This is a genomic window from Novosphingobium album (ex Hu et al. 2023), from assembly GCF_022832385.1.
Classification (GTDB): domain Bacteria; phylum Pseudomonadota; class Alphaproteobacteria; order Sphingomonadales; family Sphingomonadaceae; genus Novosphingobium; species Novosphingobium album.
In genome coordinates, this window is record NZ_JALHLE010000007.1 from 1 (window position 1) to 54984 (window position 54984).

Genomic DNA, 54984 nt, shown 5'->3' on the forward strand with positions numbered 1-54984 from the left:
TTGTAGTCGATCACCCGCTTCACGGGCACGAGGATTTTCATTGCGCGATACTCCCTAAGAAAGATGCAGGCCCGAGGTGGTGCGCAGGCACCTCAGGCAAAAGGCAAGGTGCCGATATCGACGATGCTGCCGCCGCCATCGGCCACCAGCGAGGTGCCGGTGATGAACGAGGAATCGTCCGAGGCCAGGAAGGCAATGGCCCGCGCGATCTCTTCCGGCTCGGCCATCCGGCGCAGCGGATAATTGGCGACGACGTCAGCCACCAGCTGCTCGGCCGTCGTGCCCTCGGCCGCGGCGATGTCGTGCTTGGCGCGATCGGTCATCTCAGTGGCGACCCAGCCCGGGCAGATCACGTTACTGCGAATGCGCTCGCGGCCGTAGTCGTAGGCAAGCGAGCGGTTGAGGCCGTGCATGCCCGCCTTGGAAGCGAGGTAGGACACGTAGGACGGCGCTCCCAGGTTAGCGGCCACCGATGCGACGAGCACAATGGCCCCGCCGCCGCGCCTGCGCATTGCGGGGATTGAAGCCCGCGCCGCCAGCATGGAGCCTTCCAGATTGGTCTCGATAACCTTGCGCCAGTCGTCCAGCCCGACCGTCTCGACCGAGCCGAAGTGCTCGATACCGGCGTTGGCGACCAGGATGTCCAGGCCGCCATAGGTATCCTCGGCCAGCTTCGCGGCCCGCTCCAGATCCTCCGGCGATGTCGTGTCCCCGGCAACTGCCAGAGCGCCGCAGGCCGCGGAAACCGCCTCGAGCGGCTCCAGCCGCCGGCCGATGAGGACGACATTGCCGCCCTCGCTCACGATCGCCTCAGCCGTTGCGCGGCCGATGCCGGTCCCGCCGCCGGTGATGAGCGCTGTCTTTCCTGCAAAACGTGCCATGTCAGCCGATGACCTCGTGTGCTTGGGTGAACAGGATCACAGAGTTGGGAATATCGATGAATTCGGCTTCGTCCTGCGCCAGAATGCCTTGCGCTTCAGCAGCTTCGGGATCGGTGTTGCCGCGCGCCAGATCCTCGGGCGTGGCAAAGCTGATCGCGGCAACGCCATCGAACGGCTCGCTGGTACCGCGCATGCCCTTCATGGCCGCAGCGATCTCGGGAAGAATGGCGTGGTTCTGGACGTAACGCACAATGCCCAGCTTGTCCGCGATAGAACGAACCAGTTCGGCATGCGGGCCGCGCCAGTAGGCGGAGAAATCCTCGAAGGACATTCCGGGCTTGCGGCGCAGGCAATAGTGGATCGTGACCATCGCAATTCCTCTCTCTTGAACACCATTGAAGCGCCCACCCAAGGGCGCCCGATGTGCCGGGCATCACGGGGCGATGCACGACACCCAATCATCGAGACACGTGCGTTCCACGCTGCGCGTCTGGAAACCGTTTGCCATCGCCTTCTGGACCCGGGTTTTCGCCTCGGGCTGACCGAAGGCTGTGAGAAACCCGAAAAATTCCGCCGCCGAGCCGGCATCCGCCGGTGCCAGCGATGCATCGATGGCCCGCTTGGCCTGAACGATCGCCACTTTCGGAAACGAAGCGACGCGCCCGGCCAGATCCTCGACGAAGGCATCGAGATCGGCATCGGGCATCGACCGGGTCAGCCAGCCGATGCGCTCGGCCTCGTCGGCGTTGTAGTCACGCCCGCTCATGATGGCCTCAATCGCGTGCGAGCGGCCAACAAGGCGCGGCAGGCGCTGCGTCGCCCCGCAACCCGGCGGGAAGCCGAGCGGTAGTTCCGGTTGCCCCAGCACCGCCGTCTCGCGGGCGCCGTAGCGTAAATCCAGCGCGAGCAGGAACTCGCTCCCGCCTCCGCGCGCGATGCCGCGCAGCTTGCCGATCGTGAGCTGGGGCAGACGCTGGAATCGCGCAAAGACCTGCTGATGCGGCGAAGGGCCCGTGACATCCTGCGGCGCAGGCATCGGCATGCGAGACAGCATGCCAAGGTCGGCGTGGGCGATGAAGAAGTGGTCGTCCGCGCTTTCGAAGACGGCGACTTTCACCTCTTCTGCCGCCTCGAGCCATTCGACCAGCCTTTCCAGATCGGCGAACATCGCCTCGTCCAGAAGGTTCATGGGGGGATGCGCGAAGCTGACCCCGGCTATCGCGCCATCCACGCCTAGGGTCAAAGAGCTGAAGCCGGTCATTGCGCTCAGCTTGCAATCAGGCCGCCGTCGACAAGGTGCGCCGATCCAGTGACGGAGCGCGCGCCATCGCCCAGCAGGAAGATCGTCATCGCCGCGACATCTTCGACGCTGGCACAATGGCCGATCGGATGGCGCGCATCGAGCGCTGCCCAGGTCTCTTCATCCTGGATTTCGGCAAGGGTCAGCGGCGTGCGCACGTAAGTGGGGCACACTGCGTTGCAGCGCACGCCAGCCGCACCGTATTCGAGCGCGATGTTCTTGGTCAAGCCGATCACGGCATGCTTGGTGGCCACATAGCCAGCGGTCCCGGCCTGCCCGACGAAGCCACAGATTGAGGCCATGTTGACGATGGCTCCGCCGCCGTTGGCGACAAGATGCGGGATCTCCGCGCGAAGGCTGTAGAACGTTCCGTTGAGATTGACCGAGATGATCCGGTCCCACCAGTCCAGCGGGTAGTCCACGGTCGGGACGAACGGGCCGCCCAATCCGGCGTTGTTGACCGCCCCGTCCAGCCTGCCGCCCCAGTCGACGATCTGCTGCATGATCTCGACCATGGCAGCGGGATCGGTAACGTCGGCGTGAAATGCCCGCGCAGACTTCAGACCCTCGGCCAGCGCCGCGGCATCACTCTGGGGCCTGTCGACGATGGCGACAAGTGCACCCATCTCATCCAGTTGCCGCGCAATGCCCAGCCCGATGCCCGATGCACCACCGGTAACGGCTATCACCTTTCCCGCTAAACTCATGGTTCTGGTATCCTCAGTTGCTCAAGGTCATTCCACCATCGACGATTAGCTGTGTTCCGGTCACGTAGCGGCTCTCGTCACTCAACAGATAAAGCGCCCCGTTGGCGATATCCTCGGCCTCCTGCGGGCATCCCAGGGGAATCTGGCCGTCGAACACTTCACCGGCCTTTTCCGTGCCCATGTTCGTATCCCGGCCCACGCGCTCGATGATGCCATTCATCATGTCGGTGCGGACTTGCCCCGGATGGAGGGAGTTGCAGCGGATGCCATAGCCACGCATCGCGCAGTGGTGCGCAACCGACCGCGACAGGTGGGCCACGGTGGCCTTGCTGGCCCCGTACGATACAACAAAGGCGGCAGGAATGAGTGCGGCGATTGACGAGAGGTTTACAATAGATCCCGGTCCGCTGCGCGCCATCAAGGGAATGGCGTGCTTGCAACCCAGCACAGTGCCCACGACGTTGATCGAGAAGATACGGTTGAAGTCCTCGATCTCGATCGTCTCGATGTCCTCGCCGCCCTTGCTGGTGGCGATGCCGGCGTTGTTCACCAGCCCGTCGAGCCCGCCAAAACCCGTTTCGATTTCGGCGATGACCGAGATCCAGTTCGCTTCGCTGGAAACATCGAGATCGAAATAGTAGCCGCCGATTTCGCTCGCCAGAGCTTCGCCTTCTTCGCGCGCGATGTCGGCGATGAAGACCACCGCATCATCCGCCGCTAGTCGCCTGGCTATGGCAGCGCCAAGACCGCGGGCGCCGCCTGTAACGAGAATGCGCTTTGCCGCAACCCGCTCGCTCATGCGATGAGCTCGCTCATCTGACCGTAGACGCCGCCGTCCTCGAGTGCGGCGCGCATCGGCTTGACGCCGGTGACCTCGAGAGGAGACACGAAACCGACCGCACGCTGGCGATCCTTGATAAGGCAATCGATCACGGTGGCGCCCATAAGGCCTGTCATGACATAGCCGGTTACGCCCCAAGTTGCGGTCGAACGTGCGACAAGCGTACCACGGCCATGGCAGGTGAATAGGACGCGGTGCTGCGAATAGTCCTCGCGCGGCTGGTCGCCCTGCGGTGCAATCTGGTTGGCCCACTCGTTGGTGGCTGCTTCCTGCGCCTCTTCGCCGAGACCAGCGTACTTCTCGGCGAACTCCTGCATCTTGGGAACCAGCATCTCCATAAGGGCCTGGTTCTGGAAGGTGACCATGGTGGAGCAGTTGATGACACGCTCATCGCGTTCATAATACAGCGATTCACCACCGCCGCTCCACGGCAGAGCAGTCAGGATGCGGTGGTGACCCGGCACGGCGACCTGGAAATGCGTGGCTGCGGGCCAGGCTTCCAGCTTGTTGTTCACCAGGCGATACTGCGGCTGGCAGCACATGCGCATGAAGCTGAGGGTGGAAGCGGCCGAAGGCACGCCATGAAGAGTGTAGAGGATGTCCACACTGTCGATGCCGGGCTTTTCGAGCACGCTTTCGGCAGCCAGGAGGCCGGATATCCACATCGAGGAAACCGCAGGCGAAAGCGCGAGGCCCTTGTCGGCGAAGGCCTTGCCGTACTTTTCGCGAATGAGCAGCTTCCAGTCCTGCTCACCGGTGGCATCGAGATAATGACAATCGGCATTGAGCGCGGCGCGCACGACCGGTTCACCGTACTGCATGTAGGGACCGACGAGGTTATGGACGACCTTCTTGCCCTTGAACAACTCGGTCAGAGCTTCCTCGGTGTGTTCTACCTGCGCGATCTCATAGCGCGCACCCTTGAGCTCCGACTGCGCGGCCAGGCGCGCAGTCAAGCGTTCCTTGTTGCGCCCGGCGGCAATGAAGGGGATGCCGAGTTCGGCCAGCTTCCACATGACATGTTCGCCGGTATAGCCGCTTGCGCCGTACAGGACGACTTCGATCTCGCTCATGCAAACTCTCCTTCAATCGTATAAATTCGGCTGTTCCGGGCCTTGAATTGATCGAGCAGGAAGCGTTCCTGCGGTTTTTCCGATGCCGTCTTGGGAATCTGGTCCACAAACTGGATGTAGGTGGGCACCATGTTGGCCTCGAGGCGGTCCTTGGCCCACGCGAACAGGTCGGGCGCACAGTCCTCGTCCAGCGGCACGATGGCGGCAACAACGTCCTTCTCGCCCGGCGCACCATTGCTTGCCGGCACGCCGTAAACGAAGATGTCATCGACGCCGGGATGTTCCGCGAGGGCGCGTTCCACGAACGCGCGGCTCACGAAATCGCCGTTGCGCCGCAGGCCACCGCCCTTGCGGTATTCATAGAAGATCCAGCCCTCTTCATCCATGTGCACGATGTCGCCGGAGAGCAGCCAGCCGTTCTGTACCTTCTTGGTCGAAGCCTCGGGGTTGTTGACGTACGTGACAGGAGGGAAGTCCCCGCTTTCGAGACGAAAGCGCAGTTCACCCGAAGTGCCGCGAGGCACTTCGTTGCCATCCTCGTCGGTGACGACCGCAACCAACCCCGGCGCGGCCCGACCGCAGCTGCCGATCGGCCCTTCGCCCGGGCGCTTGAAGGACATGCCACCTTCCATCGCGCCATAGAATTCGAAGACTTCAAGACCGTAGCGCCGCTCGAACTCGGTCCACAGATTGGCAGGCATCCCCGCCGATACCACGAGGCGCACGGGATTGTCGGCGTCGTCATCGCGCACCGGTTCGGCGAAGATCGCAGTGACCATGCCGCCCAGGAGCGAGAAAGTGGTGCAGCCCTGCTGGCGAATGATGTCCCACAGTCGCGACTTGGTGAACTTGCGGCTGATGACGGCGCGAAGGCCCATTTTCAGCGAAGGTGCCAGCGTGACGAACTGGCCGTTGCCATGTGTCAACGAAAGACCGGTATAGGGTCTGTCTCCGGCACGATAGCCGAACACGGCTTCGCCATGGCCCGATACCATGCCGAACCGGCCATGGGGGATAACGATACCCTTGGGATCGCCGGTGGTGCCCGAGGTGTACATGAGCTGCATCGGCATAGTCTCGTCGGTCACGGCAACCTCGAACTCGGGCTGCGGGCACGCGGCGGCCAGCCAGTTGTTCAGCCCGAAACTGGCGATAGCGGCAGGCAGGCCCTGCGCCGCTGCGCCCAGCGAGGCGATCCATGCGATGCCGGGGCTGTCAACTAGCGCCTCAAGCACGCCCGCCCGCGAGTAGGGCGCACAAACCACGCCCTTGCTGCCACTGTCACGCAGCATGTAGGCCAGCTTCGCGCCGCGCGTCCTGGGATCGATAGGGACGAAAACCGTGCCGAGAATGGCCGATGCGATCATCATCTCCACGAACTCGGGATGGTTCTCCAGCAGGATCGCAAAGCGGTCGCCCTGCTTCATGCCCGCCGCCTGCAGGCCGGCCGCGATCTTCTGACTGTTTTCCCAGAGCTGGCGATAGGTGCGGCTTTCGAACTGGCCCTGGAATTCGAAGGTCAGCACATCGCGATCGGGCCATTCGGCCATGCGATCCGCGATCAGGTTCGCGATGATTAGTAGGTTGCTTCCCGCCATGATGGCTACCTCTTCAATATGGTGACGCAGAGTGCGGCGACATCGCCGCGGATGTAGCCCCCGCCATTTTCCGCCAGGCCGACTTTCGACCCTTCGACCTGCCGCGATCCCGAGCGCCCCGTGAGCTGCTCGTAGATCTCCACTATCTGGGCAATCCCGGTTGCCCCGATCGGGTGTCCCTTGCGCAGAAGCCCACCCGAAGGATTGACTACGGTGCGGCCCGCCCCGCCCAGTTCGGTCAGGCCGGATTCGATCACCCGACCGCCTTCGCCCTTGGCGCAAAGGCCCAGATATTCGGTATGCAGGATTTCCGATGATGCAGAGGCATCATGCAGTTCGACGACATCGAGATCGTCCGGTCCGAGCCCGGCTTCCTCATAGGCCTGCGCGATGGCCTTTTCGAAGACCAGCGATTCCTGCCCTTCGGGATAGTCCCAGCTCGCCATAAGCACGCTGGAGGTAATCGTCACCGGCTGGACTATCCCCAGTTCGCGCGCTTTTTTCCCGCTGATCAAGATAACAGCGGCCGCTCCGTCCCCGATCGGTGAACACATCGGCAATGTCAGCGGCCACACGATCTCGCGCGCAGCGAGCACTTCTTCCACCGTCGTGACGGCCCGGAACTGTGCGCGCGGATTGAGCGCGCCATGGCGCGAGTTCTTGGCGGGCACGGCGGCGAGTTGTTCGCGCGTCGTGCCGTACTTCTGCATGTGCGCGATCGCTTCGGTGGCATAAATGTCCATGAACAGCGATCGCGCAGCAGCTGTCGATGGATCGGGCTTCATACCCACTTGCGCCATCTTGCGGTCGATCAGGCTGGTGAGGCCAGGCATGTCCAGCACGTCCACTGCGCCCGAGAACACAGAGAAAGTTCGTGCCTTGTCCTCATGGACCAGCTTTTCATAGCCGACCGCCAGGACCACGTCGTGCAGCCCCGCCGAGACCATGGCCGCAGCCTGGTTCAGCGCAGTGGACGCGGTGGCGCAGGCGTTCTCGACATTGATGACGGGGATGCCGCCGAGGCCCAGTTCACGCAAGACTACCTCGCCGGGAACACACACCTGGCCGGTAATGGTGCCCGCTGCGGCATTACCCATGTAGGCTGCCTCAATGTCCTCCAGATTGAGAGGACTGTCGGCAAGGGCAGCACGGATCGCCTCTCCGGCAAGGTCCTTCAAGGTCCGGTCTGGGAACTTGCCGAAGGCAGTCATGCCTGCCCCGGCGACAATAGCTTGCGTGCGCATTTACTGGCTCCTTAGAGGAGATCGGGATCCATCATCTGATAGCCGCCCTTGATCGACAGGATCTCGTTGCAGCCGTCCTCGATCATCGAGGCGCGCGCGTCGCGCAGGATTTTTTCGATCGGGTATTCGCGCGTGTTGCCGTTGCCGCCCAGCATCTGCAGCGCATCCGATGCGACTTCGAAGGACGTCTGCGTTGCCGTGATCTTGGTGGCCATGGCAGCCTGCAGCGCCGGGAGGGGCGAGGTGAAGTTGAAGGCGGCGACGCGTCGGACCAGTGCGCGCGAGGCCTCGACCTTGCGGTACATGTGGAAGAGGCGCTGCGCCACGGACTGGTGCCGGTAGATCGGCACACCGCCCTGCTTGCGCTCGTGTGCATACTGCCATGCGATCTCGAAGGCAGCGCGGGCGGCACCGGTCCAGATTGCGCCCATCTGACCATTCGCTTCGCAATGGATCGCGTAGACGGCGCGCTGGAATTCCTCGGGTCCTGCCAAGATGTTCTCGAGCGGCAACGTGACATTGTCGAAGAAGATTTCCCCCTGGGGAAGGGGACGCTGGCCAAGCTTGTCGATGGACTTGCCCCGCGAGATGCCCGGGGCATTCATCGGCACGAGCATGACCACGCCCTTTTCAGGATCGGCCCCCACGCCGGTATCCGCCGCAGCATAAAGCACGCAGACCTCGGCGATCGGCCCATTGGAGACCCAGGCCGACTTCTGGCCGTTGATCACCACCTTATCGCCCTCGATCTTGGCAACGCAGTTCGGGCGGCCATACTTGCCCTGCGCGTGGAAAATCTGTTTCGAGGGGTCGAGCGCATCCGATCCATGGTCCGGCTCGGTGATCGCCCAGCAGCCGATCATGTCGACCGGATAACGTTCGAGCAGGTGCGCCTTGCCGAACATCAGGGCAATCAGTGGCGGTAACTGGCATGCGCCGATGGTCACTGACAGGCCGCCATCACCCCAGCCGAACTCTTCCATGATGATCGGCAGGACCTTGCCCAATTCCTCGGGGGAAAGCTCGGACAGGGTCACCGGGTTGATGTCGAGGGCCAAGTACTTGGGGCGAAACTCGGTGAAGTAGATGGAATTGGGATCGATGATTTCTTCGGGAGTCAGCCTGTCCAGTTTCTGGCCGACCGGGCGCATGACATCACGCGCGAAGGCGTGTGCCATGTCTTGGAAGGCCTGCTCGGTTTCAGTCAGCGCGGGTTCGGCGCCGCTCAACCCAAGTTTGACCTTGGGCTGAGCGGGCCAGGAGAGCGGCCCGACGGCGTCGTGGGCGGCAATTTCGACTTGCGAATTCATGGCTGTCGATCCTTGCTATTAGAAGTTGACGCGACCCGTGAGGTACCATTCGCGCGGACGGCTCCAGGTGCCGTAGGCGGCACCGCCTGCAACCGAGACCTGGCCCGAGGTGATGTAGCGTTCCTTGAGCAGGTTGGTGCCGCCCAGCGAGAGCGACCAGCGGCCGTCAGGTTCGTGGTAGGTTATCGAACCGTTGAGGATGTCCGTTGCCGGACGTGCCACTAGCGCCGAGTTCTCGGTGTTGTTGAACAGCGAGGAGGTGTGGGTGTAGTCCACGCCGATCACGAAATCGCCGCCGGATGCGAGGTCGATCGTATACTGCGGGCTAAAACTGAACTTCCAGGACGGTGTCTTGGACAACTTGGAGTCTGTGGTGACACCGGTCACGCCGAAGAGCACGTCGGTATAGCGGGCATGGGTGTAGCCAACCGCTGCTTGCAGGGTAAGTGCGGGCACCGGGCGAGCCTGCAGTTCGGCCTCGAATCCGTAGATCTCGGCGTCACCCGCATTGGCCAACGTCGGCGATGTTCCAACCTGGAAGTTGAGCTGGATGCCCTTGTAGTCGGTGTAGAAACCCGCGACGTTCAGGATGACCTTGCGATCTGCCAGCTCGGACTTGATGCCAAGTTCCCAGCTCGTCGCCTTTTCGGGCCCGAAACTGGGAGCCGTCGCACCAGCGACTGCAGGTGTCGTGAGACGCGTGGTCCAGCCACCGGACTTGTAGCCCTTGGAGTACGATGCGTAGACCATCAGATCAGACGTGGGACGGTATTCCAGGCCGATCTTGGGCGAGAAGTTGGTGAACTTCTGGTGGTTGTTGCCCAGCGGGTAGATACGCAGAATGTCGGAAGCGTCCGGATAGCAGAAATTCGCAACGGCACACAGCAACTGCCTGTTTGCCTCGGACGGCTGATCGTTCAGGACGAGCTTGTAGAACGTGCCGTTTACGTCACGCTGGAAGCCCTCGAAGTGCTTCTGCTCGATGGTGTAACGTGCGCCGAAAGTGACCGAGAGCTGGTCGGTCAGTTCGTAGTTGAGATTAGCGTAAGCGGCGTAGGACTTTGTCTTCAGCAGGTTCTGCCCGTCGATCTGCAGCAGCCCGCCGGGGAAGGTCACAAAGTCGTGGAGGTTGCCCTTCTCAACGAAGTAGTAAAGTCCGCCGACATATTTCAGGCGCCCGCCCGCTGCTTCGCCGGTCAGCTGAAGCTCTTGGCTGAACTGCTCTTGCTTCATCTGGAACGATGTTTCGAGCAGGGCCAATGGCGATCCGTCCTCGTCCTGCGCGCTACTCCAGTCGAGCTTTCGATAAGCCGTGATCGACTTGAGTTCGGCAGCCCCGAGATCGAGGCTGGCGGTTAGCGCAAGGCCCCAGTTCTTCAGGCGCGAGAAGTTGTTGCCCGTGGCGTAAGTCTTGTCCTTGTCGCCGGTGAGGAACTGATCACCCCAAGTGAGGTGATCATTACCCGAAACTTCGTCCACGTTGACGCCGGCCAACGGCGTGCCAACCGAGGCGCGGGTTCCGCAAAGGGCATCAAGCCCGATTGCGGCCATGGTCGTTGCCGGCGTACCGATACAAAGGTTATACAGCCCTCCGAAAACCTGAGCCGAATCAGATGGATCTCCGTACGTCGCAAGCAGCGAACTGGCGACGCCATTGTTGCTCTGGTGCAGATAGTCGCCAGCCAGAACGACCTTGAGCGTATCCGTCGGGGTCCATTTCAGCTTTGCGCGGACCGTCCACTCGTCATCGCCGCCAAGGGTGCTAGGATGACCCGAACCGAAGCTAGGGAAGGAATCCTCCTCGTCGACGTATGCGCCGTCGGCCGGAAACGGAATGACCTTCTGATAGCCGTCGCGGTTCTTCACCGAGAAGCTGACGCTCGACAGCAGGTTATCGGAAATCGGCACGTTGAGCGCGCCTTTCACGTCGATCCGGTTGAAGCTGCCGGTCGTGGCCTGGAGCTTGCCCCCGAAGACAGGCTCGGGATCGCGCGTGACGATCGAGATGGCGCCACCGATGGTGTTGCGGCCGAACAGTGTGCCCTGAGGGCCCTTCAGGATCTCGATGCGCTCGATATCCAGAAGGTCCTGGTTCGCACCGACCGAGCGGGCGAGATAGACACCGTCGAGATAGATACCGACGCCTGGATCGAGGTTGAAGGCGAAGTCGTTCTGCCCGATGCCTCGGATATAGGCCGCCAGGACAGAAGAAGAGCCGGAGAACGGCGTGCCGGCATCGAGAGTGACGTTGGGAGCCAGGTTGCCGACCGAAACGACTTCGGTAATGCCCTTTTGCGCCAGTGCGTCAGCAGAAAAGGCCGTGATCGCGATCGGCACGTCCTGCACGTTTTCGGCGCGCTTGGTGGCCGTTACGACGATCTCGGTCAGGCCGTTGTTATCGGCCTGAGGGGCCTGAGCAGCGCCGGCTTGAGACTGCGCAAACGCCGGCGCGGAAACAAGCGCAAGGCCGCTTACACCGGCCAGAAACGCAATACGAGCCACATCGAAAAAATAGCTTCCCATTCACCCCTCCCATAAATCGCAGATAATTCCCCCGCGCCTGCCACTTTTGCAGGTCGCCGAAGCTCCGCTATTCAATGCAGCGTTGATGCACGACGGCAGGGATGACTGTCTGCGCTGGCGCAGTCCAAACTATTTGCAAAAACGGAACAAAGGCCCGCTCCTGCCTGTGAGCTTGCTGGAAACGGAACTACCCGAGCGCGATCAATTTTTTTATAAATCATATATATATCAATGCTTTATCTTACACCTGCAAAGGCAATCTCCCATCACTGCAATCAAAACGGAACACAAATTTTGCATTTTCACCAGATTGCTATAAAATAGAACAATAATTCGGAGAGGATAAAACAATGTCGGATTCGCAGAACGCGGCAGCTATGCGAGCGTCGCAGAAAGTCGTCGGAACTCCTTCGGAATGGTCACGCAAACTCTCGGAAATCTTCGTGGAACTGGAGTTCGAGCAGCTTGAACAAGACAAGCCGGTAAGCAGCGTCATGCGCAGCTATCCGTTCGGTGACACCACATTTATTCGCGCCACGACCAAAGGCGGCCGGCACGTGGTCAAGCGCACATGGGACCTGATAGAAAAGTCTCAGTCCAACAACTTCTTCATAGGCTACATGCTGTCTGGGTCAGCCATCCTGACCCAGAACATGCACAAGGCAACGCTTAGCCGCGCCGACCTTGCCATTCTGGATTGCACGCAGGAATACCGCATCGAAGTGCCCTGCAGCTTCGATGCATTGTGGATCAGTGTTCCGCGATATCGGATCGAGGGGCGTTTGGCTTCGCTGAGCGATATTACGGCTCATCGCGTGATCGGGTCTTCAGGCTTGGGCCGGCTTGCTTCGGAACTGGTCAATGCCGCCTTTCGCGAATGCAGCAAGATCAGCGCTGCAGAAGCCAATAGGGTCACCAATTCCCTGCTCGATATTCTGGGAATCAGCCTTGCTCAGCAACTTGCGGCCAACCAGAAATCGACAAGCTACTGCTCCAGCCTGCTGCGCCGCATTCAAGACTATGTGGAGAACAACTTGGATGACGATAGTCTGACCCCAGCGAAAATCGCGGCTGCCCATGGAGTGAGCGCCCGATACGTGAACAAGCTCTTCGAAAAGGAAGGCATTTCGACCGCCAAATGGCTCAAGATGCGACGCCTGGAGCGCTGCAGGGCCGACCTTGAATGCACCAGAAAGAGTGATCTTTCCATAAGTCAGATCGCGTTCGATCACGGCTTCGGCAACATCAGCAGCTTCAATCGTGCCTTCAAGGATCGTTACAACGTCTCGCCCCGGGCCTTCCGCAGTCCACCTGCCAATCCCATACAGATGAGCACGTAGGCACGGAAACGCGCAAAACTGTCCGTCGTCAGAACATTTGGCGCAGATCGCGGCGTAAATTAGCGGAGAACGGACCTCGTCTGGGGTTTGATGTTAGGCGGCGAGCTTGCGGTGCTGCAAGCGCCGATGTTCGATGGTCTGTCGCTTGATGGTTTCGCGGCGCTTGATGATGGCTGGAGCCCTGCCGAAGTACGCGTCGGCGGGCGTCACGTTGGCCAAGCTCTCGTGGTATCGCTGGTGATTGTAATGTTCGACGAAGGCCTCGATCTGGGCTTCGAGATCGCCGGGCAGGAAGTAGTTCTCCAGCAGGATGCGGTTCTTCAGGGTCTGGTGCCAGCGCTCGATCTTGCCCTGGGTCTGCGGATGGCATGGGGCGCCGCGCACGTGGCTCATCTTGTTGGCCTCGATGTATTCGGCCAGTTCACCTGCGATGTAGCTCGGCCCGTTGTCGCTGAGCAGCCGCGGCTTGTGCAGCACCGTGGCGCTGTCGCAGCCGGAAGCCGCCAGGGCGAGGTCCAGCGTGTCGGTCACGTCCTCGGCACGCATGTTGGTGCACAGCTTCCAGGCGATGATGTAGCGCGAGAAGTCGTCGAGCACGGTCGACAGGTACATCCAGCCCCAGCCGATGATCTTGAAGTAGGTGAAGTCGGTTTGCCACATCTCGTTCGGGCGGGTGGTCTTGGTATGGAAGGCGTCGGCGGCCTTGATCACGACGAAGGCCGGGCTGGTGATCAGGTCGTGGGCCTTGAGCAGACGGTAAACCGTTGATTCCGACACGAAGTAGCGCTTCTCATCGGTGAACCGCACCGCCAGTTCGCGGGGGGATAGCTCGGTCGTTTCCAGCGCCATCTCGACGATCTGGTCCTGGACGTCGTCACTGATGCGGTTCCACACGCGGCTCGGTGCCGATGGCCGATCCTCCAAGGCCTCCGGCCCGCCTTCAAGGTAGCGATCATACCAGCGGTAGAACGTCCGGCGGGCAATGCCGAGCTGGTCCAGCGTGCGCTTGGCGGGCAGGTGCGACTGCTCGACGATCCTGATGATCTCGAGCTTCTCGGATGCGGGATACCTCATTCGTCGTCGCCCCCATCCGCGATCATGCTTTTTTTCAGCAGACGGTTTTCCAGCGTCAGGTCGGCCACGCATTCCTTGAGGGCGCGGGCTTCGCGGCGCAGATCCTGCACCTCGCCGGTGGTCGCGGCACGGGCGGTATCGCCGGCCAGGCGCCGCTTGCCTGCTTCCATGAACTCCTTCGACCAGGTGTAGTACAGGCTCTGGGCGATGCCTTTCTTCCGGCACAGCTCGGCGATGCTGTCTTCGCCGCGCAGGCCTTCGAGAACGATGCGGATCTTGTCCTCGGCCGAGAAGTGCCGCCGGGTCTGTCGCCGGATGTCCTTCACCACCTGCTCCGCAGGCGCCTTCGGCGATTTTGCATAGGAGGATTTGGGCTTCATCTTCGTTCCTTCGTCACTACGACGAAGCCCAAATCCTCCTTAAATCACAACCTCAAATCTGTGCCATTGGTGCTGACGGGGAACACCCAATCGCGAAAGCTCGACCGAAAACCATGGACCGTCGCTGGAACATCCATACCGCGCACAAGCTCCAGCAGCGCCATGTCGGAAAGGGTTGAGCCGCTGATGGCCCCCGGAAAGACCAGATCGCAGTCAGCAATGCGTAGCGCCCGTGCCCTGCGGAACACATCGGTCGCTTGATGAGAAAGCGGAACGGCGTGCTCGACTTCCATCTTCATCCGATCCTCTGGAATTGTCCAAAGTGTCAGATCGTCATCGAATTCATCCCAACGGGCGCCCCGGATCTCCCCTGAACGGACCGCCGTCAGAATGAGTGCTTCCAGCGCCAGGGTACTTGCGCATGCCGGCTTGGACTGGAGCTGCTTCACGAAGCCATTGACCTGCGCATGCGGCAGCGCCGCAAAATGTCCTTTCTTCTTTGGCTGGCGCGGGAGGCCTTTCGAGATCGAGCGCATGGGCGCCTCGCTTTGCCGAAAGCCGTTGGAATAGGACCAATCGAGCACGGTCCCGATGCGCTGCCTGACGCGGCGCGCCGTCTCGGGGATTTCCAGCCAAATTTCGGCAAGAACATCGCGGATCATGGGGCCGTCGATCTTGTCTACCTTCAGCTTGCCAAGCTTCGGATAGGCATAGAGCTCGAGGGTCTTGATCCACTGTTTGGTGTGCTTGCCGTTCTTCCAGCCTTTCACCATCTCGGCATGAGCCTTTTTGGCGGCCTGTTCGAACGTCGGGATCACCCTTGTGACCCTGCGGCGCTCTTCGAGCGGGTCGATCCCCGCCGCGGCGAGCTTCTTGGCCGCAGCTGCTTCCAGGCGAGCAGCGCGGACGGGCACATGGCGAACCTCACCAAGTCCGATGTCCCTGCGCGTGCCGTTCACCTGGATGCGAAGCACCCAGCTTTTGCCACCGGAAGGCGAAATCCTGAGATAAAGGCCATCACCGTCGACGTAGCGTCCGGGCTCTGTGAGTTCCGCAATGATGGCGGCGTTCAGTTTTCCCATGCCGCGATGGTACCATCAGACGAGGCATTTTTGAAGGCCACCCGAGACCCACAGTACCACACTCAGGCCCACATTCGTTTTCGGACACAGGCGAACGGCCACGAATGACCGCGAACAAAAAGCACGAATTATCCGATAGTTATTGTGATTTTCCGGATGATCGCGAACCGTAGCGAACGGGCAAATGGCGGAGAGGGTGGGATTCGAACCCACGGTACGGTTGCCCGTACACCGCATTTCGAGTGCGGCGCATTCGACCTCTCTGCCACCTCTCCGACTGAGATCGCTATGCGGAGGAAGCCTCCGCCGGGTCGAGCGAAGCGCGCCGGTAGCCCAGTTGATCGCGCTTGCCAAGCCCCTCTTTTCGGAAAAAGCGGGGATCGATCAGCAGCCTTGCTTGTTTCATCCAGCCGCCAAACCTATATTGCCCCACATGAACAGGGCGACCTTTTTCTCCCAGCAGGCCGGACGGGTCATCGATGCCCCCCGGTTGACGCGTGCACGGTTCGCAATCGGTGACGTGGTCCGCCACAAGCATCACGACTTCCGCGGTGTCATTTTCGACATCGACCCGGTTTTCGCCAACAGCGAGGAATGGTATCAGTCGATCCCGGTCGATGTGCGTCCGCTGCGCGAGCAGCCCTATTACCATCTTCTCGCCGAAAACGAGGAATCGAGCTACGTCGCCTACGTCAGCCAGCAAAACCTGATGGCCGACAGCGAAGGCGGCCCGGTCGATCACCCTTCGCTGTCACAAATTTTCGACGAGTACCAAAACGGCCGCTATCAGTTGCGGCGCGGCCTCGCCCACTGACTTTTCCCGTTTAGCGGCCCCTAAGTCGCCGTCGCAGATTCCCGGGGCACTGAAGGATCATTCTGCGTCAAAGCACAGCTGCCACTCGATCATGGTTGCGGTATCCGCGGTCATGGCTGCCAGTGCGTTCAGCTCTTGAGTTTCCAGCCCGAACGCAGGATCAGATAGATGATCGAGGCGAAGACGATGTTCACCACGCCCAGCCCCAGCGCACCGTGCAGCACCGCCATGTTGGTATCGCCGATGTCGCTGGCGCCGAGGAAGCCGAAGCGGAAGCCCGAGATCACGTAGAAGAACGGATTGCCCCGGCTGATCGCCTGGAATGCGGGCGCCAGATTGTCGATCACATAGAACGTGCCCGAAAGCAGCGAGAGCGGCGCGATCACGAAATTGGTGATCGCGGCATTGTGATCGAACTTCTCTGCCCAGATCGAGGACAGAAAGCCGAGCAGCGCGAGGAAGATCGAACCCATCAGGCCGAACCACACAGCAGCCCAGGGATGCGCGATTGACAGGTCCACACCCGGCCACAGCAGCATGGCGCCGGACAGCACCAGCCCCACAAGCACTGCCCTTGTCACAGCAGCAGCGACCATCGCCAGCATCAGTTCGCCTTCGCTGAGCGGCGGCATCAGGAAATCGATGATGGTTCCCTGGATCTTGCCGGACAGGAAGGAGAAGCTGGCATTGGCAAACGCATTCTGCATCATGCCCATGACGATCAGGCCCGGCGCCACGAACGTGGCGAAGTTGACACCGAGCACTTCCTTCCCCCCGCGCCCCAGCGCGACGGTGAAGATCACAAGAAACAGCATGGTGGTGATCGCAGGGGCCCATATCGTCTGGGTCTGCACCTTGAAGAAGCGCCTCACCTCCTTCATATAGAGCGTCTTGAGCCCCACCCAGTTGACCTGGTGGATCAGGGGTTCGCCCTTTGCCGGAAACCGGCGAGGCTGCGCAAGCGCGGTGGGTGTCAGCAGTTCGGTCGAATTCGTTTGATCGGCCATGAACCGGCGACTATCGGCTGCGGCCTTGCGAAGCAAGCGGGCATCACGCATTTCGGGGTGATTCTTTGACCCCGGCAGGAAATTGGAACGGGAATGAGCTGGACTGACGAGCGGATCGAGAAGCTGACCAAGATGTGGGAAGGCGGCGCCACCGCCAGCCAGATCGCGGAAGAGCTGGGCGGCGTAAGCCGCAACGCGGTTATCGGCAAGGCGCATCGCCTTGGCCTTAAGGCACGCCCGTCCCCCGTGAAAGCGAACGAAAAGCCCGCACGGCCGGCTGCCCCCAAGAAAGCCAAGCCAGCCTCCGAAGCGCCCGCGCCCCGCGCCGCCGAACCGGCAGGTCAGGCTCCCGAACGCAAGCCCGCGCCGGTTCCGGCAGCGCCCGCGGCACGTGCCGCCGAGCCCGCCGCTCCCACGCCCGCTACCGCCGAACCTGCTGCAGAAGCCCCAGCGAAGCCGCAGCCCCGGATCATTTCGGTAGGCCCCGGCGGCTTCCTGCGCCAGGGCCCCGGCGACCAGCAGGCACCGATCCCGCCGGCCCCGCCGCGCCGTCTGGTTCCGGCCAAGCCGAGCCCGGAAATCGCTGACAAGACCAGCCTGCTCGATCTCAACGACCGCATCTGCCGCTGGCCAATGGGCCACCCCGGCGAGCCGGACTTCCACTTCTGCGGCGAAAAGGTGAACCCGGGCTTCCCGTATTGCGTCGACCACTGCGGCCGGGCCTATCAGGCCCAGCTGCCGCGCGGCGCGCGCCGGCCTCCTCCGCCCCTGCCTTTCGGCGGCCCGCGCGTCCGCTAGAACGGGGCTGGAGCGGTCATGGTGCCCGGCGTAAAATGGTACGGCTGGCTGGCCTTCGGGTTCGCGACCGCATTCGCTTGTCACGCCGGCCCGCTGGCCGCGCAGGACTCGGTCATTGCCGAAGCCCCCGTTCCCGCACCGGCTCCCGAGCCGGTCGAGCATGTCTATGTGGCACTGACCACCAGCGCCGGCGTGATCACACTTGATCTCGACAAGACGCACGCCCCGCTCACCACCGCGAACTTCCTCAAATATGTGGACAGCAAGCGGATGGACGGGGCGGTGTTCTACCGCGCCATGCATCTGGATTACAGCGACGAGCCTGCCGGACTGCTGCAGGGCGGCGTGCGCGACGGGGCTAAGCTTTTACCGCCGGTCGCGCACGAGACGACCAACCAGACCGGCATCCTGCACAGGGCCGGAACGGTCTCGATGGCACGCTTCGCTCCCGGCAGCGCGACGGCCGATTTCATGATCCTGATGTCCGACATGCCCGCGCTCGACGCCGAGAAGGGCAACACCGGCCAGGATCCGGGGGCAGGCTTTGCCGCCTTCGGGCACGTCGCCAGCGGCATGGACGTGGTGCGCGCGATCTGGAACATGCCGCGCTCTGCCACCAAGGGCGAAGGCGTCATGAAGGGCGATATCCTGGAAAACGAAGTCAGGATCATAAACGCCCGCCGCGTGGCCGCACCGGAATCAACGGCGCAAGGGCAGTAACGCCACCAAGAGGTCACGCAGGTTGCGAATCATCACTGACCAGTGCCAGGCCGCGTCTCCCAGTAAATCGTGAACCGGTCGGGCAGGATATTTACGATGTTCTTGAACCCTCTACGCATGTCTTTGAAAGATCGCGGCAATCAACTGGCCGAATTGAGCCTGTAAAATCCAATTTATGTGGCTCCCAATCTTAAATCCGGAAGCCTGCCGCCGTTAACCGTAACATGACGGCACATGATCCCAGCATGACCCGGGGGGGCATAATGCGTTGGCTCGGCTTTGGCGGAGTCAAACCGGCAGAACTTGGCGTGGACGCATCGCCTGTGCTCCAGCCTGACGAAGTGCCCGTCACGCGGATCGGCAATGGAACAGGCCCGGGAAACAGCGATCGCCAACGGCTGGAAACCCTTGCCGACATCTCCGAATTCCTGATGATGCACGATCTTCCCGTCTGTCCCTTCACCCTTGAAGTCGCGCATGACATCGTCACCGGCACGAAGCCGAGGCTCGCCGCGATCGCGGCCGCTCGCGAGACGGATGGCCTGCCTTTGACACTGGGCTGGCTGGAAGAGATCATGCACGAGGAAGCCACGGATGGTGGTGCCGCGCAAATCCACTCGCTGATCGTGCGTCTCGAAAAGACGATCGAGGAATTCGCGAACACGGCTTGCGTCGCGCGCACGGCCACCACCGACTACAACTCTGCACTCGAGGCGCATGTGGGTGATCTGGAAACGATCGATACCAGCGGCAATGTAATCGAGCAGATCACGACGCTTGCGCATCACATGCTCGACCGCACGCGCGAAGTGGCTCGCGAACTCAGCCGTTCGGAACGCGAGACCCGCACCCTACAGCAGCAGCTCGCCGATGCCCGCGCCGAAGCCGAGATCGACCATCTGACCGGCCTCCCCAACCGTCGGGCCTTCGAGACACGATACAGTCAGGAGTACGCCGCAACACGCGACAGTGGCGAACCGCTGTGCGTCGCTTTCTGCGACATCGACGAGTTCAAACGCATCAACGACAAGCATGGACACGAAGCGGGCGATCGCGTGTTGCGCACGGTGGCACAATCGCTGGCAACGATGTCGAACGACAAGTGCCATGTCGCCCGTCACGGCGGAGAGGAATTCGTCGTCGTGCTGCGCGACAAGATGATCGAGGATGCCTGGGCCCTGATCGACGAAGCCCGCGAGGCGATCGCTGCCCGCAGGCTCATCAACCGGTCGACCGATGTACCGTTTGGTCAGATCACGCTGTCCGCAGGCGTCGCCGACGTCCATGCCTTCCCGGACGCCCGCGAAGCCCTGCGCGCCGCGGACAATGCCCTGCTCCAGGCAAAGGAAGCAGGCCGCAACATCGTGCTCAAGGCCAATTCGCCGGGCAAATCCGGGCAGGATTGATCCATCGCGATGTGGTCCCTACTCTCCCCGCGACGACCGGGAGAGAGTCATGACCGTTTCACTGGACAGTGCTTTCGTTGCCACCTGCCTGCAAGCGCTGGAAAGCCTTTCAGGCCTTGTCACGTGCGCCGAAGCGCATTGCACAGAGAACAACCTGCCTGCAGAATCGCTTACCGAAGCGCGGCTGGCGCCCGACATGTGGCCGTTTGCCAAGCAGATCTTCGAAGCGGGACATCATTCGGCCCGCGCAGTGTCGGGGGTGCGCGCCGGTGTGTTCGGCCCCGAACTGGCCCCGGCACCCACCGATTTTGCCGCCCTGCATGCAGAACTCGCTGAATCGATCACAGCACTACGTTCCATCACGCCAGGAGAACTCGACGCAATCGCCCGGAACGATACGCGTTTCGAGTTTGGTTCGATGCGGATGGATTTCACCGTCGAAGATTTCCTGCTGAGTTTTTCCCTTCCCAACTTTTTCTTCCACACAACCACAGCTTACGCGATCTTGCGCAATCTAGGCCTCGAGATCGGCAAGCGGGACTTTCTGGGCAAGGTTCGCTTGAAGGGGTGAAACATCACTCCGAAGCGCAGGTTCAGTATCGATATCTTGTGAGAGAATTGACGAATTCGATCTTGCCAAGGGCGATACGGTGCCGTGCGAAGTCGCCGGGCATCTGGCGGCACATCCCGCGCGAGGAGAACGCGCCCCCTGCGCCGCGCCTCGCCACCAATAGCTAGCTATTAACGGTCGATACCGAACGCACCACAGGTGCGGCCTGCGCTGAGAGCATGGCATCCACGTTGTTGAGCACCTGCGCCAGCGAACCGTTGAGCACACCACCCTGCTGCGCGCGCCATTCGGCAATGTCCGCATCAATCGCGATACCGGCGAAGGCCGGAGCGCCGGGAACCTGCCGCGTCACGCTGGTATCGAGCGTTTCCTCCGAAACCGGCAGGTGCTCGAGCACGCCCGCTTCACTCACACCGGCAAAGTGCGCGCCGATCACGCTGACGTGATAGACCGGGCGGCCGTCCTTCATCTCGATGCGCTGGATCTTGACCAGCGAGCCCGCATCCTGCGCGCGAGTAGCATACTGCCAGACCTGTCCTTCGGCATAGTCCTGCGGCCGCGCTTCGGCAGCAGCCGGAAAAGCGGCGAGGAACAGCGGCGAGAGCATGAGGAGTCGCTTAATCATTCGGCAACCATGATCGGCGGCAGTCCCGCGGTCAATCAGGCGCGCAAACCGATCCCGCATCCGTTCTCGAAACGAGACAGGCGTGCGGCCAATCGTGAACAACCTGCAGCAGGCGAACGGCAGCTAGATGAGAAACACCACGTAGCCTTTGAACCGGCTGTCCTGCTCCAGCCCCGCGGGAGCGGACCATTCGCCGCCTTCGACCAGGGCGATGCGGTAGGGCATGCCCAGCCGCTGCAGCGAGCGCAGATAGCTTTCATAGCCGGGGACGGTGCGGCGTCCCTGATAGGTCTGGACCACGATCTCATCCACCACCCCGGCGAGCGCGGCGAGGCCCTGTGCGTCGCCGCCCGCGCTCCAGTCCATCAGCCCGGTGATCGATAGCTGCCATTTGGCGGGCAGCCGCGCGCGCAGGCCGCGCAGGAAGCGGGCATAGCCCGCCAGCCCATGGGTAGCGGCGTCGAAATCGATCTGCAGCCCGGCCAGCCGGTTGCCCGCGGCCTCCCATTGAGCCAGCTGACGCAGGATCGCGGCATGGACGCCCTCTTCCCAGTCGAGCCGCTCGACGCGCGCCACGAACCAGATTTCCGGGCCGGCGACATGCGGCAGGGCGCGCAGCGGCACGAAGCGCCCGGCATCGGCGCGGCGCACTTCGCCCGCCAGCAGATAGACCGTCCGCGCCTTATCCAGCCAGGGCGGTGCCCGCACGCCCGCCCAGAGGAAGAATGCGTCATGGTCGCGCGCATTCACGACAGCCGGGCCCCTCCGGCATCCGCCCAGCGCCAGCGCGCCGCCCGCCGCTCCGGCGAGCAAGGCGCGGCGGCTTACCAGTAGTATTTGAGCGTGACGGCCCACGGGCTCTTCGGGTAATCGCGCTTGAGGCGCTGGTACCATGCCTTGCGCTGCGAAAGCGGCACGTCCTCGCGGCTGCAGGAATTGACGCCGCTCGGCGCGTAGCACATCACCGCGCGGTAGAGCGCATAGGCCGTATCCTCCGCCGAAGCGCCCGGCGCCGCCAGCACGCCCGAATAGAGGTCGGCCCGGTTGACAGGCTTGCCGGGGAACAGGTCGGGCGTACCGCCCAGTTGGTCTGCAGCGGGCTTGCCGCTGTCCGCAAGGTAATCGTCGAAGCCGTTGAGACGGTAGAATTCGGCCAGGCACAGCCGCGCCTTCACGTCCGCAGGCCTTGCCGCCAGCGTCGCCGCCGTATGCGCCAGCGCCTGACAGGGATAGCCTGCCTGCCACCGTCCCTTGGTGAACAGGGCCAGCGGGACGTTGTGATCGACGTCGTCGTTCCACCCGGCGATCCAGCCGTCCGTCCGGGCATTGGCCGGAACCAGCGCCATATCCTTGCCGAAGGCCTGATAGCGGCCGCGCGACAGCTCCTTGTAGAGCAGCATGAACAGCGCCGCCTCGCGCTCCAGCGCGGACGCACCGCCGCGCACCTGCTGGCGCAGCAGATCGGGCCCGGCTACCTGTTCGAGCAGCCGCGTGCGGATGTCCGGATCGGTCACCGGGCTGCCCGCCGCAAAGACCTCTGCCAGCTCGCCGTGGCGCTCGCGGTTCATCGCCAGCGCCAGTTCGACGGCGGGGTGCTGGTAGAGATCGTGGGCACCGCCCGAAAGCTCGCGCCAGAAGCCCGCAGCGTTGCGGTCGCCCAGCGCCTCCAGCGCAAGGCCGCGCAGCATCTGGCGGCTGAAGGCCAGCGACGTGTAGCTGGTGCGGCGAGCATCGTCCGGGATCAGGGTAAGGACCCGGCGGTAATCCTTGGCGGCGTAGAAGGCGTGGCTGGCCTGCAGGAAGGTGTAGAGGCCTGGGTCTTTCGCAAAGACCGGTGCCTGCGCCGCCAGTTCCTCCGTCGTCAGCGGCTTGGGCCGGTATTCTGCCAGTTCCGGATCGCCCTGCCGCATCCGCAGCAAGTCCCAGGTGGCCAGCAGCAGCGGCGCGTCGGCGTTCTCCGCAAGCCCGGCACCGAAGAAGAGCTTGTTGTCCACTTCCTCCATGAGGCCTGGCGTCGCAGCGTCGAGCTGCGGCTGCCTGGCCAGCAGCCCCGAATAGGCCTGCGTGAGCGGCAGCGCCTCGCCCATCAGCCATGCGGCGCGTCGCTTCAGTCCTTGTGCCGAGGCCGCGTAGCGTCCCTGGGGATAGGCCGAGAGGTAGTCCGCCAGCGCCGTCTGCCCGCGCTGCGCTGCGGCCTTGTCCGCCATCTTGTTGTCGTAAAAGCCCCACTTGTCGAAGGCCCCGGCCTGCGCGGCCGCCAGTTCGGTGCGCGCGGTCATGTAGCGGGCGGTTTCGGCCAGCCAGGGGTCCTTCGCCTTGGCCAGAGCGGCGAAGCGGTCACCCGCCGTGGCAAAGTCCTCTGCATAGAAGGCGCGCGCGCCTTGCAGGTAGGCGAGGAAGGCGAGACCAGTCCGGCTCGTCACCTGCGCGGGCCATTCGGCCGCATTCCTGTCGCCATCGCAGGCGGCCTTGACCAGATCGCGCGCATCGGAAAGCGCTTCGCGTTCACCGGACTTCAGGCCCTTGCCCGCAGCCAGCGCGGTGCGGAACGCCGCATCGCCGCTGCCCAGCGTCTGGCAGCGGGAGCCGGAATAGGTCTCGTCCGAAGAGGCTTCATCCTGAGTCTCGGGGCGCGGCCAGAAGGTGGACTGCATCGTGTCCCAGCTCATGAAGACATGCCCGAAGCCCCGGCTGGCCCAGTCGTCCGTCGGGTAGGAGAGCTTGCCCGGAGCAGACAGCCCCGCCCGCTCGCGCAGCAGCCATGCAAGATTGATCCGGGTGTCGTTGCGCGGGCCGATGATCGCGCTGCCCGCGCATTCGTAATCGGACAGGCCCAGCCGCCAGCTCGGATAGCAGCCGAAATCGCCGCTGGCGCCCGCCAGTTGCGGCCATGCCGCCAGCGCCAGGAGCGCGCCGGCTGCCAGTATCCTTCGCTTCATTGCCCACCTCGTTGCTGCCCGGCCGTTGTCCCGTTGCGCAGGGCAAATTGCAAGGGCATGACGGCGGAAAACAGGCGGCTAGGCGATGACGATCACCTTGCCGTCCTCAGCCGTCTCATAGCTGGCGCGGTCCGGATGCCCGAGCATGTCGTCACTCATATGCGTCAGCACCAGCAGCCGGGGACGCAATTCATCCAGATGCGCCTCAACCGTGTTCAGGCTGAGGTGAGTGGCGACCGGCCTGTCGCGGAAATAGGCTTCCGCGATGAACAGGTCCGCATCGCGCGCGGCGGGGATCAGGTCCGGCGTCCATTCGGTGTCGCCGGTGTAGGCGACCGAGCGCCCCTCGGCCTCGATCCGCACGGCCAGATAAGGGCCGCCGGGCGGGCCATGCAGCGCCTGGAATGCGTGCACCGTCACCTCGGCCACCTCCGCGGATGCCCCGGCCGCGACTTCGACGAGATGCAGATCGAATTTCCGCGCGGCATGGGCAGAGCCGGGAAAGGCGGTTTCCATCACCCGCTCGTACCAGTCCTCGAGCCCCACCGGCCCGACGATCGTCAGCGGCTCGCGGCGCTTGCTGAAGAACTGCGCGTCCAGCATGAAGAAGGGAATGCCGCCGAAATGATCGGCGTGGAAATGCGTGACCACGATCAGGCCGATCGCGTTGCGGTCGATCCCCAGCTTCTTCATCGCCACCAGCGACGAGGCGCCGCAATCGATCAGCAAGTTGGTCCGCTCGCCGGTAAGATGGAAGCAGGTGTTGAAGCGCCCGCCCGACCCGAAGGCATCGCCGCATCCCACGAACTGCAAACTGAGCGCCACGCGCATTCCTCCCCCCGGTTATGGCGGGAAGGGATACTGCATTGCGCGGCGCCTGCACAGGCAGCGCCGCTGTACAAACGAAAAGGGGCCGCGCCTTGGCGCAGCCCCTCTCCTGTTTCGCGTTATGCGAAGGCTCAGTCGTCCTTGAGGAACGCCGGCATGTGGTCCGGATTGCCACCTTCGCTGCGCTCGCCGCGATCTCGACGCGGACCACGGTCACGGCCGCCACCACGCGGGCCACGGCGATCACCGCCGCGGTCGCCGCCACGGCCGCCTTCACGGTCGCCGCGCGGTTCGCGCGGAGCCTTGGGCGGACGGGTGTCTTCCAGCTCTTCTCCGGTTTCCTGGTCGACCACGCGCATCGACAGGCGGACCTTGCCGCGGTTGTCGATCTCGAGGACCTTGACCTTCACTTCCTGGCCTTCCGACACGACGTCGGTCGGCTTCTCGACGCGCTCGTTCTTCATTTCGGAGACGTGGACGAGACCGTCCTTGCCGCCCATGAAGTTCACGAAGGCACCGAAGTCGACGATGTTGACGACCTTGCCGTTGTAGATCTTGCCGACTTCCGGTTCCTCGACGATGCCGAGGATCCAGGCCTTGGCGGCCTCGATCTGCGACAGGTCGGAAGACGAGATCTTGATCACGCCTTCATCGTCGATGTCGACCTTGGCGCCGGTCTCGGCGACGATCTCGCGGATCACCTTGCCGCCGGTGCCGATGACGTCGCGGATCTTCGACTTGTCGATCTGGATCGTCTCGATGCGCGGTGCGTGGGCCGAAAGCTCGGTGCGGGCCGAGCCAAGGGCCTTCTGCATTTCACCCAGGATGTGCGCGCGGCCGGCCTTCGCCTGCTCCAGCGCCTTGCCCATGATTTCCTTGGTGATGCCGGCGATCTTGATGTCCATCTGCATCGTGGTGATGCCGTTCTCGGTGCCGGCCACCTTGAAGTCCATGTCGCCGAGGTGATCCTCGTCGCCCAGGATGTCCGAAAGGACGGCGAACTCGTCGCCTTCGAGGATCAGGCCCATGGCGATGCCCGAAACCGGACGCTCGAGCGGAACGCCCGCGTCCATCATCGAGAGGCAGCCGCCGCAGATCGTCGCCATCGACGACGAACCGTTCGACTCGGTCACGTCCGAAAGAATGCGGATCGTGTAGGGGAAGTCTTCCTTCTTCGGCAGCACCGGGTGCAGCGCGCGCCATGCCAGCTTGCCGTGGCCGACTTCGCGGCGGCCCGGGGCGCCGAAGCGGCCCACTTCGCCGACCGAGTAGGGCGGGAAGTTGTAGTGCAGCATGAACGACGAGTACGACAGGCCGTCGAGGCCGTCGATCATCTGCTCGGCGTCCTTGGTGCCCAGAGTGGTGGTGCAGATGGTCTGCGTCTCACCGCGGGTGAACAGCGCCGAACCGTGGGTGCGGGGCAGGAAGCCAACCATCGATTCGATCGGGCGGACCTGATCGAGCTTGCGGCCGTCGATGCGGGTGCCGTCCTTGAGAATGGCACCGCGAACGATGTCCGCCTCGACCTTCTTCATGGTCTTGATGGCGACCATCTGGGTCTGCGGCGTCTCGTCCGCAAACGCTTCCTTGGCCTTGGCGCGGGCAGCGTTGAGCGCGTTCGAGCGGGCCGACTTGTCGGTCAGCTTGTAAGCGGCGGCAACGTCCTTGCCGACAACGTCCTTGAGCTTCTTCTTGATGTCGGCGGTGTTGTCCGACAGGTCGATTTCCCAAGGATCCTTGGCGGCCTTCTCGGCGAGGTCGATGATGAGGTTCACGACCTTGCGGCATTCGTCATGCGCGAACATGACGGCGCCGAGCATCTCTTCCTCGGTCAGTTCCTTGGCTTCCGATTCCACCATCATCACGGCATCGCCGGTAGCGGCCACGACGAGGTCGAGGCGGCCGTCGGCAAGGGCTGCTTCCTGCTTCGGATTCAGCGTGTATTCGCCGTCGGCGAAGCCGACGCGGCACGCGCCGATCGGGCCCATGAAGGGCACGCCCGAGATGGTAAGCGCGGCCGAAGCGGCGATCATCGCGACGACATCGGGTTCGGTCTCGCCGTCATAGGACATGACCTGCGCGATGCAGTTGATCTCGTTGTAGAAGCCTTCCGGGAACAGCGGTCGCACCGGACGGTCGATCAGGCGGCTGGTCAGCGTTTCCTTTTCGGTCGCACCACGCTCGCGCTTGAAGAAGCCACCGGGGATACGACCGGCGGACGAGAATTTTTCCTGATAGTGGACGGTCAGCGGGAAGAAGTCCTGGCCTTCCTTCACCGACTTGGCGGCCGTGACGGCGCACAGCACGACAGTTTCGCCATAAGTGGCGAGGACCGCGCCGTCAGCCTGACGGGCAATGCGGCCGGTTTCCAGAGTGAGGGTCTTTCCGCCCCACTCCATCGATACGGTTTTTACGTCGAACATAGAGAGTTTCCTCAACCCGCGGGCCCTATTGCTCGCGCGGGGTTTACTGCCGGGGATACCGTCCCGGTCCGGTGCGGGGCCTGTCACGGCCCCCAGGCCCCCCGCCGGATTGCGAGGATACCCAGATAGGTTGGCCCGGATACAAGAAGCGGCCCGCTAGGGGCCGCCTCCAGGTCAGTCTTACTTACGCAGACCGAGCTTTTGGATCAGGGCGTTGTACCGCGCGACATCCTTCTTCTTGAGGTAGTCGAGCAGCGAGCGGCGCTTGTTGACCATGGCCAGCAGACCGCGACGCGAATGGTTGTCCTTGTGGTGCTTCTTGAAGTGTTCGGTCAGCGTGACAATGCGGCTGGTCAGGATGGCGACCTGCACTTCCGGCGAACCCGTGTCGCCAGCGGCGCGGGCGTTGTCAGCGATGATTTCCTGCTTCTTTTCTGCGGTAACCGACATTCATTCTACTCCGCGACATCGGAAAGGTTGAACCCCCTGACGACGCGGGCTTCTCCGCCCGAAAGCTCCATCAGCGCGACCGGAACCCGTCCTTCACGCACCCAATGCAGCCCGTCTTCCTGGGGCAGCCCGGTCAGAACGCGGCCCTGTCGGACCGCCCTTGCCTGCTCCGGACCGAGGTCGATGGCCGGGATGTCGTCCAGCCCCGCCTCCAGTGGCAAGAGTATCTGTTCAAGAGGCGCGCCCTTACCCGTTTCGTTCAATTTGTCCAGCGAAATCGCATGAGACAGGCCGAACGGACCGGCTTTCACGCGGCGCAGCATCGTCACCGTGCCGCACGAACCCAGGGCCTGCGCGATGTCGCGCGCCAGGGAGCGGATATAGGTGCCCTTGGAGACGTTGGCGAGTAGGGTCGCCCCTTCCTTTTCGTCAAAGCGTTCGAGCGACAGGGCGAATACCGTCACCTGACGCGCCTTGAGCTGCACATCCTCGCCCGCACGGGCCAGATCGTAGGCTCGCTGCCCATCGACCTTGAGCGCGGAGTAGGCAGGCGGCACCTGCTCGATCGGCCCGGTAAAGCGCGGCAGTACCGCTTCCACCTGCTCGCGCGTGGGCCGCACCTTGCTGGTGGCGATCACCGCGCCTTCGAGATCGAGCGTATCGGTCTCCTCGCCGAAGCGGACGGAGAACTCATAGATCTTGCTGGCATCGAGCATCCGCCCGGTCAGCTTGGTCGCCTCGCCCAGCGCGATCGGCAGGATGCCCGTGGCCAGCGGATCAAGCGTGCCGCCATGGCCGACCTTCACCCCGCCCTTCAGCTTCATGTTGAAGCCCGCCTCGCGCAGGTTGCGCTTCACAGCGGCCACCGCCTGCGTCGAGCCGAGGCCGACAGGCTTGTCGAGAATGATCCAGCCGTGCGGCGCGGGAGGCGGGGTAAGCGTCATCGCGCCCCCATGTGCGCCGCACCGGCTTTGGTCAACGGCGCGCGCGGCCTACTTGTCCGTCTTCGCCTTCTTCACCGGCGGGCCATCGACTTTCACGAAGGACGTCAGCGGATAGCGCTGCCCGTGAATATAGACCGCGCTCCACCGGTCGAGCGTGCCATTGGGACGCGTATCGAGACCGATGAAGTTCACGAAGGGCAGATCGGGCGCAAATCCCATCAGCTCGGCCTTGTACCAGTTCCGGTGGTTATCCTCGAAATAGACGGTCCGGTTGCCTTCCGCGCGCCAGTTCCAAACCCCGCCATGATTGGCGAAGGGGATCGAGGCATCCGCCTGTGACGGGGCGGCTTCGGTTTCCGGTGCCGCCGGTTCGGCAAGAGCCGGGAAAGGCACGGCGGCCAGAAGGGCTATCGGAAGGAAAAGGGAAAGAGGCTTCATCGTCGGCTCCAATGCTGTTCCCCCACCCGCCCGAAATCGTCATCCACCGTCATTCACGCAAGGCGGCGGGACAAAGTGATACAATCCTGAAGACGGCGTGACCGGCCGGGAACCGCAGCGATCACATCCCGGCGACGATCCGCACCAACTGGTCGTAGAAGTTCATCAGATAGGTCACGGGCGGCAGCACGAAGCGCTCGATGATACCCCATCCGGGAAACAGCCGCGGAATCACGAGCAGCACCACCAGAACCAGCACCATGCCGTAGGGCCGCAGCTTCGCATAGGTGCGTGCCGCCGCGCGCGGCAGCAGCCCCTCGACGATGTGCGAACCATCGAACGGCGGGATCGGCAGCAGGTTGAAGAACGCCAGAAAGAGGTTGATCGCGATGAAATTGACGAGGTTCTGCGCCAGGAACACGATCCCGGACGACTCGCTGCCTCCTGCAAAACGGACAAGCAGCCCCAGCAGGACCGCGCCGATCGCCGCCAGCACGAGGTTCATCGCCGGCCCCGCAGCAGCAACGGCCATCATGCCGCGCCGCGGATCGCGCAGGCGCCACTTGTTGACCGGCACCGGCTTGGCGAAACCGAACGCGGTGTGCGTAGTCAGCCACAGCAGGCCGGGCAGAATCAGCGTGCCAAACGGATCGACATGGCGCAGCGGATTGAGGCTGAGACGCCGTTGATCGCGCGCAGTCGTATCGCCGAGCATCAGCGCCACCCAGCCGTGCGCCACTTCGTGGAACACGATCGCGATGATGAGGGGAAGGATGATCGCTGCGATCTGCAGCAGGGTATCGTTCATGCGCCCCATCTAGGCATGGCACCCGCGTGCCGCAATGGGGAGCCATTCCGGTCAGACCGGATAGCCGAGGTCATCCAGCGGCAGATCCCGCAGAGCCATCAGGCGCCGGTTGCTTTGCGGATAGTGCTCAGCGATGCGCCGTTGCAGCGGCTGGGAAAGACGTGCGGGCCTGCGGTTGATCACCGGTACGCGGCCGATCAGCCACTTGGCGCCGTGGCGCAGGACCTGTCCGCCCGGAAGGTCCACGATGCGGTCCTTGTTCACCACCGACTGGCGCGTAAACAGGTTCACCGCGCGCATCGCAGTCAGCCCGGCCGCGCCCAGCGAGCGGTTCGCGCGCGATCCTTCGGGTGGCAGGTCCTCCAGCGAGAGACCAAGATCGTCTTCCATGCGCGCGATCAGTGAAGCTCGGTCCTGCAACCATTCGTAGGGGTAGACGTGCACCCGGTCCGCCCCGAACAGCGCATCGTAGTGCGCAACCAGCCGGTCATATTCGAAGTGCTCGAATTCGAACACAGGGGCTTTCCAGGGACGGGTCAGTGCCCCGCGCACGTAACGCGCAGTCTCGAAATAGCGCTTCGCCCCCCAGGTTCCGCCACCCGAGACATATTGCGCATAGCTGGCCCGGCAGATGTCGAACTGGTTGCGGATGAAGATGACAATCCGCGCTTCCGGAAAGACGGCCTTGATCCGCCGCGCCATTTCCGGTGCCAGGAAGCCGTGCAGTCCGCCGTTGTGGATGTAGCCGGAAAGGTTCTCCTCGCTGAGCAGCACTGGCCGGTTGCGCCCATTCAGAGACAGGACCTGACGCGCCGCGTCCGGACAAAAATGCATGCCTGATGGCGCGATGAACGCGTCCTGCACCGTCTTGCGGGGCACGTAGTCATGGCTCGTGGCACGCGGAAAGACCTGCTTCTGCAGCCATGTGGTAGCCGTCTTGTGGTAGCCCAGATGGACAATCGTGTTTTGCATGCGACCCGCTCCGCACCCGTTCGCCGTTGCGGCGACTTTCGCCCTGGTACGTTGCAATAAAATTTCGGGATGTTTCTATAACATTCCGACGCGCATCGCAAAGCGTGCTGGCTTGCCCGGGGAACGGCTCCCCGCACGAAACGCCGCTCAGCGGCCCATCGCCTCGCTGAAATGGCGGCGACACAGTGCAACGTAGCGGTCGTTCCCGCCGATTTCGGTCTGCACCCCTTCATTTACCGCCATGCCTTCCGCATCGACGCGAAGGTTCATCGAAGCCTTTCGCCCGCAATGGCAGACAGCCTTGAGCTCCACCAGGGTGTCGGCAATTCCGAGCAGGGCAGCGGAGCCGGAAAACAGCTCTCCGCGAAAGTCAGTGCGCAGGCCATAGCACAGCACCGGGACTCCCACCCGATCCGCGACATCCGCGCACTGCCAGACTTGTGCCGCCGTCAGGAACTGCGCCTCGTCCACCAGCACGCAGGACAGTGCCCCCTCCTCATGGACCGCCTCCACCTTGGCCAGAATGTCTGTATCCGCCGCAAACCGGTGAGCCCCGGCATGCAGGCCGATGCGGCTTTCAATCGCATGGTTGTCACCGCGTTCGCCGCTGCGATCGTCGATCTCGGCGGTCCACAGCATCGTACGCATGCCGCGTTCGAGATAGTTGAAGTTCGCCTGCAGCAGCGTGGTGGACTTGCCCGCGTTCATGCTGGCATAGTAAAAATAGAGCTTGGCCATCGTAGCTGGGGATAACATCTCCCTCTTCAGCTTGCACGGGATTGCCCACGCTTCTCCCCGCATGAATGAAATTAACCATATGTCCTGTAGAGAAACACGCATCAGTGCGCGGGGGGTCAGGAATGAAGAGAATTTTGGCCATGGTTGCGGTGTTCGGCATCGCTGCCGTAGCGGCCGCTTACATCGCCTCTTCGCCGCATAGTATCACCGGCGGCCCGTTCGCCACGCTCGATGCCGCAGCGGCCAGTCTCGTCGCGATCGCAGGGCGAAGCGGAGCCGTGCTGGGTCTTCTGACATTGGGGGGCGTTCTTTCTCTTCTGGCGTTCATGGCCTTGGGTGACGGGACGGCATCGCAGCCCACCACCAAGGCATCCAGGCCAGGCAAGCGCAGGCAAGATCAGGCAGACGCAGCGCCGGGGCCGGTCTGGACGCCCGAACCCCTTTCATCAGAAGAACGGATTGCCAGCCTGCGCCGCCGCACCGCAAGCGAAACCGGCCGGGCGCCGCCCGCGCCTACAAATGGCCCGCCTCCGCGCCCCGTCATCCTCGTGCGCAAACCGCGTGACCGTGCGCGCGACTGGTTCGACGACAGGAGCTGGCTGGGCGGACTGCCCAGGCTGGGCCAGGCCGAATGGCCCCGTGACGCCAGCGGTACTCCACTCCCGTTTGCAGCCCAGATCGATCTGGCAGAGCTGGCCAACGCCTGTCCCGAAAACCCCCTGCCCCGCACAGGATCGCTGGCGTTCTTTCTGGGCACCGGCACCGTCCTTCACCTGCCTGACGGCGAGCAGAGCTTCGCCGAAGTGCCCGACGACCTGCCCGCCGCTTTCGATGAAGGCGGATACCCCTTCCCTGCGAAGCCCACGCGCCTCAGCCGCCCGTTCTTTCCGTTCTGGCCGGTCGAACCCGTAGCGCTGGACCTGCCCGCCGCGCTTCGCGACCATCACAATCCTGCACTCGGAAAGGCAATTGAAGACGCCGCGGCCAGCCTGCTGGCACAATATGCCACCCCGCGCAGCACCGCGTTCTCCGCCGAGGATGGCGGACCGGCGGATCCCGCGCTGTGGTGGCACGGGATCAATCACCTCGCCGATCAGCTCCATTCCGCACTGGACGGCGCCGGCCGGCTCGTCATGCTCCGGCGCGACAGCCTGCAGCAGGCTGAAGCCGCCCTGGCATCGATTGAAGCCAATGGCGATCCGGATGGCCACCGCATCGATGCCGCGCGCGAAGAGGTGGCCCGCAGGCAGGCAGCGCTCGCCGCGATGGAAGCCCAGCGCGACGGTCTGCCAGACATGATCGCCGCCATCGACCAGTTCGTGACCGGCCGCGACACCTGGCAGCAACTCGACGACGAGGAATATGCCGTGATCGCGGATTTCCTCGCCGAACTCCATGCCAGCTACGGTGACGTCACCCAGCACCACGCCCCGCATTCAGCTGGCGAACTGGCCACGCTGTCGCTGCGGACAATGATCACCGACACTTCCGAGGCCCTGGACGCGATGCCCGAGGAGCAACTCGAGCGCATCAACCACGCGTACCGCCTGCCGGTGATGGTCCAGCACCAGATGTTCGGCCTGCCCGGCGGCAAGGCCACCAGCCACGGCGAGCACGGTGGCGACATCCTGCTGCTGCAGCTCGCCTATGACGACATGATGGAATGGCGCTGGAGTGACGTCGGCCTGTTCCAGTTCTGGATCAGCCCGGAAGCCCTGACGGTGGGACGGTGGGATGCGGTTCAGCTGACTTTCGGCAGCGCCTAGCCAGCTTCGGCAAGCAGCACTTCCGCCAGCGCTTCGGGCCGGGTGTTCATCACCTGATGGCCAGCATCTATGCCGGGCATACGGCCTGCATGAACGCGCTGCGCAAAGCGCTCCTGCCATTCGAGCGGCAGGATGGCGTCCTGCCCGCACAACACATAGGAAACTGGCACATCGGCCAGATGGTCGTAGTGCCAGTCGGTTGCAGTGTAGCTGCTTGCCGGCCACTGGTCGAAACCGAGCTTGTCGAGGAACATTTCCGCCTCGTCCGCTTCCATGTCGTTGCAGAACATGATGCGGTAGCGCTCACGCATCGGCAGTGTGTCGTCGGCGAAAGCCGCGCTCGCTTGCGTGTGCCCGGCCTCGCGCATGCGCTTGCCGGTCATCTCGACGACGGTAAGGCCGGGATCCGGCGCGATACACGAGACGAAGACAAGCTTGCGGATCAGATCCGGACGCAGCGCCCGCATCGAAGGGAGGAACGTGCCCGCCTGCGAATGGCCGACCAGCACCGCGTCCGCGAAACCCGCAGCTTCGATATCGGCGAGCAGTTCGCGGTTGATGTCCTCGAATGTCAGCGCTGCCGTGTCGCGGCTGCGCTTGGCACCGCATCCCGGGCCGTCCAGCGCAAGGCATCGCACCGCACCGCATCGCCTGCCTGCCGCCCGATCGCCGCGATCGTCTCGTCCCAGACCCAGCTGCCCTGGCCGCCGCCGTGCAGGAATACGAACGAAACCGCCATGCCACTCTCCCTCCGCTGCTTATCCGCGTTCATTGACAGGGAGAGTTTTGCGGAGCAGCCTTGCCAAGACAACCGCAATCCGAAGGAGGGCCCATGCGCCGCAGAACGGGAATCGCCTCCGCGATCCTGTCGATCGTCCTGCTTGCTGCCGCGCCGCCCACCCAACGGCATTACCGGATCGATCCCGAGGCCAGCGGTGTGAACGCGAGAGTCGCGTTTTTCGGCCTGGCGAGCAAGACGGCGCAGTTTCCCGCGGTCATGGGCAGGCTATCCCTTCCCGACGCCGCCGCCTCCAGGCCAACGAGCGCCATCGCGCTCGACGTGACACTGGATGCGCGGATGTTGCAAGCAGGTGATGCGGTCACGCTGAAACGGCTCAAGGGCAAAGACTTCTTCGATGTCGAACACTATCCGAATGTGAAGTTTTCCGGCGAGATGCTGCGCATGACCGCGGCGCGGACGGCGGAGATCGACGGCGAACTGACCGTGCGTGGCGTGACCCGTCCGGAAACGCTGCACGTCACCTTCGGCGAGCCTCCGGCCGAGAACCTGGGCGCCCGGCCGATTCTGCTGACCGGCACGATGCGCATCGACCGGCGCGCCTATGGCATGACCGCATGGTCACTCATCGTCGGCCGGAAAGTCGACATCACCATCCGGACGCGGATGGTTCCGTCCTAGGGTCAGGACCCATTATTCACGCCATCGAGGTTTGAGGCAAAATGGCTCAGCGCAAGGAGAGAAGGCAAAGGAATATGTCGATATTTCAAGACTTCTCGACGCGGCGGTGGGCCATTTTGGTCAAAACCCTGCGGGACGCCCGGATGGCTTCCATCTCGAACCAAATCGCCCTGGGAAAGGCAACCAGCCTTCCCGGCGGACAATTTGGCCCGATATGTTCGCCATTCGGGCGCCTCGATGGCGTGAATAATGGGTCCTGACCCTAGGGCTCAATCGCCCTGATCGAGATCGCGCTTCACTCGCGGATCGTTGAGCAACGCATCGATGCGGCTTGCCTCGTCAAAGGTCTCATCGGCGCGGAAGCGGATCTTCGCCGCGTACTTGAGCTTGAGGCGCTGGGCCACCTCGCGCTGGAAGAATGCCGTGTTGGTGCGCAGCGCCTTGAGCACATCTTCCTCGTCCACGCCGAGCAACGGTTTCACGTAGACCGTCGCCTGCCTGAGGTCGGGCGTCATGCGCACTTCTGTGACCGAGACCGAATGCGCGCTCAGCGTGTCGTCGTGCACCTCCTGCCGCGTGAGGAGTTCACTGATCACGTGCCGCACCTGTTCGCCCACCTTGAGCAGGCGGACGGAGTGCTGTTCGGGAGTATGTTGCTGGCGTGCCATCGTCTGCGTCCATGTGGGGGAGCCGAGACAATTTGCAACAATTGATTACGCCACCAAAGCCCCTGCCGCGGGTTAATGACGCGAAACCTGCTCATAACCCCCGCAAGGAGCTGATTGATGAAGACTCTTACCGCCACCCTGCTCGCTGCCGCGCTGGCCCTGCCGGGCCTCTCTGCGCCTGCCATGGCGCAGCAACCGAAACCGCAGCAGCATGAGCAACAGAAGCCGCAGGCACAGAGCCAGAAGAAGGCTACGGCCAAGCCGGCCCAGAAGCAGACCTACAAGACATTCCGCAAAGGCGAGAAATTCGAGCAGCGTTATGCCAGGAACTATCAGGTGATTGATTATCGCAAGTACAAGAAGCTTCCCGCACCCAAGCGCGGCTATCGCTATGTCCGTGCGGGCAGCGACGTGCTGCTGATCGGCACCACCACCTTCAAGATCTACGCGGTCTACAGCGGCCTCATCCGCTAAACCGCGATAATCGCAGGGCGTCGCGCGTGGCGGAGCGCGGCGCCCTTTTTCACGCCTGCGGCCCGCTCACATCTTCGTGAGAATGCGCGCCAGCGAGCGCACGTTGCGCGCCGTTCCCCGGCAGCCCAGACGCCGCTCGATGAAGGCGGCGGTCAGTCTGCTGTCCCCCACGCCGTTCACGTAGTCGATATAGAGGCAGCGCGGCCCCATCGCGACCCGTTCCGGCCCGCGCGTCGCGTAATCGCGCATCATTACCTCGAATCGGTCGGGCGCGGGATCGGCGGCGAGAAAGTGCGTGTGGACGAACTTGTCGTCGCTGCCGCCGACGAAGGGATTGTCCTCCACCGCCGCGCGCACTTCCTCCTTTGTGCGCACCGCCACGAAGCTGTCGATGTCAAAGCGGTCCAGCATCATGTGCGCGAACAGCTCCTCCAGCCCCCCGGTCGGCCGTTCATCGAAATCGAACAGCACATTGCCGCTGGCGACGACCGTCTCGACGTTCTCGAACTCCTCGCGCTCGAAGGCATAGCGCAGATCGGCCATCGTCAGCCGGTTGCCGCCGACGTTGATCGATCCGAACAGGGCGAGATAGCGGGTCATAAGTGCATTCCGATTGCAGGCAAGAAAGCGATTCCAGCAAGCACGAGGCTCAGGAACACGCCACAGCCGACCATTTCGAACACCCCATCCAAAAGGCAGCCTAAGGCTTTCTGCTCTTCATCGTCTTTCGGCTTTTCGGGATCATGCTCCATGCAACGACAGTTGCTCACGATCCCAAAGCCGTCAACGCCTCCTCAAAACGGAACGGCCGCTACCGGACTGCCGGCAGCGGCCGCTTGAAAGTCCGCAAACCGGAGTGTTTACCCGACAGTACGCTCGCGATGCGTGACCTCGAAGACTTCGAGGTGATCGCCCGCCTTGATGTCGTTGGTGTCGGCCAGCACCACACCGCATTCCAGACCCGCGCGGACTTCGTCCACGTCGTCCTTGAAGCGGCGCAGCGACGCGATGGTCGTGGCCGAGACGATGACGTCGTTGCGGGTAAGACGGGCGTGGATGCCCTTCTTGATGTAGCCTTCGAGAACCAGCAGACCGGCGGCCTTGTCTTTCTTGCCGGCCGGGAAGACCTGCTTGACCTCGGCGCGGCCGACGACGGTTTCCACGCGCTCGGGGCCCCAGATGCCCGCCATCTGCTTGGCGACTTCCTCGGTGAGCTCGTAGATGACGTCGTAGTACATCATCGGCGTCTTGGTCTTCTCGATCTGCTCGCGCGCCTTGGCGTTCGGGCGGACGTTGAAGCCGATGATCGGCGCACCGGAGGCCGAAGCCAGCGTCACGTCAGTCTCGGTGATGGCGCCCACGCCCGAGTGCAGGATGCGCACCTTGATCTCGTCGTTCGAGAGGTTGTGCAGCGCCGCGTTGATCGCCTCGACCGAACCCTGCACGTCACCCTTGATGACCACCGGATACTCGATGACGTTCTGCTTGGCGGTGAGGGCCGAGAACATCGTATCGAGGCTGGCGGGTGCCATCGCGGTGCGCTTGGCGGTCGCCTGTTCCTGACGCCAGGACGAGACTTCGCGGGCACGCTGCTCGCTCTCGACCACGGTCAGTACGTCACCGGCCATCGGCACGCCGCCAAGGCCGAGCACTTCGACCGGGGTCGACGGGCCAGCTTCCTTGATCTGACGCCCCTTGTCGTCGTTCATCGCGCGGACACGGCCGCTTTCGGTGCCGACCACGAAGATGTCGCCGCGCTTCAGGGTACCGCGGTTGACGAGGACCGTCGCAACCGGGCCCTTGCCCTTGTCGAGCTTGGCTTCGATCACGGTCGCCTCTGCTGCACGGTCCGGATTGGCCTTGAGTTCCATCAGTTCGGCCTGGAGCAGGATCTTCTCGATCAGCTCGTCCAGGCCCTTGCCGGTCTTGGCAGAGACCTCGACGTCCTGCACGTCACCCGACATTTCCTCGACGATGATCTCGTGCTCGAGCAGGCGTTCGCGCACCTTCTGCGGGTTCGCGTCTTCCTTGTCGCACTTGTTGATCGCCACGATCATCGGGACGCCGGCCGCCTTGGTGTGATTGATGGCCTCGATTGTCTGCGGCATGATGCCATCGTCGGCCGCCACCACCAGAATGACGATGTCGGTGACATTGGCACCGCGCATGCGCATCTGGGTGAAGGCTGCGTGGCCCGGGGTATCGAGCACGGTGATCTGTTCGCCACCCTTGGTCTTGATCTGGTAGGCGCCGATGTGCTGGGTGATGCCGCCGGCCTCGCCGCGCACCACGTCCGTTCCGCGCAGCGCGTCCAGCAGGCTGGTCTTGCCGTGGTCGACGTGGCCCATGATCGCCACCACGGGCGGACGCGACTGCAGCGATTCCTCGTTGTCGACGTCGCTCGAGGTATCGATATCGACGTCACTTTCCGATACGCGCAGGAGGTTGTGACCGAATTCGGTCACCAGCAGTTCAGCGGTATCCTGGTCGATCGTCTGATTGACGGTAACCATCATGCCCATGTTGAACAGCGCCTTCACCAGATCGGCGCCCTTCTCGGCCATGCGGTTGGCGAGTTCCTGCACAGTGATCGCCTCGGGCACGACCACGTCGCGGACCTGCTTCTCGCGCTGCTGCTGCTGGCCACCGAAGTGCGCGCGGCGCTCCTTCTCGCGGGCGCGCTTGAGCGCGGCGAGCGAACGGGCGCGTGCGCCCTCGTCATCGTTCAGCGCGCGGGTGACAGTAAGCTTGCCCGCCTGGCGGCGATCCCCCTTGCCGCCACGGTCGCCGCCGCGCGCAGGCGGAGCGCCCTTCTTCGCGGCATCAGGCTTCTTGGCCCCGGCTCCGCCGGCGGCACCGCCAGTGGTTTCGGGCTTGCGTGCAGCCGTCTCGGGACGCTGAACGGGCGTAAAGCGGCGCGGTGCAGGGACCGGTGTTGCCTTGGCGGCAGGTTCGGCCGGCGGGGCGACTTCAGCAGCCTTTGCGGCGGGCTCTTCGGCATCCGGAGCAGGTGCCTCAGCAGCCTTGGGGGCCGGAGCCTCTTCCGGCGCCTTGGTCGCTTCTTCCTCGGCCTTGGCCACCGCAGCGGCGGCTTCTTCCTCGGCGCGGCGGTTTTCTTCGGCGCGGCGCTTTTCCTCTTCCTGCTCCTTCAGCCGCTCTTCCTCTTCGCGGCGGCGCGCTTCCTCGGCCACGCGCAGGCGGTCTTCCTCAGCCTCACGCTGGAGGCGGGCAACGCGCTCCTGCGGAGTCTCGCCAGCGGGAGCGGCAGGCCGCTTCGGCGGCGCAGGACGCGGCGCGGGGGCCTTTGGTTCGGGCGCAGCAGGCGCGGCAACAGGGGCCTCAGCCTTGGCCTCTACCGCACCTTCCGATCCGGGCTTTCCGATCAGCTTGCGGCGCTTCACCTCGACCACCACCTTGTTGGTGCGGCCGTGGCTGAAGGTCTGCTTGACCTCACCCGCTTCCACCGAGCGCTTAAGCCCAAGCGGCTTGCGGCCCAGGGTCGGTTTGTTGTCGGTCTCGCTCATAAGTCTCGTCGTGCCCTTCAATCTCAATTCGTCGTGACGGGCGCGGCGTCTGCCTGCCCGTTATCATCATCCATTTCGGCCGCGCTCGTATCGGCCTGCCCCTGGAAATGCAGGAGGCGCTGCAGCAGCGTTGCGACTCGATCAGCCGCGCCACGGTCGGTCAGCGCCAGGTGAACGACGTTGTCGCGGCCCAATGCCACAGACAGCGTGTCCCGGTCCAGTGGCAAGCGCGTACCACGCAGACCACTTCCTTCCGCCTCGCGCCCGACCCGCCAGGCCTGGTCGAGCTTGCGCGAGCCGTCATCGCTCGCATCGGCGGCATGGGCCAGCCATTCGACCCGGCCCTCACGCGCGTTCTGCGCGATCCGGTCCGAGCCCATGAGCAGCTTGCCCGATTTTAGTTCGAGGCCCAGCCGGTCAGTCAGCGCGCGGATCAGCGCCTGTTCGATCCGCTCGGCCAGATCATCGGGAATGGAAAGCGGCGCGCCCTTGAAGGCACGCGCCAGTGCTCCCTTTAGTTTGCCCTTCGCCAGCGCTTTTTCAAGGTCCACGCGGGAAACGCCGATCCACGCGCCGCGCCCGGGGGCACGCGCGTGGACGTCCGGGAGGACCAGCCCGTCCGGCGAAATCGCCAGACGGATGAAGTCATCCCGCGCAGCTTTCCCGCCGGAGAGGATGCAGGTCCTCTCCGCCTTTGCGCTATCGATGTCGGAGCTTACGCGCTCATTGCGAGGATTCCGCATCGGCGGCCTCCTCGGTTTCGGGTTCGTCTTCGAACCAGTGGGCGCGCGCAGCCATGATGATCTCGTTGCCCTGCTCTTCGCTCAGGCCATATTCGCCGAGCACGCCGCCCTTGTCCTCGTCGCGGGCGCGGCGATTGACGGTGCCGTCACGGCGGCGCTGTTCGGAGCGCTTCTTGGCGATGAGTTCGTCGGTGGCAAGGTCGGCCAGATCGTCGAGCGTCTTGATGCCGCCCTTGCCCAGCGTGACCAGCATGGCCTCGGTGAGGTGCGGGATCTCGGCCAGTGCATCCTCGACGCCGAGCGCGCGGCGTTCCTCGCGGTATGCTTCCTCGCGGCGTTCGAGCGCTTCGTGGGCGCGGCTCTGGAGTTCCTCGGCCAGCTCCTCGTCGAAGCCTTCGATCGTGGCGAGTTCGGCCAGCTCGATGTAGGCGACTTCCTCCAGCTCGGTGAAACCTTCGGCCACCAGCAGCTGCGACAGGGTCTCGTCGACGTCGAGTTCTTCCTCGAACATCTTCGAGCGTTCCTGAAATTCCTTCTGGCGCTTCTCGCTCGATTCGGCCTCGGTCATGATGTCGATCTGCGAGCCGGTGAGCTGCGAGGCCAGACGCACGTTCTGGCCACGGCGACCGATCGCGAGCGACAGCTGGTCATCGGGCACGACCACTTCGATGCGGCTTTCTTCCTCGTCGATCACGACGCGGCTGACCGTCGCGGGCTGAAGCGCGTTGACGACGAAAGTCGCGGTGTCCTCGGACCAGGGGATGATGTCGATCTTCTCGCCCTGCAGTTCCTGCACGACGGCCTGGACGCGGCTGCCCTTCATGCCGACGCAGGCGCCGACCGGGTCGATCGAGTGATCGTGGCTGATCACGCCGATCTTGGCGCGCGAGCCCGGATCGCGGGCGGCAGCCTTGATCTCGATGATGCCGTCGTAGATTTCGGGCACTTCCTGCGCGAAGAGCTTCTTCATGAACTCGGGGTGCGCGCGGGACAGAAAAATCTGCGGGCCGCGGTTCTGACGCTCGACGCGCAGCACGATGGCGCGCACGCGCTCGCCGACGCGGGCGGCTTCGCGCGGGATCTGCTGGTCGCGGCGGATGACGCCCTCGGCGCGGCCGAGATTGACGATCACGTGGCCGAACTCGACCGACTTGATCACGCCGGTGATGACTTCGCCGACGCGGTCCTTGAATTCCTCGTACTGACGGTCACGCTCAGCATCGCGGACCTTCTGGAAGATCACCTGCTTTGCCGACTGCGCGTCGATGCGGCCGAGATCGACCGGCGGCAGCGGATCGACGATGAAGTCGCCCAGCTTGGCATCCTTCTGGAGCTTCTGGGCCTGCTTGACGTCCACCTGCTTGAAGTAGTCCTCGACTTCCTCGACCACTTCGACGACGCGCCACAGGCGCAGGTCGCCGGTGCGCGGATCGAGCTTCGCGCGAATGTCGTTTTCGGCGCCGTAACGGTTGCGGGCCGACTTCTGGATGGCTTCTTCCATCGCCTCGATGACGATCGACTTGTCGATCATCTTCTCCGAAGCGACCGAGTTCGCAATCGCAAGCAGCTCGGCGCGGTTGGCGGAAATCGCACTGGCCATGGCTTAGTCTTCCTGTTCCTCGAGAATCTCGTCGGCACCGCTGGTATCCAGCGGGCGGGTTGCGGCAATCAGCTTGTCGGTCAGGACCAGCCTTGCGGATTGAATATCGGCCAGCGGAAAGCTGACCCGGCCGGACTTCCGGTCGTCGATCGTAACGGTCTCGCCCTCGATACCTACCAGATCGCCGTGCAGCGCCTTGCGGTTGCCTTCCACAGCCACCGCCAGGTTCACTTTAGCCTCGTGCCCGGTCCAGGCGGCATAGTCCTTGGGGCGAGTCAGCGGACGGTCGATGCCGGGCGAGCTGACTTCAAGGCGATAGGCCTCGTCCAGCAGCACTTCGCCGGCTTCCTCAAGCGCGTCCATGCGATCAGAAATGCGGTGCGAGAGCTTGACGCAATCATCCAGCACAAGCTGCCCGGTCTTCGGGTTCTCCGCCATGATCTGAAGAGCGATCTCGTCGTCACCGACTTCGCTCTTGCCGAAGATTCGCACGCGCACGAGATCGAAGCCGAGGGCGTTCACCTCAGGTTCGATAACTTGCGTAAGGCGGGCGATGTCGGCCACGCGCGGGCTCTCCAGTCAGCTTCGGTATCGTTAAACGGCGCCGTATTCGTGCAACGCGGTTTCGCGCCGGCCCCTTCCGGCGCCAGCCCGAACCTCGTTTCACCAATGCCGGGATGGGGCGCAGATAGGCCCGTCAGGGCAAAAAGGCAATAGGCGTTTGGCAACCCTGCAAGTCCGGCGCAAATCCGGCCAAAGGCCGCCAGAACGACTGCGACCGCTAGAATTCGTGCTGGTAGGAAATTCCGATACGCTTTTTCTGACCGAATGTGTTGTCGATATAGCTGCCCCTGACGGCCACTGTGTCGTTGGGGGTGAGATGGTAAGACAGACCGCCGGCCGCCGCGATTCCGGAAAAATCATGCGTGCCGCGAGTGAAGTTGGCGCCCGCCATGAAAGTCAGGCGGCGGTTCAGCGGGCGAAGAGTAAAAAGCCCGACATAGCCGCTGTTACTGCTGATCTGGATTGGGATGCCATCCTGCTGATCAATATCCGTCACCGGCTGCCTGCTATTGGTGTGGCTGTAGCCGAAAGGAACGAAAATCAGCCATTTCCCGGTCTTGAGGCCAAGCTGGTTGAGCGGAACAAAACCGCCCAGCGAATACCGCGTCTGCTTCACCCCCGAATCGAGTTCGCTCCTGCCAGCAGCAAACGTCAGAATGGCGACCGGGAACAGGTAGGATGCCCCCAAAGACCATTGGCCCGACTTGGCGATACGCCCGTTGAACTTGAACTTCGCCCCTACTGCCACCGAGCCGGAAACGGATAGTTCGTCCGAATAGGACACACCTGCTTTGGTAGCGATCTTGGTCGGATCTTCGGCGGCCTTTTCTTCCCCGGCCAGGGCGGGTCCGGCGATGACTACGCCAACCGCCGCCACTGCAATTCCGCCAAACCGCCTGATGGAGCCAAGGCGTGCGGGGAAATACAATGGCATGGACAAGCTCCCTGCAATCCCGCCACGGGACATGCGGCTCACAACAGGCCTATCGGCCTTCCAAAGAGCCGGCAAACGCGGACAACCCTGCCAATTGCAGGGAAATGTACCGAGATCGTCCCGATGGAAATGTGCGAAAAAACCTGTCGTGCACCGGAGCGAAACCCCGGTGCACGACAGGCCGCCACTCCCCCGTGGCATCCCTGCTTTGACGCTGCACCCTACAGCGCCGCAGAGCCCGGAATTTCACGACGTAGCCCCGAAAACACATGGGCCGGATCTCGCCCTGCTACGGCATCAGCCTCGCCCGTTTCATGCTCACGGCATGTTTGCCGCCAATGACAACGTGATCATGGAATTCGATATCCATTGCCCGGGCAACTGCGGCCAGACGGCGCGTCGCCGCGATGTCCTGCGCGCTGGGCCGGGGATTTCCGGAAGGGTGATTGTGAACCAGCACTAGCCCGCTCGCCTGCATCCGGAAGGCATGTTCGAACAGGCTGCGGTAACGCGCCGAGATCGAAATGGGATCGCCATCGGCCTGCACCCGTTGTCCGCACAGGTATCCGTTCGAATCAAATAATATCTCGAGCACGATCTCTTCGCGCAGCACGCCCATGTGCCCGACAAGGACTTCCAGCAGCGGCTTAGAGAGCGGCTTTACCGGGCTGCGTGCCGCGACCAGGTCTGCCAGGAAGCATCGAAGCCATGGCGGTGCAGACGGCGCCAGTGCGACAGAGTGCCGATCAGAATCGCTATCGCCGCTCCGAAGGTCGGCCCCCCGCGCATCACCGCATAAACCAGTGGATGAATACCGATGTCCGCCCATCGCACGAAATGTGCGCTGAGGCTCAGGATTTGCAGCGATGTTGCCCATATGGGCCAAAACCTCCGAGCCTCCAGGGCGAGATAACCGAATCCGAGAAAGCCGATTAAGTCCGTCATCAGGGAATCGGGATCGACTTTGACGAAGTGGCTGGGAATGACGCTCATCACCGCTGCCTGAACCAACGCCATCGCGACGAAGACGAGAGCCCCCGTGCGCTCGGGAGCCCCGCCTTTCCAGAGGCCGAGTCCGACCGAAAGGATCAGGATCAGGAAATATGCGATCCTCTGTGTCAGGTCCAAGTCCACCCACTCCGCTGCATCAACCGGCGAGGGTCTGCAATTCCCCGTCCAGCCCTTCCTCCAACACCGCGTTTTCAGGGCACTGGTAAGCGATGTCCATGGATTCGGCCAGCTTCGACAGGTCACTGTGAGCCCGCACGAGCTCCGAACGGGCCTCGACAAGGCACTTCTGCATCGCAGCGAAACGGGCAAGCGGCCGCTGCCCCTGCACGGCTGCATTCAGGGTGCTGACGCGGGCCCGGGCCACCTCCGCAAGCAGTTCCCCGGCCTTGGCCAGAAGTTCATCCATGTCGTTCTCGACCGACTTGATGCTACGGGCAATCCGCATACCGGCAATTTCAGGAGTCATGATCGTTGCCTTCCCCAGGCGCCAAGGCGCCATTTCCAGGTCGAAGGCACCGGCCCGGTCCGTTTCCGGCTAGATCAACCGCCCAAGAACTTCCGCTATCGCCAAAGACGACACCAGAATCAGGGCCATGACCAGCGCCAGCAGGAAGACCGCGCCAACTCGGCCAGCCCGCCCAAACCGTGCATCGAGAGCCTCCAGGCCCACCGGTCTGCTATCCGTATTCTCATGCCAGTCCTGATGCCGGCGCGTGGCCAGGGTGTCGGAAAGAACAAAGAACGGATCGACCGGCAGGTCCCGCTCTCTTCCTTCCCCATGCTCATCCAAAGGGTCGACACGGGAAAAACCACATGTGGTTTTGCCACACTGCTCCAGCAGTTGCGCGTAGCGCCGCGCAGTATCCTTGCGGTTCGTCGTGCCCCACTTGTCACGCACCGCATTGATCCGCTGGTCAACGGTGTTCGGCGCAATCGACAGTTCGCGCGCGATCTCCTTGGTCGTGCGGTGCATAATCAGCAGATCGAGGACTTCAATCTGCTTTGGCGTCAGATTTTCCAGCTGGCCCGACGGATGATCGTCTTCGAACACGGCAAGTTCACCCGAATACCTTACTTGATGAAGCAATAACTAACTTTAGTTATCTGTATAACATCCGCTTGGTAAAACCAATCGATCTCGTTGCCGGGGAAACGGCGGTACGAATCGAACCTCGTTCCGGACCCCGGCTACCCGGCACCTGCCGCATTTTCGTGAAGGGCATGCTTCTTCATGCCGTGCCTGAGCTGGTCGTAGGTCAGCCCGACCGCCGATGCCGCCCGCCGCTGGTTCCAGCGGTGACGCTGCAGCGCATCGAGCAGCAACCCGCGCTCATACGCATCGACCGCCGCACGCAAGTCTTCCGGCGGCGGCGCCGGCTCGAGCGCGGCCTCCGCCCGTGCGAAACCAGGAGCTGGATGCAGTGCCGGCACCTGGTCCGGAAGCGCCGCCCCATCCGCCCAGGGGTTTTCGAAGGGATCGAACACGATCTGCGCGATCGGCGCATCCTCGCGCGCCCAGCGATAGACCGCACGCTCAACGACATTGCGCAGCTCGCGCAAATTGCCCGGCCAGCCATGCGCTTCAAGCGCGTCCAGCGCCTCTCCGGAAAAGCCGGGCCAGCTGCTCCACTCCAGCTCACTGGCCATGCGGCGACCGTAGTAGTCCGCCAGCTCGAACACGTCACCTTCGCGCGCGCGCAGCGGCGGAAGCGTAATGACCTCGAAACTGAGCCGGTCGAGCAGGTCAGCGCGGAACGTGCCTTCTTCCGCCATGCGCGGCAGGTCGGCATTGGTCGCCGCGACGATTCGCACGTCCACCGTCACCGGCCGCGAGGCGCCGATGCGCACCACCTCACCATATTCGATCGCGCGCAGCAGCCGCTCCTGCGCCGCCATCGACAGATTGCCGAGTTCGTCGAGGAACAGCGTGCCCCGGTCCGCCTCCTCGAACCGACCCGCCCGCGCGCGCGTCGCCCCGGTAAATGCGCCGGCCTCGTGACCGAACAGTTCCGCCTCGATCAGCGTTTCGGGCAGCGCAGCGCAGTTCAGCGTCACCAGCGGCTCTCCCCAACGCGGCGAGAGCCGGTGGAGGCGCTGGGCGATCAGTTCCTTGCCCGTACCGCGCTCGCCGATGACCAGGACAGGACGGCGCACCGGCGCGGCACGACTGGCCCGCTCAACCGCGTCAAGAAAGGCCATGGACTGGCCGATAAACTGAACATCGCGCTCCATTGCTATTATTTAGTGTATTTTGCCATTATTTGGCAATTAATATCCTCTGCAGACCGGAAGTTTCACAGAAGATCGGGTGAATTCCGCCACAGATGGAATTTGGCACACCCTTTGCTGAATGAAGGACAACACAGCGTTCAGGACTATCGAGGGAACCAAGCCATGTTTGCCCGCACCGCCAAGACCCAGCCCGCACAGCAGCCTGCCCGGCCCGCCGTGCGCTCGACTCTGGCCCGCACCAAGCTGGATTGGGCCATCATCATCAGCCTCCTGGCAATGGGCGCCTTCAACCTCCTGGCCATGGCGGACCGTTTCGGCGTTGCCACCGCTTACGCCGCGGCGCCGGTCTGCGGGGTGCCGCTGGCATGAGCAGGCTCGACGCAGAAATCGAAGTGCTGCAGAATTGCCGGCAGACCGGCCCGGCCAACAAATTCGGCGCCGACACTTTCGGCACTTTCAACGGTCGCTTCCAACACGCCCAGTTTCGCCCGGCCTACAACAAAGGAAACATCAGGATGGGTATCTTCTCCCGCACCCGCGACATCATCGCCGCCAACTTCAACGACCTGCTCGACAAGGCCGAAGACCCCGCGAAGATGATCCGCCTGATCATCCTCGAAATGGAGGAGACCCTCGTCGAGGTGCGCACCAGCTCGGCGCGCACCATCGCCGACCAGAAGGAACTGCGCCGCCACGTCGCCAAGCTCGACAAGCTGCAGGCAGACTGGAGCGAGAAGGCCCAGCTCGCGCTGAGCAAGGGCCGTGAGGACCTCGCCCGCGCCGCGCTGCTCGAAAGGAAGAAGGCCACCGACATGGCTGATCAGTTGAACGCCGAGATCGCCGTGCTCGACGATTCATTGCGCGCCTACGAACAGGACATCGAGAAGCTGCAGAATCGCCTGCGCGAAGCCCGCAGCCGCCAGAGCGCCATCGCCGCACGGTTGCAGAGCGCCGAAAACAGGATCAGACTGCGCACGCTGCTCTCGAACGAGCGCGTCGATGAAGCGCTCGCGCGCTTCGACCAGCTCGAGCGCCGCGTCGATTATGCCGAAGGTCGGGCCGAGGCGATGAGCCTGGGCGACAGCCGCCAGCCGACGCTCGCCGAGGAAATCGCCGCGCTCGCCGATGGCGACACAATCGAGGCCGAACTCGCCGAAATGAAGCGTGCCATGGGTTCGGACGCTCCGAAGCCGGTCGAAGACCCGGCCACCTGACCCGCGCACGCGCGCTTTCGTCCCGGAAGCGTGCCAAGTCCCCGCCATGCGAGACGGGGGGCAAATTACCGGGACGTTTCGTTTTCAAGGGAAGGGATAACCAGTGTCACGCGGACAATTCTATCTCGACAAGTCGAACGCGAAGCTGGCCGGCGTCTGCGCAGGCATCGCCGACTATACGGGTATCGACACCTTCTGGGTGCGCCTCGGCGCGGTGCTGCTCACGCTGCTTGGCTTTCCCTTCGTCATCCTGATCTACATAGCCATGGCAGTTCTGGCCGACAGTCGCCCGATGGGCCTCTATAGCGAAGTGGAAGAAGAACGCCTGTTGCGCCGCATGGAACGCCGCCGCCAGCGCCGCGGCCTGACCATGCCGGGCAGCACGCCTCGCTCGAGCCGCCTGCGTTCCGACCTGTCGGATCTCGACAAGCGCATCGCCGACATGGAAGCGCATTATGCGAGCTCGAGCAACTCGCGCCTTGCTGCCGAGATCGACAGCCTGCGCTGAGCGCGAACCGGAAACAGGAATCAAGCACAATGGACACCGGAAACCTGGCCCTGCTGATCCCGATCATCGGCGTCAGCATCCCCATCATCGCGATCTGGACCAAGCATAAGCGCGACATGCTCAGGATGGAGCTCGAAGCCACGGCGGAAAAAAGCGCACTCTACGCCAACCGCAACGCCGAACTGGAGGAGCGCGTGCGCGTGCTCGAACGGATCGTCACCGATAAGGGCTATGACACCGCCCTGCAGATCGAGGCCCTGCGCGATCAACGCGAGGTGGAAAGCCAGCGCGCACCGAGCGAGACCCGCCAATGACCCCGGAAGAAGTCGTTGCACTGCTGGTGCTGATGACAGCCGTCATCATCGTGGTGTCGATCCTCGCCAACGCCTACAAGCGGCACCTTGCCTTCCAGGAACGCAAGCTGGAAATCATGGCCGGACAGACTGCGGAAAAGGCCGCACAATATGCCGCGCAGAACGCCCAGCTCGAAAACCGGGTGCGCGTTCTCGAACGTATCGCTACAGAAGGCGGCAGCGCCGATCTTGCCACGCAGATCGACGCGCTACGCGACATCGAACCGGTTGAGGTAACCAAGCAATGAGTTTCTGGACCGCTGTCGTCGTCCTGTTCGCAATTGGCTGCTGGACCTGGCTGCGCACGCAAAAGTACCGCGCCCTCGGCCACAAGAACGGCGGTTACGACCACACAGCCCGCGAGCACGAACTCGAGCGCGAGGTCGAGGAAATGCGCAAGCGCATTGCCGTGCTGGAACGCATCGCCACTGACGAGCAGCGTGGCAAGGACCTCGCCCGCGAGATCGAATCGCTGCGGGACTGAACCGTGGTGAGCCGGATTTGCGATTGCATATAGGCCTGCGCGATGCTGCCCGTCCGTTGATACCCGGCACCACTTTGTGTCCAACACGCGCCTGACATTCGCAGGACGCCTGCAGGCAGGCAGCGATCATTCGATTTCAGCAACAGCCTGAAAAGGCCCCACCCCCCTGTTCGCATCAGCGCAGCAGGAATGGCACCCGAGGCCGAATTCATGCACGGTTCTTTCCCGGAAATAGGCGCAACCAAGGATGTGACGCGTGATGCTTCGGGCTCCACCACGCCATCAGTGGCGCCTCCGAGGGGTAGACTTGTTAACCATTAGAAAGAATACTGCTTCACCTCAATTAACGAGGTTGCAATGATACTTGAACCGACTGGCGAGCGCATGGTCGAGGAGCATTATACAGGCTCGCTTCAAGACCATGTGATCCATATCCTGCACCTCGCCACCTACCGCTTTGCCGAGGCTATGACGCGAGGCAAGCGGGTTCTCGATTTCGGGTGCGGCAGTGGATACGGATCGGCGATGATTGCAGAGACGGCGGACAGTGTTGTCGCAGTCGATGTCGCCGCTGATGCCGTTGCTTATGCTCGAGACCGCTTTATTCGCGAAAATCTGAGTTTTGACCAGATTGATCCATCGAGCCCACTTCCGTTCGCCGACGCCAGTTTCGACATGGTGCTATCCTTCCAGGTATTCGAACATGTCACCGATACCGAGCACTACCTATCGGAGATTCGGCGCATTCTTGTACCGGGAGGGAAATTGCTGCTGGTCACGCCTGACCGGGACACGCGGCTCTTGCCACTGCAACGGCCTTGGAACCGCTGGCATGTAAAAGAATACAGCAAGCGAGGACTGCAGCGGGAGTTGTCACGTCATTTCGGAACGGTCTCTGTGATGGGAATGACCGGGCGAGACGAGATGATCGAGCTTGAGGTGCGACGCTGCGCCAGGGTTAAATGGATGACGTTGCCAGTCACCTTGCCTGTCATGCCGGACAATTGGCGCGTAGCGGCACTCAACATGATCCACCGCCTGAGAGGTCGCACCAGTGGGGAGCCGTGCGCATGCCCATTTACCATTGGAGATGTAACGATCTCCGCTGATGCAACGCCATCGGTCAACCTCGTGGCGATCGCCGCGTGATTTTCCCGCTCTCATCGTTCGCTGAGAGGCCCCTCACGCCTCAGGCACCCGCGCATCCAGCTCCGCCAGCCATACCGCTGCGCTGGCATCGGACGGAGCACGCCAGTCGCCGCGGGGGCTGAGCGCGCCGCCCGAGGATACCTTCGGACCATTGGGGATCGCCGAACGCTTGAACTGGCTGAAAGCGAAGAAACGGCGCAGGAATTTTTCCAGCCAGTCACGGATCGTGGCGAGATCGTACTGGTTCTTGCGATCTTGCGGGAAACCGTCAGGCCAGCTGCCCGCCATGGTATCGCGCCATGCATGCCAGGCGAGAAACGCCACCTTCGACGGCTTCTGCCCGAAGCGCATCACGTGGTGCAGGAAGAAGTCGTTGAGCTCGTAGGGGCCGATCTTCGCCTCGGTGCTCTGGATCGCCCCGTCCGCCCCGGCCGGCACCAGTTCGGGCGAGATTTCAGTATCAAGGATCGCCAGCAGCACTTCGTCCGTCGCCGCATCGAACTGGTCGCCGCGCGCGCACCAGCGGATGAGGTACTGGATCAGCGTTTTGGGCACGCCCGCGTTGACGGCATAGTGACTCATCTGGTCGCCGACACCGTACGTACACCAGCCCAGCGCCAGTTCCGAGAGATCGCCAGTGCCGACCACAAAGCCATTGTGCTGGCTGGCGAGTCGGAAGAGGTAATCGGTGCGCAGGCCCGCCTGCACATTCTCGAAGGTCACGTCGTAGACAGGCTCGCCGCCTGCAAAGGCATGGCCGATGTCTTCCAGCATCCGCGTGGCCGCGGGGCGGATGTCAATTTCCTCGGCGGTGATACCCACCGCGCGCATCAGCTTCCAGGCATTACTCTTGGTATCGTCACTGGTGGCGAAACCGGGCATCGTATAGCCGCGGATGAACGTGCGCGGCAGGCGGAGCCGGTCACAGACCTTGGCTGCCACGATCAGCGCATGGGTGGAATCGAGCCCGCCGGAAATGCCGATCACCATAGACTTCGCGCCGGTCGACTCCAGCCGCCGCATCAGCCCGTCGACCTGGATGTTGAACGCCTCATAGCAATCGGCATCGAGCCGCTCGGCCCGGTCGGGCACGAAGGGGAAGCGGCTGACCGGACGGACGAGCCCGATGTCCCCGCCGTGCGGGGCGTGTCGGAAGGGAATGGTCCGGAAAGTCTCGTCCGGGCGCCCAGCCGCCTCACCCGCATCATTGAAGGTGGGAATACGCAACCGGTCCATGACAATGCGCTCGCAATCGACATCCGCCACGCAGAGTTCCGGGTGCAGCGAGAAACGCTCGCTCTCGGCCAAGAGGTCGCCCAGTTCGTAGATCACCCCCTGCCCGTCCCAGGCAAGGTCGGTGGTGCTCTCGCCGTGCCCGGCGGCGCAATAGACATAGGCCGATGCCGTGCGCGCCGATTGCGAGCGGCAGAGCATGTGACGTTCGTCCGACTTGCCAATCACGATGTTGGAGGCCGAGAGGTTGCACAGGATCGTCGCCCCGGCGAGCGCACCGAGCGAGCTTGGCGGCGTGGCCGCCCAGAAGTCCTCGCAGATTTCGGCGAAGAAACGGAAGTGCGGCAGCACTTCGGAGGCGAAGACCAGATCGGTGCCGAACGGCACATCGTGCCCGTTCACCCGGATCATCTGCCCTGTGATGCCCTTGCCGCTGGCGAACCAGCGCTTCTCGTAGAACTCACGGTAATTGGGCAGGTAGGACTTGGGCACCGCGCCCAGCAGATGCCCATGCGCAATCGCCAGCGCGCAGTTGTAAAGCCGCCCCTTGTGCATCAGCGCCGCGCCAATGAGGAGCACCGGCGATAACTCGGCGCTGGCCTTCACGATGTCCGCGATGGCAGCCTCGACCGCCTCGATCATTGCGCCTTGCAGGTGCAGGTCGTCGATCGCATACGAGGACAGGCACAGTTCCGGAAACACCAGCAGGTCCACACGCGCCTCATGCGCGCGGCGCGCCTCGGCCAGCACCGCATCACGGTTGAACACGACATCGGCGGTCCGCACATGCGGCGTCGAAGTGGCGACCCGCACGAAGCCGTGTTCGTGCATGGCGTAGAAGGGATGCGCTTTCGCTTCGGTCATGGGCAAATCCCTGACAGGATTGGGGGCGGAGAGCAATGTTCCCCTTGCCCTCCAGCAACACCCCCCTAAATGCAGGAACCATGCGCAGCCTTGACGATATCCGCGAAGAGTACGAGTTCCTCGACGGCGACGAACGCTACCGCCTCCTCATCGAACTGGGCCGCGAGCTCGACGAGATGCCCGATGCGCTCAAGACCGATGCTACCAAGGTGCGCGGATGCTCGGCCAGCGTCTGGGTCTATCCCATGGCCAGGGACGACGGCACGCTGCATTTCCTGGCGGACAGCAACGCGGCGATTACCAAGGGCATCGTCTCGCTGGTGATTTCCGCTGTCCAGGACCAGCCCGCCGCCGCCGTCGCCGAAACCGACATTGCCGCCGCGCTCGAACCGTTTGACCTCAAGAACCAGCTCTCGTCGAACCGGACGCAGGGCGTGCCCAACATGATCGCGCTGATTCGCGAAACCGCCGCCCGTTACGCCGCCGGATCATGAAACGGATAACCCGCCCGGTCTGGATGGCGGCAGGGATCTTCTTCGTCGCGCTGGGAACGCTCGGCATCTTCCTGCCGCTGCTGCCGACGGTGGTGTTCTACCTGCTGGCGGCCTGGTGCTTTTCCAAGAGCCATCCCGAATGGGCCGAGCGGCTCTATAACCATCCCACTCATGGCCACCATTTGCGCGAATGGCGCGACAGGCGGGCCGTGAGCCGCAAGGGCAAAGTGGCCGCGATCGGCGCCATGTCGCTCAGCGTGGGCTTCGTAGCGCTGACGCTCGGCTGGCCCTGGGTGCTGATCCCGGTGGGCGTGCTGGCGGTAATCGGCCCCTGGATCTGGACGCGGGCCGAGTAAGACCCGCGGTCCGGATCAATGCGCCTCAGGCGCTCTTGGCACCCTTGGCCGCAGCCTTGGCCGCTGCTGCCTGCGCGGCCATCTGGGGCGTAAATTCACCGCGATGGCCGTCACCGTTGTCGAGCGTGCCGAACATCCAGTCGTAGAGCAGCGTGATCGTCGCAAAGTTACCGCCGGTGAAGCGGGCGTGATGGTTGTGGTGCATCACCGAGACATAGTTGAGATAGCGGAACGGAAAGCGGTCCGTCTCCCACAAGTCGTGGTTGTGCAGGTTGATCTGGTTGAACGCCATCCATGTGATCACGATCGTCACGACATGGAACTGCCCCATCAGCGCGGCAAGAACCGCGATCGAAGCAACATAGAGCCCCAGCCCGATCGCCACTTCCAGCGGATGGATGAAGCTCGAATCGCCGCGGCAGGGATTGTGCTGGCGGTGATGAACGGCGTGCATCCACTTGAGCGGCCCGGCGCCACCCAGCAGCGCGCTATCGTGGAACAGGAAGCGGTGGGTGAGGTAGTAGAAGAAATCGTAGAACATCAGGATCACGACGATGTCGCGCGCCACCTGCCACCAGGGCTGCGCGTCGGCGGTCAGGCAGAACGGCAGCACACCGCCGAAGATGATGACGATGAACAGGATCGCCCACTTGCGGTTCCATTTCTGGTTTGCCGCATAGCTCGGCTTTTCCATCTTCTGGCGGTACGCATCGGTATTGCGCTTTGCCTCCACCCGCAGCGCGGGAACAGCGAAGGCAATAGCCTTGCCGAGCAGCACCATTGCGATGATGCCAAGGCCGGTGATCAGCGAAAGCTGCCAATGGTAATTGGCAAGCAGCGTCGAAACGAAAGACGAATTCATCAATAATCCTGCTGTTATGCAAAACCGGGCGCGTGTCTGCATCCGCAGACCGTTATGAGCGATCACTGCTCATACCGAAAACGCTGTTCCCGTTCAATCAGAATAGACAGGACTGTCTATCAGATCGCTGCACAGATCCGTTCAGAGGGCGGCATTGCAAACCTGCCGGAGCCCTGCCCCTAGCGGTCGATCAATGCGGAAATCCGGTGAAAGAAGGGGTGATGGGGCGTCGCGCCCACTTCGACGCCATGAAAGACACCAGTGCCGAGCATCGGCAGCACCTTTTTGAGAACCTCGACGTCCTCGCCATTGCGCACATCGACATGCAGGCGAAGCTTGCCATCAAATTCGATGCTGACCTTCGCATCCTTCGGCGTGCTGGCGTGCACGATATCGAGTATCTTGCTCAGCTCTTCCGAAACGAATGCCGATTTCTGGCTGGGCAGCCGCTCAACCGCCCGCTCACCGTCACTGGTTTGGTCCATCGGGCCAACTTCCTCCAAATTCCTCATGATACAGCGAAACGCCGAATACAGCTCACCATTGCCCGGCGATGGTGCGGACAGGTACCGCAGATGTCCAGTCCTGGGAAAAGATCGTTCCACACTGGCACCAGCGCGGATCAGTCCCCGATCGCCTCGCGCAGGACGGCGATCCCGCGGCTTCGTTGCTCCCGCAATTCGCGCTTGAGCAGGGC

61 protein-coding genes and 1 tRNA gene (1 of these 62 only partly in view) are annotated in these 54984 nt (G+C 63.0%); 18 read left to right on the forward strand and 44 right to left on the reverse strand.

Features of this window, described 5'->3' with window-relative positions; translation table 11 throughout:
* Positions 1 to 92: 92 nt before the first annotated feature.
* From MTR64_RS05830 to MTR64_RS05875, 10 genes are all read right to left on the reverse strand, one after another.
* On the reverse strand, positions 93 to 881 hold the full coding sequence (locus MTR64_RS05830; RefSeq protein ID WP_243991782.1) for an SDR family NAD(P)-dependent oxidoreductase: 789 nt from the start codon (positions 879 to 881) through the stop codon (positions 93 to 95).
* A 1-nt stretch (position 882) separates the two neighbouring features.
* Positions 883 to 1251, reverse strand: coding sequence for an EthD domain-containing protein (locus MTR64_RS05835; RefSeq protein ID WP_243991784.1), 369 nt, complete (start codon positions 1249 to 1251; stop codon positions 883 to 885).
* Positions 1252 to 1314: 63 nt separating this feature from the next.
* Positions 1315 to 2142: an enoyl-CoA hydratase/isomerase family protein gene (locus tag MTR64_RS05840; protein WP_268740764.1), complete on the reverse strand. Its 828-nt coding sequence runs from the start codon at positions 2140 to 2142 to the stop codon at positions 1315 to 1317.
* A gap of 5 nt (positions 2143 to 2147) precedes the next feature.
* A complete protein-coding gene (locus MTR64_RS05845; RefSeq protein WP_243991789.1) occupies positions 2148 to 2888 on the reverse strand; it encodes an SDR family NAD(P)-dependent oxidoreductase in 741 nt (246 codons plus the stop codon).
* Positions 2889 to 2901: 13 nt separating this feature from the next.
* Positions 2902 to 3687, reverse strand: coding sequence for an SDR family oxidoreductase (locus tag MTR64_RS05850; RefSeq protein WP_243991791.1), 786 nt, complete (start codon positions 3685 to 3687; stop codon positions 2902 to 2904).
* Positions 3684 to 4802, reverse strand: a complete 1119-nt coding sequence (locus MTR64_RS05855; protein WP_243991793.1) for a saccharopine dehydrogenase family protein — start codon at positions 4800 to 4802, stop codon at positions 3684 to 3686. Before MTR64_RS05855 ends, MTR64_RS05850 begins: the two co-directional genes overlap by 4 nt.
* Positions 4799 to 6400, reverse strand: coding sequence for an AMP-binding protein (locus tag MTR64_RS05860; protein WP_243991795.1), 1602 nt, complete (start codon positions 6398 to 6400; stop codon positions 4799 to 4801). Before MTR64_RS05860 ends, MTR64_RS05855 begins: the two co-directional genes overlap by 4 nt.
* 5 nt (positions 6401 to 6405) lie before the next feature.
* Entirely contained in the window at positions 6406 to 7644 is a 1239-nt protein-coding gene (locus MTR64_RS05865; RefSeq protein ID WP_243991797.1) for a thiolase family protein, read from the reverse strand.
* 11 nt (positions 7645 to 7655) lie between these two features.
* On the reverse strand, positions 7656 to 8954 hold the full coding sequence (locus tag MTR64_RS05870) for an acyl-CoA dehydrogenase family protein (RefSeq protein WP_243991799.1): 1299 nt from the start codon (positions 8952 to 8954) through the stop codon (positions 7656 to 7658).
* Between the two features lie 18 nt (positions 8955 to 8972).
* On the reverse strand, positions 8973 to 11477 hold the full coding sequence (locus tag MTR64_RS05875) for a TonB-dependent receptor (RefSeq protein ID WP_243991801.1): 2505 nt from the start codon (positions 11475 to 11477) through the stop codon (positions 8973 to 8975).
* Between the two features lie 350 nt (positions 11478 to 11827).
* On the opposite strand from MTR64_RS05875, the gene MTR64_RS05880 reads away from it, so the two are divergent.
* The gene (locus tag MTR64_RS05880) at positions 11828 to 12817 is read left to right on the forward strand and encodes a helix-turn-helix domain-containing protein (RefSeq protein ID WP_243991803.1); all 990 of its coding nucleotides are present in this window, start codon (positions 11828 to 11830) and stop codon (positions 12815 to 12817) included.
* Positions 12818 to 12910: 93 nt separating this feature from the next.
* Here the strand turns inward: MTR64_RS05880 and MTR64_RS05885 are convergent.
* From MTR64_RS05885 to MTR64_RS05895, 3 genes are all read right to left on the reverse strand, one after another.
* A protein-coding gene (locus MTR64_RS05885; RefSeq protein WP_243991805.1) for an IS3 family transposase occupies positions 12911 to 14271 on the reverse strand; the annotation gives its coding sequence in 2 pieces (ribosomal slippage) (positions 12911 to 13924 and positions 13927 to 14271; 1359 coding nt in all).
* Between the two features lie 44 nt (positions 14272 to 14315).
* Positions 14316 to 15353 (reverse strand): tyrosine-type recombinase/integrase, encoded by a 1038-nt coding sequence (locus MTR64_RS05890; RefSeq protein WP_243991807.1) that lies wholly within the window; start codon positions 15351 to 15353, stop codon positions 14316 to 14318.
* Positions 15354 to 15538: 185 nt separating this feature from the next.
* A tRNA-Ser gene (locus MTR64_RS05895) sits at positions 15539 to 15628 on the reverse strand.
* 158 nt (positions 15629 to 15786) lie between these two features.
* Here MTR64_RS05895 and hspQ point away from each other — a divergent pair.
* The gene (gene hspQ / locus MTR64_RS05900; RefSeq protein WP_243991809.1) at positions 15787 to 16167 is read left to right on the forward strand and encodes a heat shock protein HspQ; all 381 of its coding nucleotides are present in this window, start codon (positions 15787 to 15789) and stop codon (positions 16165 to 16167) included.
* 128 nt (positions 16168 to 16295) lie between these two features.
* Here the strand turns inward: hspQ and MTR64_RS05905 are convergent, their stop codons facing one another.
* On the reverse strand, positions 16296 to 17174 hold the full coding sequence (locus tag MTR64_RS05905) for an ABC transporter permease (protein ID WP_243991811.1): 879 nt from the start codon (positions 17172 to 17174) through the stop codon (positions 16296 to 16298).
* A 93-nt stretch (positions 17175 to 17267) separates the two neighbouring features.
* Here MTR64_RS05905 and MTR64_RS05910 point away from each other — a divergent pair, with 93 nt between their 5' ends.
* The 4 genes from MTR64_RS05910 (at position 17268) to MTR64_RS05925 (ending at position 20669) form a co-directional block, all read left to right on the forward strand.
* A complete protein-coding gene (locus MTR64_RS05910) occupies positions 17268 to 17972 on the forward strand; it encodes a GcrA family cell cycle regulator (RefSeq protein ID WP_243991813.1) in 705 nt (234 codons plus the stop codon).
* An 18-nt stretch (positions 17973 to 17990) separates the two neighbouring features.
* Positions 17991 to 18692 (forward strand): peptidylprolyl isomerase, encoded by a 702-nt coding sequence (locus MTR64_RS05915; RefSeq protein ID WP_243991816.1) that lies wholly within the window; start codon positions 17991 to 17993, stop codon positions 18690 to 18692.
* Positions 18693 to 19000: 308 nt separating this feature from the next.
* Positions 19001 to 20098: a GGDEF domain-containing protein gene (locus MTR64_RS05920; RefSeq protein ID WP_243991818.1), complete on the forward strand. Its 1098-nt coding sequence runs from the start codon at positions 19001 to 19003 to the stop codon at positions 20096 to 20098.
* 49 nt (positions 20099 to 20147) lie between these two features.
* Positions 20148 to 20669, forward strand: coding sequence for a DUF1993 domain-containing protein (locus MTR64_RS05925; protein ID WP_243991820.1), 522 nt, complete (start codon positions 20148 to 20150; stop codon positions 20667 to 20669).
* 163 nt (positions 20670 to 20832) lie between these two features.
* Here MTR64_RS05925 and MTR64_RS05930 read toward each other — a convergent pair whose 3' ends face one another.
* The 11 genes from MTR64_RS05930 to MTR64_RS05980 all read right to left on the reverse strand — a co-directional run bounded on the left by MTR64_RS05930 (position 20833) and on the right by MTR64_RS05980 (position 31834).
* Positions 20833 to 21294, reverse strand: coding sequence for a hypothetical protein (locus MTR64_RS05930; protein ID WP_243991821.1), 462 nt, complete (start codon positions 21292 to 21294; stop codon positions 20833 to 20835).
* 123 nt (positions 21295 to 21417) lie between these two features.
* Complete coding sequence (locus MTR64_RS05935) at positions 21418 to 22149, reverse strand: DUF3142 domain-containing protein (protein WP_243991823.1); 732 nt, start codon at positions 22147 to 22149, stop codon at positions 21418 to 21420.
* Entirely contained in the window at positions 22119 to 24233 is a 2115-nt protein-coding gene (locus tag MTR64_RS05940; RefSeq protein WP_243991825.1) for a hypothetical protein, read from the reverse strand. Before MTR64_RS05940 ends, MTR64_RS05935 begins: the two co-directional genes overlap by 31 nt.
* A 78-nt stretch (positions 24234 to 24311) precedes the next feature.
* On the reverse strand, positions 24312 to 25058 hold the full coding sequence (locus MTR64_RS05945; protein WP_243991827.1) for an MBL fold metallo-hydrolase: 747 nt from the start codon (positions 25056 to 25058) through the stop codon (positions 24312 to 24314).
* A gap of 134 nt (positions 25059 to 25192) precedes the next feature.
* Entirely contained in the window at positions 25193 to 27484 is a 2292-nt protein-coding gene (pnp, locus tag MTR64_RS05950) for a polyribonucleotide nucleotidyltransferase (protein WP_243991830.1), read from the reverse strand.
* Positions 27485 to 27664: 180 nt separating this feature from the next.
* Positions 27665 to 27934 carry a 30S ribosomal protein S15 gene (gene rpsO, locus MTR64_RS05955; RefSeq protein WP_067738955.1) on the reverse strand — a complete coding sequence of 90 codons (270 nt, stop codon included), beginning with the start codon at positions 27932 to 27934 and terminating at the stop codon, positions 27665 to 27667.
* A 5-nt stretch (positions 27935 to 27939) separates the two neighbouring features.
* Complete coding sequence (gene truB / locus MTR64_RS05960; protein ID WP_243991832.1) at positions 27940 to 28878, reverse strand: tRNA pseudouridine(55) synthase TruB; 939 nt, start codon at positions 28876 to 28878, stop codon at positions 27940 to 27942.
* A 48-nt stretch (positions 28879 to 28926) separates the two neighbouring features.
* The gene (locus MTR64_RS05965; RefSeq protein WP_243991834.1) at positions 28927 to 29316 is read right to left on the reverse strand and encodes a DUF6491 family protein; all 390 of its coding nucleotides are present in this window, start codon (positions 29314 to 29316) and stop codon (positions 28927 to 28929) included.
* A 121-nt stretch (positions 29317 to 29437) separates the two neighbouring features.
* Positions 29438 to 30124, reverse strand: coding sequence for a site-2 protease family protein (locus tag MTR64_RS05970; protein WP_243991836.1), 687 nt, complete (start codon positions 30122 to 30124; stop codon positions 29438 to 29440).
* Positions 30125 to 30175: 51 nt separating this feature from the next.
* Positions 30176 to 31096, reverse strand: a complete 921-nt coding sequence (locus tag MTR64_RS05975) for a sulfotransferase (protein ID WP_243991839.1) — start codon at positions 31094 to 31096, stop codon at positions 30176 to 30178.
* A 147-nt stretch (positions 31097 to 31243) separates the two neighbouring features.
* Complete coding sequence (locus MTR64_RS05980; RefSeq protein ID WP_243991841.1) at positions 31244 to 31834, reverse strand: thymidine kinase; 591 nt, start codon at positions 31832 to 31834, stop codon at positions 31244 to 31246.
* Positions 31835 to 31956: 122 nt separating this feature from the next.
* On the opposite strand from MTR64_RS05980, the gene MTR64_RS05985 reads away from it, so the two are divergent.
* Complete coding sequence (locus MTR64_RS05985) at positions 31957 to 33600, forward strand: DUF1963 domain-containing protein (RefSeq protein ID WP_243991843.1); 1644 nt, start codon at positions 31957 to 31959, stop codon at positions 33598 to 33600.
* Here MTR64_RS05985 and MTR64_RS05990 read toward each other — a convergent pair.
* Positions 33597 to 34238 (reverse strand): alpha/beta fold hydrolase, encoded by a 642-nt coding sequence (locus MTR64_RS05990; protein WP_243991845.1) that lies wholly within the window; start codon positions 34236 to 34238, stop codon positions 33597 to 33599. The genes MTR64_RS05985 and MTR64_RS05990 overlap by 4 nt on opposite strands.
* Positions 34172 to 34339 carry a hypothetical protein gene (locus MTR64_RS05995; protein WP_243991847.1) on the reverse strand — a complete coding sequence of 56 codons (168 nt, stop codon included), beginning with the start codon at positions 34337 to 34339 and terminating at the stop codon, positions 34172 to 34174. The genes MTR64_RS05990 and MTR64_RS05995 overlap by 67 nt, the downstream gene beginning before the upstream one ends.
* A 93-nt stretch (positions 34340 to 34432) precedes the next feature.
* On the opposite strand from MTR64_RS05995, the gene MTR64_RS06000 reads away from it, so the two are divergent.
* Complete coding sequence (locus MTR64_RS06000; RefSeq protein ID WP_243991849.1) at positions 34433 to 35020, forward strand: YceI family protein; 588 nt, start codon at positions 34433 to 34435, stop codon at positions 35018 to 35020.
* A 269-nt stretch (positions 35021 to 35289) separates the two neighbouring features.
* Here the strand turns inward: MTR64_RS06000 and rbfA are convergent, their stop codons facing one another.
* The gene (rbfA, locus tag MTR64_RS06005) at positions 35290 to 35688 is read right to left on the reverse strand and encodes a 30S ribosome-binding factor RbfA (protein WP_243991852.1); all 399 of its coding nucleotides are present in this window, start codon (positions 35686 to 35688) and stop codon (positions 35290 to 35292) included.
* A 117-nt stretch (positions 35689 to 35805) separates the two neighbouring features.
* On the opposite strand from rbfA, the gene MTR64_RS06010 reads away from it, so the two are divergent.
* On the forward strand, positions 35806 to 36162 hold the full coding sequence (locus MTR64_RS06010; RefSeq protein WP_243991854.1) for an RcnB family protein: 357 nt from the start codon (positions 35806 to 35808) through the stop codon (positions 36160 to 36162).
* A gap of 66 nt (positions 36163 to 36228) precedes the next feature.
* On the opposite strand, the gene MTR64_RS06015 is transcribed toward MTR64_RS06010, so the two are convergent.
* The 12 genes from MTR64_RS06015 to pspF all read right to left on the reverse strand — a co-directional run bounded on the left by MTR64_RS06015 (position 36229) and on the right by pspF (position 46770).
* Positions 36229 to 36762, reverse strand: a complete 534-nt coding sequence (locus MTR64_RS06015; protein WP_243991856.1) for a DUF1697 domain-containing protein — start codon at positions 36760 to 36762, stop codon at positions 36229 to 36231.
* Positions 36759 to 36914, reverse strand: a complete 156-nt coding sequence (locus MTR64_RS06020) for a hypothetical protein (RefSeq protein WP_243991858.1) — start codon at positions 36912 to 36914, stop codon at positions 36759 to 36761. The genes MTR64_RS06015 and MTR64_RS06020 overlap by 4 nt, the downstream gene beginning before the upstream one ends.
* A gap of 108 nt (positions 36915 to 37022) precedes the next feature.
* On the reverse strand, positions 37023 to 39686 hold the full coding sequence (gene infB / locus MTR64_RS06025; RefSeq protein ID WP_243991860.1) for a translation initiation factor IF-2: 2664 nt from the start codon (positions 39684 to 39686) through the stop codon (positions 37023 to 37025).
* Positions 39687 to 39709: 23 nt separating this feature from the next.
* Positions 39710 to 40429, reverse strand: coding sequence for a DUF448 domain-containing protein (locus MTR64_RS06030; RefSeq protein ID WP_243991862.1), 720 nt, complete (start codon positions 40427 to 40429; stop codon positions 39710 to 39712).
* Positions 40410 to 42029, reverse strand: coding sequence for a transcription termination factor NusA (nusA, locus tag MTR64_RS06035; RefSeq protein ID WP_243991864.1), 1620 nt, complete (start codon positions 42027 to 42029; stop codon positions 40410 to 40412). The genes MTR64_RS06030 and nusA overlap by 20 nt, the downstream gene beginning before the upstream one ends.
* Before the next feature lie 3 nt (positions 42030 to 42032).
* Positions 42033 to 42593: a ribosome maturation protein RimP gene (gene rimP, locus MTR64_RS06040; RefSeq protein ID WP_243991866.1), complete on the reverse strand. Its 561-nt coding sequence runs from the start codon at positions 42591 to 42593 to the stop codon at positions 42033 to 42035.
* 217 nt (positions 42594 to 42810) lie between these two features.
* Positions 42811 to 43560 carry a hypothetical protein gene (locus tag MTR64_RS06045; protein WP_243992317.1) on the reverse strand — a complete coding sequence of 250 codons (750 nt, stop codon included), beginning with the start codon at positions 43558 to 43560 and terminating at the stop codon, positions 42811 to 42813.
* Between the two features lie 256 nt (positions 43561 to 43816).
* On the reverse strand, positions 43817 to 44212 hold the full coding sequence (locus tag MTR64_RS06050) for a JAB domain-containing protein (protein WP_327194255.1): 396 nt from the start codon (positions 44210 to 44212) through the stop codon (positions 43817 to 43819).
* The gene (locus tag MTR64_RS06055) at positions 44188 to 44655 is read right to left on the reverse strand and encodes a hypothetical protein (RefSeq protein WP_243991870.1); all 468 of its coding nucleotides are present in this window, start codon (positions 44653 to 44655) and stop codon (positions 44188 to 44190) included. Before MTR64_RS06055 ends, MTR64_RS06050 begins: the two co-directional genes overlap by 25 nt.
* A gap of 19 nt (positions 44656 to 44674) precedes the next feature.
* The gene (locus tag MTR64_RS06060; RefSeq protein ID WP_243991872.1) at positions 44675 to 45004 is read right to left on the reverse strand and encodes a hypothetical protein; all 330 of its coding nucleotides are present in this window, start codon (positions 45002 to 45004) and stop codon (positions 44675 to 44677) included.
* A gap of 69 nt (positions 45005 to 45073) precedes the next feature.
* The gene (locus MTR64_RS06065; protein WP_243991873.1) at positions 45074 to 45589 is read right to left on the reverse strand and encodes a LuxR C-terminal-related transcriptional regulator; all 516 of its coding nucleotides are present in this window, start codon (positions 45587 to 45589) and stop codon (positions 45074 to 45076) included.
* Between the two features lie 137 nt (positions 45590 to 45726).
* A complete protein-coding gene (gene pspF / locus MTR64_RS06070) occupies positions 45727 to 46770 on the reverse strand; it encodes a phage shock protein operon transcriptional activator (RefSeq protein WP_243991874.1) in 1044 nt (347 codons plus the stop codon).
* A 162-nt stretch (positions 46771 to 46932) separates the two neighbouring features.
* Here pspF and MTR64_RS06075 point away from each other — a divergent pair, with 162 nt between their 5' ends.
* The 7 genes from MTR64_RS06075 (at position 46933) to MTR64_RS06105 (ending at position 50478) form a co-directional block, all read left to right on the forward strand.
* Positions 46933 to 47139 (forward strand): hypothetical protein, encoded by a 207-nt coding sequence (locus MTR64_RS06075; protein ID WP_243991875.1) that lies wholly within the window; start codon positions 46933 to 46935, stop codon positions 47137 to 47139.
* Positions 47136 to 47984 carry a phage shock protein PspA gene (gene pspA, locus MTR64_RS06080; protein ID WP_243991876.1) on the forward strand — a complete coding sequence of 283 codons (849 nt, stop codon included), beginning with the start codon at positions 47136 to 47138 and terminating at the stop codon, positions 47982 to 47984. Before MTR64_RS06075 ends, pspA begins: the two co-directional genes overlap by 4 nt.
* A gap of 103 nt (positions 47985 to 48087) precedes the next feature.
* Positions 48088 to 48492: a PspC domain-containing protein gene (locus MTR64_RS06085; RefSeq protein ID WP_243991877.1), complete on the forward strand. Its 405-nt coding sequence runs from the start codon at positions 48088 to 48090 to the stop codon at positions 48490 to 48492.
* A gap of 29 nt (positions 48493 to 48521) precedes the next feature.
* Positions 48522 to 48806, forward strand: coding sequence for a hypothetical protein (locus MTR64_RS06090; protein WP_243991878.1), 285 nt, complete (start codon positions 48522 to 48524; stop codon positions 48804 to 48806).
* Entirely contained in the window at positions 48803 to 49093 is a 291-nt protein-coding gene (locus MTR64_RS06095) for a hypothetical protein (protein ID WP_243991879.1), read from the forward strand. Before MTR64_RS06090 ends, MTR64_RS06095 begins: the two co-directional genes overlap by 4 nt.
* Entirely contained in the window at positions 49090 to 49329 is a 240-nt protein-coding gene (locus tag MTR64_RS06100) for a hypothetical protein (RefSeq protein ID WP_243991881.1), read from the forward strand. Before MTR64_RS06095 ends, MTR64_RS06100 begins: the two co-directional genes overlap by 4 nt.
* Before the next feature lie 357 nt (positions 49330 to 49686).
* Positions 49687 to 50478, forward strand: a complete 792-nt coding sequence (locus MTR64_RS06105; RefSeq protein ID WP_243991884.1) for a class I SAM-dependent methyltransferase — start codon at positions 49687 to 49689, stop codon at positions 50476 to 50478.
* Positions 50479 to 50511: 33 nt separating this feature from the next.
* Here MTR64_RS06105 and MTR64_RS06110 read toward each other — a convergent pair whose 3' ends face one another.
* Positions 50512 to 52575, reverse strand: coding sequence for an NAD(+) synthase (locus MTR64_RS06110; protein ID WP_243991886.1), 2064 nt, complete (start codon positions 52573 to 52575; stop codon positions 50512 to 50514).
* Positions 52576 to 52655: 80 nt separating this feature from the next.
* Between MTR64_RS06110 and MTR64_RS06115 the strand changes: the two genes are divergently transcribed.
* Both MTR64_RS06115 and MTR64_RS06120 read left to right on the forward strand, forming a co-directional pair.
* Positions 52656 to 53069, forward strand: a complete 414-nt coding sequence (locus MTR64_RS06115; protein WP_243991888.1) for a SufE family protein — start codon at positions 52656 to 52658, stop codon at positions 53067 to 53069.
* On the forward strand, positions 53066 to 53425 hold the full coding sequence (locus tag MTR64_RS06120; RefSeq protein WP_243991890.1) for a YbaN family protein: 360 nt from the start codon (positions 53066 to 53068) through the stop codon (positions 53423 to 53425). Before MTR64_RS06115 ends, MTR64_RS06120 begins: the two co-directional genes overlap by 4 nt.
* A gap of 25 nt (positions 53426 to 53450) precedes the next feature.
* Here the strand turns inward: MTR64_RS06120 and MTR64_RS06125 are convergent, their stop codons facing one another.
* From MTR64_RS06125 to MTR64_RS06135, 3 genes are all read right to left on the reverse strand, one after another.
* Positions 53451 to 54287, reverse strand: coding sequence for a sterol desaturase family protein (locus MTR64_RS06125; protein ID WP_243991892.1), 837 nt, complete (start codon positions 54285 to 54287; stop codon positions 53451 to 53453).
* Between the two features lie 179 nt (positions 54288 to 54466).
* The gene (locus tag MTR64_RS06130; protein WP_243991894.1) at positions 54467 to 54772 is read right to left on the reverse strand and encodes a hypothetical protein; all 306 of its coding nucleotides are present in this window, start codon (positions 54770 to 54772) and stop codon (positions 54467 to 54469) included.
* A 137-nt stretch (positions 54773 to 54909) separates the two neighbouring features.
* A protein-coding gene (locus MTR64_RS06135; RefSeq protein WP_243991896.1) for a sterol desaturase family protein crosses the window boundary here: on the reverse strand, positions 54910 to 54984 show its end. Its footprint extends 444 nt past the window's final position; only the last 75 of its 519 coding nucleotides appear in the window; the start codon falls outside the window, past its right edge; its stop codon occupies positions 54910 to 54912.

Bases quoted from the DNA above. Each gene is read 5' to 3' on its own strand.
- MTR64_RS05830 (WP_243991782.1), bottom strand. From the start codon at position 881: ATGGCACGTTTTGCAGGAAAGACAGCGCTCATCACCGGCGGCGGGACC.
- MTR64_RS05835 (WP_243991784.1), bottom strand. From the start codon at position 1,251: ATGGTCACGATCCACTATTGCCTGCGCCGCAAGCCCGGAATGTCCTTC.
- MTR64_RS05840 (WP_268740764.1), bottom strand. From the start codon at position 2,142: ATGACCGGCTTCAGCTCTTTGACCCTAGGCGTGGATGGCGCGATAGCC.
- MTR64_RS05845 (WP_243991789.1), bottom strand. From the start codon at position 2,888: ATGAGTTTAGCGGGAAAGGTGATAGCCGTTACCGGTGGTGCATCGGGC.
- MTR64_RS05850 (WP_243991791.1), bottom strand. From the start codon at position 3,687: ATGAGCGAGCGGGTTGCGGCAAAGCGCATTCTCGTTACAGGCGGCGCC.
- MTR64_RS05855 (WP_243991793.1), bottom strand. From the start codon at position 4,802: ATGAGCGAGATCGAAGTCGTCCTGTACGGCGCAAGCGGCTATACCGGC.
- MTR64_RS05860 (WP_243991795.1), bottom strand. From the start codon at position 6,400: ATGGCGGGAAGCAACCTACTAATCATCGCGAACCTGATCGCGGATCGC.
- MTR64_RS05865 (WP_243991797.1), bottom strand. From the start codon at position 7,644: ATGCGCACGCAAGCTATTGTCGCCGGGGCAGGCATGACTGCCTTCGGC.
- MTR64_RS05870 (WP_243991799.1), bottom strand. From the start codon at position 8,954: ATGAATTCGCAAGTCGAAATTGCCGCCCACGACGCCGTCGGGCCGCTC.
- MTR64_RS05875 (WP_243991801.1), bottom strand. From the start codon at position 11,477: ATGGGAAGCTATTTTTTCGATGTGGCTCGTATTGCGTTTCTGGCCGGT.
- MTR64_RS05880 (WP_243991803.1), top strand. From the start codon at position 11,828: ATGTCGGATTCGCAGAACGCGGCAGCTATGCGAGCGTCGCAGAAAGTC.
- MTR64_RS05890 (WP_243991807.1), bottom strand. From the start codon at position 15,353: ATGGGAAAACTGAACGCCGCCATCATTGCGGAACTCACAGAGCCCGGA.
- hspQ (WP_243991809.1), top strand. From the start codon at position 15,787: ATGAACAGGGCGACCTTTTTCTCCCAGCAGGCCGGACGGGTCATCGAT.
- MTR64_RS05905 (WP_243991811.1), bottom strand. From the start codon at position 17,174: ATGGCCGATCAAACGAATTCGACCGAACTGCTGACACCCACCGCGCTT.
- MTR64_RS05910 (WP_243991813.1), top strand. From the start codon at position 17,268: ATGAGCTGGACTGACGAGCGGATCGAGAAGCTGACCAAGATGTGGGAA.
- MTR64_RS05915 (WP_243991816.1), top strand. From the start codon at position 17,991: ATGGTGCCCGGCGTAAAATGGTACGGCTGGCTGGCCTTCGGGTTCGCG.
- MTR64_RS05925 (WP_243991820.1), top strand. From the start codon at position 20,148: ATGACCGTTTCACTGGACAGTGCTTTCGTTGCCACCTGCCTGCAAGCG.
- MTR64_RS05930 (WP_243991821.1), bottom strand. From the start codon at position 21,294: ATGATTAAGCGACTCCTCATGCTCTCGCCGCTGTTCCTCGCCGCTTTT.
- MTR64_RS05940 (WP_243991825.1), bottom strand. From the start codon at position 24,233: ATGAAGCGAAGGATACTGGCAGCCGGCGCGCTCCTGGCGCTGGCGGCA.
- pnp (WP_243991830.1), bottom strand. From the start codon at position 27,484: ATGTTCGACGTAAAAACCGTATCGATGGAGTGGGGCGGAAAGACCCTC.
- rpsO (WP_067738955.1), bottom strand. From the start codon at position 27,934: ATGTCGGTTACCGCAGAAAAGAAGCAGGAAATCATCGCTGACAACGCC.
- truB (WP_243991832.1), bottom strand. From the start codon at position 28,878: ATGACGCTTACCCCGCCTCCCGCGCCGCACGGCTGGATCATTCTCGAC.
- MTR64_RS05965 (WP_243991834.1), bottom strand. From the start codon at position 29,316: ATGAAGCCTCTTTCCCTTTTCCTTCCGATAGCCCTTCTGGCCGCCGTG.
- MTR64_RS05970 (WP_243991836.1), bottom strand. From the start codon at position 30,124: ATGAACGATACCCTGCTGCAGATCGCAGCGATCATCCTTCCCCTCATC.
- MTR64_RS05975 (WP_243991839.1), bottom strand. From the start codon at position 31,096: ATGCAAAACACGATTGTCCATCTGGGCTACCACAAGACGGCTACCACA.
- MTR64_RS05980 (WP_243991841.1), bottom strand. From the start codon at position 31,834: ATGGCCAAGCTCTATTTTTACTATGCCAGCATGAACGCGGGCAAGTCC.
- MTR64_RS05985 (WP_243991843.1), top strand. From the start codon at position 31,957: ATGAAGAGAATTTTGGCCATGGTTGCGGTGTTCGGCATCGCTGCCGTA.
- MTR64_RS05995 (WP_243991847.1), bottom strand. From the start codon at position 34,339: ATGGCGGTTTCGTTCGTATTCCTGCACGGCGGCGGCCAGGGCAGCTGG.
- MTR64_RS06000 (WP_243991849.1), top strand. From the start codon at position 34,433: ATGCGCCGCAGAACGGGAATCGCCTCCGCGATCCTGTCGATCGTCCTG.
- rbfA (WP_243991852.1), bottom strand. From the start codon at position 35,688: ATGGCACGCCAGCAACATACTCCCGAACAGCACTCCGTCCGCCTGCTC.
- MTR64_RS06010 (WP_243991854.1), top strand. From the start codon at position 35,806: ATGAAGACTCTTACCGCCACCCTGCTCGCTGCCGCGCTGGCCCTGCCG.
- MTR64_RS06015 (WP_243991856.1), bottom strand. From the start codon at position 36,762: ATGACCCGCTATCTCGCCCTGTTCGGATCGATCAACGTCGGCGGCAAC.
- MTR64_RS06020 (WP_243991858.1), bottom strand. From the start codon at position 36,914: ATGGAGCATGATCCCGAAAAGCCGAAAGACGATGAAGAGCAGAAAGCC.
- infB (WP_243991860.1), bottom strand. From the start codon at position 39,686: ATGAGCGAGACCGACAACAAACCGACCCTGGGCCGCAAGCCGCTTGGG.
- MTR64_RS06030 (WP_243991862.1), bottom strand. From the start codon at position 40,429: ATGCGGAATCCTCGCAATGAGCGCGTAAGCTCCGACATCGATAGCGCA.
- nusA (WP_243991864.1), bottom strand. From the start codon at position 42,029: ATGGCCAGTGCGATTTCCGCCAACCGCGCCGAGCTGCTTGCGATTGCG.
- MTR64_RS06045 (WP_243992317.1), bottom strand. From the start codon at position 43,560: ATGTCCCGTGGCGGGATTGCAGGGAGCTTGTCCATGCCATTGTATTTC.
- MTR64_RS06060 (WP_243991872.1), bottom strand. From the start codon at position 45,004: ATGACTCCTGAAATTGCCGGTATGCGGATTGCCCGTAGCATCAAGTCG.
- pspF (WP_243991874.1), bottom strand. From the start codon at position 46,770: ATGGAGCGCGATGTTCAGTTTATCGGCCAGTCCATGGCCTTTCTTGAC.
- MTR64_RS06075 (WP_243991875.1), top strand. From the start codon at position 46,933: ATGTTTGCCCGCACCGCCAAGACCCAGCCCGCACAGCAGCCTGCCCGG.
- pspA (WP_243991876.1), top strand. From the start codon at position 47,136: ATGAGCAGGCTCGACGCAGAAATCGAAGTGCTGCAGAATTGCCGGCAG.
- MTR64_RS06090 (WP_243991878.1), top strand. From the start codon at position 48,522: ATGGACACCGGAAACCTGGCCCTGCTGATCCCGATCATCGGCGTCAGC.
- MTR64_RS06095 (WP_243991879.1), top strand. From the start codon at position 48,803: ATGACCCCGGAAGAAGTCGTTGCACTGCTGGTGCTGATGACAGCCGTC.
- MTR64_RS06100 (WP_243991881.1), top strand. From the start codon at position 49,090: ATGAGTTTCTGGACCGCTGTCGTCGTCCTGTTCGCAATTGGCTGCTGG.
- MTR64_RS06105 (WP_243991884.1), top strand. From the start codon at position 49,687: ATGATACTTGAACCGACTGGCGAGCGCATGGTCGAGGAGCATTATACA.
- MTR64_RS06110 (WP_243991886.1), bottom strand. From the start codon at position 52,575: ATGACCGAAGCGAAAGCGCATCCCTTCTACGCCATGCACGAACACGGC.
- MTR64_RS06115 (WP_243991888.1), top strand. From the start codon at position 52,656: ATGCGCAGCCTTGACGATATCCGCGAAGAGTACGAGTTCCTCGACGGC.
- MTR64_RS06120 (WP_243991890.1), top strand. From the start codon at position 53,066: ATGAAACGGATAACCCGCCCGGTCTGGATGGCGGCAGGGATCTTCTTC.
- MTR64_RS06125 (WP_243991892.1), bottom strand. From the start codon at position 54,287: ATGAATTCGTCTTTCGTTTCGACGCTGCTTGCCAATTACCATTGGCAG.
- MTR64_RS06130 (WP_243991894.1), bottom strand. From the start codon at position 54,772: ATGGACCAAACCAGTGACGGTGAGCGGGCGGTTGAGCGGCTGCCCAGC.